At 69.4% G+C, this 54,726-nt stretch carries 55 protein-coding genes and 1 pseudogene (1 of these 56 only partly in view); 25 read left to right on the top strand and 31 right to left on the bottom strand.

The window, feature by feature from the left end:
• From H8R02_RS22385 to H8R02_RS22395, 3 genes and pseudogenes are all read left to right on the top strand, one after another.
• Positions 1–683, top strand: a pseudogene (locus H8R02_RS22385) (hypothetical protein); the annotation flags it as partial.
• 18 nt (positions 684–701) lie between these two features.
• Positions 702–3,209, top strand: coding sequence for an FtsX-like permease family protein (locus H8R02_RS22390; protein WP_354004961.1), 2,508 nt, complete (start codon positions 702–704; stop codon positions 3,207–3,209).
• The gene (locus H8R02_RS22395) at positions 3,209–4,264 is read left to right on the top strand and encodes a lipocalin-like domain-containing protein (RefSeq protein WP_187083729.1); all 1,056 of its coding nucleotides are present in this window, start codon (positions 3,209–3,211) and stop codon (positions 4,262–4,264) included. The genes H8R02_RS22390 and H8R02_RS22395 overlap by 1 nt, the downstream gene beginning before the upstream one ends.
• 5 nt (positions 4,265–4,269) lie before the next feature.
• On the opposite strand, the gene H8R02_RS22400 is transcribed toward H8R02_RS22395, so the two are convergent.
• The 3 genes from H8R02_RS22400 to H8R02_RS22410 all read right to left on the bottom strand — a co-directional run bounded on the left by H8R02_RS22400 (position 4,270) and on the right by H8R02_RS22410 (position 5,698).
• Complete coding sequence (locus H8R02_RS22400; protein ID WP_187083730.1) at positions 4,270–4,449, bottom strand: hypothetical protein; 180 nt, start codon at positions 4,447–4,449, stop codon at positions 4,270–4,272.
• Positions 4,450–4,560: 111 nt separating this feature from the next.
• Positions 4,561–4,836 carry a hypothetical protein gene (locus tag H8R02_RS22405; RefSeq protein ID WP_255429499.1) on the bottom strand — a complete coding sequence of 92 codons (276 nt, stop codon included), beginning with the start codon at positions 4,834–4,836 and terminating at the stop codon, positions 4,561–4,563.
• A 283-nt stretch (positions 4,837–5,119) separates the two neighbouring features.
• The gene (locus H8R02_RS22410; RefSeq protein ID WP_187083731.1) at positions 5,120–5,698 is read right to left on the bottom strand and encodes a hypothetical protein; all 579 of its coding nucleotides are present in this window, start codon (positions 5,696–5,698) and stop codon (positions 5,120–5,122) included.
• Between the two features lie 121 nt (positions 5,699–5,819).
• Between H8R02_RS22410 and H8R02_RS22415 the strand changes: the two genes are divergently transcribed.
• Complete coding sequence (locus H8R02_RS22415) at positions 5,820–7,778, top strand: FAD-dependent monooxygenase (protein ID WP_187083732.1); 1,959 nt, start codon at positions 5,820–5,822, stop codon at positions 7,776–7,778.
• Positions 7,779–7,878: 100 nt separating this feature from the next.
• Complete coding sequence (locus H8R02_RS22420; RefSeq protein ID WP_255429500.1) at positions 7,879–8,910, top strand: Cj0069 family protein; 1,032 nt, start codon at positions 7,879–7,881, stop codon at positions 8,908–8,910.
• 4 nt (positions 8,911–8,914) lie between these two features.
• Here H8R02_RS22420 and H8R02_RS22425 read toward each other — a convergent pair whose 3' ends face one another.
• From H8R02_RS22425 to H8R02_RS22455, 7 genes are read right to left on the bottom strand one after another with little or no spacing between them, the layout of a single operon-like run.
• Positions 8,915–9,565 carry an RraA family protein gene (locus H8R02_RS22425; protein WP_187083733.1) on the bottom strand — a complete coding sequence of 217 codons (651 nt, stop codon included), beginning with the start codon at positions 9,563–9,565 and terminating at the stop codon, positions 8,915–8,917.
• A 16-nt stretch (positions 9,566–9,581) separates the two neighbouring features.
• Positions 9,582–10,595, bottom strand: a complete 1,014-nt coding sequence (locus H8R02_RS22430) for a C-terminal binding protein (protein ID WP_187083734.1) — start codon at positions 10,593–10,595, stop codon at positions 9,582–9,584.
• A 3-nt stretch (positions 10,596–10,598) separates the two neighbouring features.
• A complete protein-coding gene (locus H8R02_RS22435; RefSeq protein ID WP_187083735.1) occupies positions 10,599–11,351 on the bottom strand; it encodes an amino acid ABC transporter ATP-binding protein in 753 nt (250 codons plus the stop codon).
• Positions 11,348–12,151, bottom strand: coding sequence for an ABC transporter permease subunit (locus H8R02_RS22440; protein ID WP_187083736.1), 804 nt, complete (start codon positions 12,149–12,151; stop codon positions 11,348–11,350). The genes H8R02_RS22435 and H8R02_RS22440 overlap by 4 nt, the downstream gene beginning before the upstream one ends.
• Positions 12,148–12,864 (bottom strand): amino acid ABC transporter permease, encoded by a 717-nt coding sequence (locus H8R02_RS22445; RefSeq protein ID WP_187083737.1) that lies wholly within the window; start codon positions 12,862–12,864, stop codon positions 12,148–12,150. The genes H8R02_RS22440 and H8R02_RS22445 overlap by 4 nt, the downstream gene beginning before the upstream one ends.
• Positions 12,861–14,081 (bottom strand): alpha-hydroxy acid oxidase, encoded by a 1,221-nt coding sequence (locus tag H8R02_RS22450; protein ID WP_354004962.1) that lies wholly within the window; start codon positions 14,079–14,081, stop codon positions 12,861–12,863. The genes H8R02_RS22445 and H8R02_RS22450 overlap by 4 nt, the downstream gene beginning before the upstream one ends.
• Positions 14,078–14,911 carry a transporter substrate-binding domain-containing protein gene (locus H8R02_RS22455; protein WP_187083738.1) on the bottom strand — a complete coding sequence of 278 codons (834 nt, stop codon included), beginning with the start codon at positions 14,909–14,911 and terminating at the stop codon, positions 14,078–14,080. The genes H8R02_RS22450 and H8R02_RS22455 overlap by 4 nt, the downstream gene beginning before the upstream one ends.
• A gap of 128 nt (positions 14,912–15,039) precedes the next feature.
• Between H8R02_RS22455 and H8R02_RS22460 the strand changes: the two genes are divergently transcribed.
• A complete protein-coding gene (locus H8R02_RS22460) occupies positions 15,040–15,966 on the top strand; it encodes a LysR substrate-binding domain-containing protein (RefSeq protein WP_187083739.1) in 927 nt (308 codons plus the stop codon).
• Here the strand turns inward: H8R02_RS22460 and lhpI are convergent.
• Entirely contained in the window at positions 15,949–16,860 is a 912-nt protein-coding gene (gene lhpI / locus H8R02_RS22465) for a bifunctional Delta(1)-pyrroline-2-carboxylate/Delta(1)-piperideine-2-carboxylate reductase (RefSeq protein WP_187083740.1), read from the bottom strand. The two genes, H8R02_RS22460 and lhpI, sit on opposite strands and share 18 nt — an antisense overlap.
• A 26-nt stretch (positions 16,861–16,886) precedes the next feature.
• The gene (locus H8R02_RS22470; RefSeq protein WP_255429501.1) at positions 16,887–17,789 is read right to left on the bottom strand and encodes a LysR substrate-binding domain-containing protein; all 903 of its coding nucleotides are present in this window, start codon (positions 17,787–17,789) and stop codon (positions 16,887–16,889) included.
• A gap of 121 nt (positions 17,790–17,910) precedes the next feature.
• Between H8R02_RS22470 and H8R02_RS22475 the strand changes: the two genes are divergently transcribed.
• Positions 17,911–19,188 carry an NAD(P)/FAD-dependent oxidoreductase gene (locus tag H8R02_RS22475; RefSeq protein WP_255429502.1) on the top strand — a complete coding sequence of 426 codons (1,278 nt, stop codon included), beginning with the start codon at positions 17,911–17,913 and terminating at the stop codon, positions 19,186–19,188.
• On the top strand, positions 19,185–20,696 hold the full coding sequence (amaB, locus tag H8R02_RS22480; RefSeq protein WP_187083742.1) for an L-piperidine-6-carboxylate dehydrogenase: 1,512 nt from the start codon (positions 19,185–19,187) through the stop codon (positions 20,694–20,696). Before H8R02_RS22475 ends, amaB begins: the two co-directional genes overlap by 4 nt.
• On the opposite strand, the gene H8R02_RS22485 is transcribed toward amaB, so the two are convergent.
• On the bottom strand, positions 20,644–22,098 hold the full coding sequence (locus H8R02_RS22485; RefSeq protein ID WP_354004963.1) for an aminotransferase-like domain-containing protein: 1,455 nt from the start codon (positions 22,096–22,098) through the stop codon (positions 20,644–20,646). The two genes, amaB and H8R02_RS22485, sit on opposite strands and share 53 nt — an antisense overlap.
• A gap of 159 nt (positions 22,099–22,257) precedes the next feature.
• Here H8R02_RS22485 and H8R02_RS22490 point away from each other — a divergent pair, with 159 nt between their 5' ends.
• From H8R02_RS22490 to H8R02_RS22500, 3 genes are all read left to right on the top strand, one after another.
• Entirely contained in the window at positions 22,258–22,938 is a 681-nt protein-coding gene (locus H8R02_RS22490) for a c-type cytochrome (protein WP_187083744.1), read from the top strand.
• A complete protein-coding gene (locus H8R02_RS22495) occupies positions 22,935–24,203 on the top strand; it encodes a c-type cytochrome (protein ID WP_187083745.1) in 1,269 nt (422 codons plus the stop codon). The genes H8R02_RS22490 and H8R02_RS22495 overlap by 4 nt, the downstream gene beginning before the upstream one ends.
• Before the next feature lie 126 nt (positions 24,204–24,329).
• Positions 24,330–24,530 carry a hypothetical protein gene (locus H8R02_RS22500; protein ID WP_187083746.1) on the top strand — a complete coding sequence of 67 codons (201 nt, stop codon included), beginning with the start codon at positions 24,330–24,332 and terminating at the stop codon, positions 24,528–24,530.
• A 12-nt stretch (positions 24,531–24,542) separates the two neighbouring features.
• Here the strand turns inward: H8R02_RS22500 and H8R02_RS22505 are convergent, their stop codons facing one another.
• Positions 24,543–25,514, bottom strand: a complete 972-nt coding sequence (locus H8R02_RS22505) for an ABC transporter substrate-binding protein (protein ID WP_187083747.1) — start codon at positions 25,512–25,514, stop codon at positions 24,543–24,545.
• 64 nt (positions 25,515–25,578) lie between these two features.
• Entirely contained in the window at positions 25,579–26,289 is a 711-nt protein-coding gene (locus H8R02_RS22510) for a Crp/Fnr family transcriptional regulator (protein WP_187083748.1), read from the bottom strand.
• Between the two features lie 123 nt (positions 26,290–26,412).
• Between H8R02_RS22510 and H8R02_RS22515 the strand changes: the two genes are divergently transcribed.
• The 5 genes from H8R02_RS22515 to H8R02_RS22535 are packed head-to-tail and all read left to right on the top strand — an operon-like array spanning position 26,413 to position 30,658.
• Entirely contained in the window at positions 26,413–26,697 is a 285-nt protein-coding gene (locus H8R02_RS22515) for a helix-turn-helix domain-containing protein (RefSeq protein ID WP_187083749.1), read from the top strand.
• Between the two features lie 34 nt (positions 26,698–26,731).
• Positions 26,732–28,564, top strand: a complete 1,833-nt coding sequence (locus H8R02_RS22520) for a sensor histidine kinase (protein WP_187083750.1) — start codon at positions 26,732–26,734, stop codon at positions 28,562–28,564.
• Complete coding sequence (locus H8R02_RS22525; RefSeq protein ID WP_187083751.1) at positions 28,561–28,929, top strand: response regulator; 369 nt, start codon at positions 28,561–28,563, stop codon at positions 28,927–28,929. Before H8R02_RS22520 ends, H8R02_RS22525 begins: the two co-directional genes overlap by 4 nt.
• Positions 28,926–30,044: an adenylate/guanylate cyclase domain-containing response regulator gene (locus tag H8R02_RS22530; RefSeq protein ID WP_187083752.1), complete on the top strand. Its 1,119-nt coding sequence runs from the start codon at positions 28,926–28,928 to the stop codon at positions 30,042–30,044. Before H8R02_RS22525 ends, H8R02_RS22530 begins: the two co-directional genes overlap by 4 nt.
• Entirely contained in the window at positions 30,041–30,658 is a 618-nt protein-coding gene (locus H8R02_RS22535) for a Crp/Fnr family transcriptional regulator (protein WP_187083753.1), read from the top strand. Before H8R02_RS22530 ends, H8R02_RS22535 begins: the two co-directional genes overlap by 4 nt.
• 3 nt (positions 30,659–30,661) lie before the next feature.
• Here H8R02_RS22535 and H8R02_RS22540 read toward each other — a convergent pair whose 3' ends face one another.
• From H8R02_RS22540 to H8R02_RS22550, 3 genes are all read right to left on the bottom strand, one after another.
• On the bottom strand, positions 30,662–31,453 hold the full coding sequence (locus H8R02_RS22540; protein WP_187083754.1) for a transporter substrate-binding domain-containing protein: 792 nt from the start codon (positions 31,451–31,453) through the stop codon (positions 30,662–30,664).
• Between the two features lie 71 nt (positions 31,454–31,524).
• On the bottom strand, positions 31,525–32,466 hold the full coding sequence (locus tag H8R02_RS22545; protein WP_187083755.1) for an ABC transporter substrate-binding protein: 942 nt from the start codon (positions 32,464–32,466) through the stop codon (positions 31,525–31,527).
• A gap of 95 nt (positions 32,467–32,561) precedes the next feature.
• Positions 32,562–33,047, bottom strand: coding sequence for a bacteriohemerythrin (locus H8R02_RS22550; RefSeq protein WP_187083756.1), 486 nt, complete (start codon positions 33,045–33,047; stop codon positions 32,562–32,564).
• A gap of 168 nt (positions 33,048–33,215) precedes the next feature.
• On the opposite strand from H8R02_RS22550, the gene H8R02_RS22555 reads away from it, so the two are divergent.
• Positions 33,216–33,497 (top strand): hypothetical protein, encoded by a 282-nt coding sequence (locus tag H8R02_RS22555; protein ID WP_187083757.1) that lies wholly within the window; start codon positions 33,216–33,218, stop codon positions 33,495–33,497.
• Between the two features lies 1 nt (position 33,498).
• Here H8R02_RS22555 and H8R02_RS22560 read toward each other — a convergent pair whose 3' ends face one another.
• The 6 genes from H8R02_RS22560 to H8R02_RS22585 form a co-directional block, all read right to left on the bottom strand.
• Positions 33,499–34,254, bottom strand: a complete 756-nt coding sequence (locus H8R02_RS22560; RefSeq protein WP_255429503.1) for a YecA/YgfB family protein — start codon at positions 34,252–34,254, stop codon at positions 33,499–33,501.
• Entirely contained in the window at positions 34,251–35,489 is a 1,239-nt protein-coding gene (locus tag H8R02_RS22565; protein ID WP_187083758.1) for an MFS transporter, read from the bottom strand. Before H8R02_RS22565 ends, H8R02_RS22560 begins: the two co-directional genes overlap by 4 nt.
• A 65-nt stretch (positions 35,490–35,554) precedes the next feature.
• Positions 35,555–36,697 carry an acyl-CoA dehydrogenase family protein gene (locus H8R02_RS22570; RefSeq protein ID WP_187083759.1) on the bottom strand — a complete coding sequence of 381 codons (1,143 nt, stop codon included), beginning with the start codon at positions 36,695–36,697 and terminating at the stop codon, positions 35,555–35,557.
• Positions 36,697–37,851, bottom strand: coding sequence for a CaiB/BaiF CoA transferase family protein (locus H8R02_RS22575; protein WP_187083760.1), 1,155 nt, complete (start codon positions 37,849–37,851; stop codon positions 36,697–36,699). The genes H8R02_RS22570 and H8R02_RS22575 overlap by 1 nt, the downstream gene beginning before the upstream one ends.
• Positions 37,848–38,711, bottom strand: a complete 864-nt coding sequence (locus tag H8R02_RS22580) for an HpcH/HpaI aldolase/citrate lyase family protein (protein WP_187083761.1) — start codon at positions 38,709–38,711, stop codon at positions 37,848–37,850. The genes H8R02_RS22575 and H8R02_RS22580 overlap by 4 nt, the downstream gene beginning before the upstream one ends.
• Positions 38,712–38,724: 13 nt before the next feature.
• Positions 38,725–39,696: a Bug family tripartite tricarboxylate transporter substrate binding protein gene (locus tag H8R02_RS22585; RefSeq protein ID WP_187083762.1), complete on the bottom strand. Its 972-nt coding sequence runs from the start codon at positions 39,694–39,696 to the stop codon at positions 38,725–38,727.
• Between the two features lie 191 nt (positions 39,697–39,887).
• Between H8R02_RS22585 and H8R02_RS22590 the strand changes: the two genes are divergently transcribed.
• From H8R02_RS22590 to H8R02_RS22615, 6 genes are all read left to right on the top strand, one after another.
• The gene (locus H8R02_RS22590) at positions 39,888–41,123 is read left to right on the top strand and encodes a 3-methyl-2-oxobutanoate dehydrogenase (2-methylpropanoyl-transferring) subunit alpha (protein ID WP_187083935.1); all 1,236 of its coding nucleotides are present in this window, start codon (positions 39,888–39,890) and stop codon (positions 41,121–41,123) included.
• A 2-nt stretch (positions 41,124–41,125) separates the two neighbouring features.
• The gene (locus H8R02_RS22595; RefSeq protein ID WP_187083763.1) at positions 41,126–42,187 is read left to right on the top strand and encodes an alpha-ketoacid dehydrogenase subunit beta; all 1,062 of its coding nucleotides are present in this window, start codon (positions 41,126–41,128) and stop codon (positions 42,185–42,187) included.
• A gap of 2 nt (positions 42,188–42,189) precedes the next feature.
• Positions 42,190–43,494, top strand: coding sequence for a dihydrolipoamide acetyltransferase family protein (locus H8R02_RS22600; protein WP_187083764.1), 1,305 nt, complete (start codon positions 42,190–42,192; stop codon positions 43,492–43,494).
• A complete protein-coding gene (gene lpdA / locus H8R02_RS22605) occupies positions 43,491–44,891 on the top strand; it encodes a dihydrolipoyl dehydrogenase (protein ID WP_187083765.1) in 1,401 nt (466 codons plus the stop codon). The genes H8R02_RS22600 and lpdA overlap by 4 nt, the downstream gene beginning before the upstream one ends.
• 88 nt (positions 44,892–44,979) lie before the next feature.
• Positions 44,980–46,077: a sensor histidine kinase gene (locus H8R02_RS22610; protein WP_187083766.1), complete on the top strand. Its 1,098-nt coding sequence runs from the start codon at positions 44,980–44,982 to the stop codon at positions 46,075–46,077.
• Between the two features lie 83 nt (positions 46,078–46,160).
• A complete protein-coding gene (locus tag H8R02_RS22615; protein WP_187083767.1) occupies positions 46,161–46,571 on the top strand; it encodes a nuclear transport factor 2 family protein in 411 nt (136 codons plus the stop codon).
• On the opposite strand, the gene H8R02_RS22620 is transcribed toward H8R02_RS22615, so the two are convergent.
• Both H8R02_RS22620 and H8R02_RS22625 read right to left on the bottom strand, forming a co-directional pair.
• Complete coding sequence (locus tag H8R02_RS22620; protein WP_187083768.1) at positions 46,522–47,577, bottom strand: DUF8744 domain-containing protein; 1,056 nt, start codon at positions 47,575–47,577, stop codon at positions 46,522–46,524. The two genes, H8R02_RS22615 and H8R02_RS22620, sit on opposite strands and share 50 nt — an antisense overlap.
• On the bottom strand, positions 47,571–47,897 hold the full coding sequence (locus tag H8R02_RS22625; RefSeq protein ID WP_187083769.1) for a metal-sulfur cluster assembly factor: 327 nt from the start codon (positions 47,895–47,897) through the stop codon (positions 47,571–47,573). Before H8R02_RS22625 ends, H8R02_RS22620 begins: the two co-directional genes overlap by 7 nt.
• A gap of 120 nt (positions 47,898–48,017) precedes the next feature.
• Between H8R02_RS22625 and H8R02_RS22630 the strand changes: the two genes are divergently transcribed.
• Positions 48,018–50,228 (top strand): nitric-oxide reductase large subunit, encoded by a 2,211-nt coding sequence (locus tag H8R02_RS22630; RefSeq protein ID WP_187083770.1) that lies wholly within the window; start codon positions 48,018–48,020, stop codon positions 50,226–50,228.
• A gap of 45 nt (positions 50,229–50,273) precedes the next feature.
• Here the strand turns inward: H8R02_RS22630 and H8R02_RS22635 are convergent, their stop codons facing one another.
• The 5 genes from H8R02_RS22635 to gnd form a co-directional block, all read right to left on the bottom strand.
• Entirely contained in the window at positions 50,274–50,933 is a 660-nt protein-coding gene (locus H8R02_RS22635) for a nucleotidyl transferase AbiEii/AbiGii toxin family protein (protein WP_354004964.1), read from the bottom strand.
• Positions 50,897–51,400: a helix-turn-helix transcriptional regulator gene (locus tag H8R02_RS22640; RefSeq protein ID WP_187083771.1), complete on the bottom strand. Its 504-nt coding sequence runs from the start codon at positions 51,398–51,400 to the stop codon at positions 50,897–50,899. The genes H8R02_RS22635 and H8R02_RS22640 overlap by 37 nt, the downstream gene beginning before the upstream one ends.
• A gap of 79 nt (positions 51,401–51,479) precedes the next feature.
• On the bottom strand, positions 51,480–52,523 hold the full coding sequence (locus tag H8R02_RS22645) for a histone deacetylase family protein (protein ID WP_187083772.1): 1,044 nt from the start codon (positions 52,521–52,523) through the stop codon (positions 51,480–51,482).
• A gap of 141 nt (positions 52,524–52,664) precedes the next feature.
• Positions 52,665–53,054 carry a response regulator gene (locus tag H8R02_RS22650; protein WP_187083773.1) on the bottom strand — a complete coding sequence of 130 codons (390 nt, stop codon included), beginning with the start codon at positions 53,052–53,054 and terminating at the stop codon, positions 52,665–52,667.
• A gap of 101 nt (positions 53,055–53,155) precedes the next feature.
• Entirely contained in the window at positions 53,156–54,574 is a 1,419-nt protein-coding gene (gene gnd, locus H8R02_RS22655) for an NADP-dependent phosphogluconate dehydrogenase (RefSeq protein WP_187083774.1), read from the bottom strand.
• 46 nt (positions 54,575–54,620) lie between these two features.
• Here gnd and H8R02_RS22660 point away from each other — a divergent pair, with 46 nt between their 5' ends.
• Positions 54,621–54,726, top strand: partial view of a hypothetical protein gene (locus tag H8R02_RS22660; RefSeq protein WP_187083775.1) — the 5' portion only. Its footprint extends 350 nt past the window's final position; the window shows 106 of its 456 coding nt (coding positions 1–106); its start codon is at positions 54,621–54,623; its stop codon lies off the right edge, out of view.

The following is a 54,726-nucleotide window of genomic DNA, read 5'->3' on the forward strand; positions in this document are numbered from 1 at the left end:
CCGCGCCAACGCCCGCGCCAACGCCCGCGCCAACGCCTGCGCCGACTCCTGCGCCAACTCCTGCACCGACGCCTGCACCGACGCCTGCACCGACGCCTGCACCGACGCCTGCACCGACGCCTGCGCCAACGCCCGCGCCGACGCCTGCGCCGACTCCCGCACCGACGCCTGCGCCCACGCCTGCGCCCACGCCTGCACCGACGCCCGCACCAACGCCCGCACCAACGCCCGCACCAACGCCCGCACCAACGCCCGCACCAACGGCACCGCCGGCCGCAGCTCCGGTCGCAACACCGTCGTTGCCTGTCACGGCAGCCCCAGCGACGCAGGCGGACGACAGCGCCGGCGCGCAGCCGCGCTTCGTCTCGCTGCTCGTGCGCGACCTCGAGAACTCACTTCTTGCCAGGACGCCGCTCAAGACCGACACGGTGGCCTTCGACAAACCCGCGACGCCGGCCGACCTGCAATGCTCCGTTGCGCAGAACGCGGCGCCCGCAACCACTCGCGCGTCCGCATCACAAGCCGCGAGCGTGGGCAGCGGGGCCGCCACGCAGCTGATGGGAGGTGCGCGCGCCGCGGTGCTGCTGCCGCCGCCGTCGGACGCCGCACCGATCACTTTCGAGGACCCCAACAGCTGCCCGGCCGGCCGCGCCGCGGACGGCACCTGCGAACGCCCGCGCTAGGCAGGCCACAATCGGCGCGTGCTGCGCCTCCTCCTCGCCTTTTCCTGGCCCGAGCTGCGCCACCACCCGTGGCGCAACGCGGCCGCGGTGCTGGCGGTCATGCTCGGCGTCGCGCTTGCGTTCGCGGTGCAGCTGATCAACGCCTCGGCGCTCGGCGAGTTCTCCAGCGCGATGCGCTCCATCAACGGCGAGCCCGACGTGGAACTGCGCGCCGTGCAGGGCGGCTTCGACGAAGCGCTGTACGGCAAGGTCGGGACCGACCGCGCGGTCGCGGTCGCAAGCCCCGTGCTCGAAGTGCAGACCTTCGCGGCCGGCGAAGCGAAGCAGCGCGTCGCCTTGCGCGTGCTGGGCATCGACGCACTGTCGGTGACGAGCATCGCGCCCGGGCTGATGCCCACGCCCGCCAGCGGCAGCGACCGCTTCGAGCTGTTCGCGCCCGGGGCCGTCTACCTCAACGCGTCCGCCCGGCAGCAACTCGGCTCAGGCACGATCGAGTTGCAGGCCGGTATGTCGATGAAGCGTGTGCGCGTCGCGGGCGCGGTCGCGGCCGGCGGCGGGCCGCTCGCGGTGATGGACATCGGCGCGGCGCAGGAGCTGTTCGGCCGCATCGGCGAACTCACGCGCATCGACGTGCGGCTGCAGCCCGGCGTGCAGCGGGAGGACTTCATCAGGTCGCTCGCCCTGCCCGCGAACGTGCAGGCTGCGCAGCCCGGCGATGCTGCGGCGCGCGTCGGCGAGCTCTCGCGCGCGTACCGCGTGAACCTCACGGTGCTCGCGCTCGTCGCGCTGTTCACCGGGGCCTTCCTCGTTTTCTCGGTGCTTGCACTCGCGGTCGCGCGGCGCGCGCCGCAGTTCGCGCTGCTCGGCGTGCTCGGGCTCACGGCGCGCCAGCGCAGGCAGCTCGTGCTGGCCGAGTCGCTGCTGCTCGGTGCGTTCGGCAGCGTGCTGGGCATTGCGCTCGGCACCGGGCTGGCCGCGCTCGCGCTGCGTGTGCTCGGCGGCGACCTCGGCGGGGGCTACTTCCCCGGTGTTGCCCCGCAACTGCAGTTCAGCGCGGTTGCTGCCTTCGTGTACGGCAGCCTCGGCATGGCGGCCGCGGCCGCCGGGGGCTGGTGGCCGGCGCGCGCGGCAGCGCGGCTTCCGCTTGCGCAGACGCTGAAGGGCCTTGGCACCGCGAGCACGCACACGCCCCGCCGCGCGTGGAGCCTGCTGCTCGTGGCCGCCGCGGCCGCATTCGCTTTCATGCCACCCGTCGCCGGGCTTCCGCTGGCCGCCTACCTCTCGATCGGCCTGTTGCTGGTCGGCGGCATCACGGCCCTGCCCTCCGCCGTGGGCTTGCTGTACGACCGCGTCGCGCCGCGCGTGGCGCATCGCGCCTTGCCGCTGCTCGCGGTGGAGCGGGCGCGCCGCGTGCGCGAGAGCGCGGCCATCGCGGTGAGCGGTGTGGTGGCGGCGCTCAGCCTCGCCGTTGCGTTGACCGTGATGGTGGCGAGCTTTCGCGAGTCGATGATCCGCTGGCTCGACGTGCTGCTGCCCGCGGACCTCTACGCGCGTACGGCGGTGTCGGCGGGTGCGGCGGAGGCGGTGTTCTTCACGCCGGCGTTCCTGGAGGGCGTGAAGCAGGTGCCCGGCGTGGAGCGTGTGCAGGTGCAGAGGATGCGCTCGCTGCAGCTCGCGGCCGAGCGGCCTGCGGTGACGCTGCTGGTGCGCGAAGTGGGCAAGGCGGACGAGACGCTGCCGATGGTGGAAAGCACCCGATCGTCAGCCGCCGCTTCAGGTGTGCCCGTGTGGGTGAGCGAGGCCGTCGTCGACCTTTATGGTGCCAAAGTCGGTGAGCCGCTGCACGCACTGGAACGCGCTTTCGGCGGCGCGAAGTTCGTCGTCGCGGGCATCTGGCGCGACTACGTGCGGCAGACCGGCGCCATCGTGATCGACCGCGCCGACTACGTGAAGCTCACCGGCGACGCGCGCGCGAACGAGCTGCACCTGTGGCTCACGCCCGGCGCCGATGCCTCCGACGTGCAGCAACGCATCCGCGCGCTCGCACCCGACGTGCCGGGGCTCGAGTTCGCATCGGCGTCGCAGTTGCGCGCCGTCTCGCTGCGCATCTTCGACCGCAGCTTCGCGGTGACGTACTGGCTGCAGGCGGTGGCCATCGGCATCGGCCTCTTCGGCGTGGCGGCGAGCTTCTCGGCGCAGGTGCTGGCGCGGCGCAAGGAGTTCGGGTTGCTCGCGCACCTCGGGCTCACGCGCAGGCAGGTCCTGGCCGTCGTCGCCGGCGAAGGCGCGGCGTGGACGGTGATCGGCTCCGCCGCGGGCCTGGTGCTCGGCCTGGCCGTGTCGGTGGTACTGGTGCACGTGGTCAACCCACAGAGCTTCCATTGGACGATGGACATGCAGGTGCCATGGGTGCGGCTGACCTTGCTGTGCGTGGCCGTTGTCGCCGCCGGCACGTTCACGGCGTGGGTCGCGGGGCGAGCTGCCGCGAGCCGTGACGCCGTGCTCGCGGTGAAGGAGGACTGGTGATGCTGCGCCGCCGAGAGTGGCTCGCCGCCCTGCCCGCAACACTGGCGGCGCATCCCGCGCGCGCCCTGCCACACGCGCGACTCGCCTTTCCCCGCGACCACGGCTCGCACCCGGACCATCGCACCGAGTGGTGGTACATCACCGGCCATGCAAGCGCAGGCACGCGCGAGTTCGGTTTCCAGGTGACCTTCTTCCGCTCGCGCGTGGATGCGACGCAAGCCATGCAGTCACGCTTCGCGGCGAAGCAACTCGTGTTCGCGCACGCGGCTGTCACGGACGTGCAAGGCAAGCGCCTGCTGCACGACCAGCGCATCGCCCGCCAGGGCTTCGGCATCGCCGAAGCCGCGCAAGGCGATGCGCAGCTGCAGTTGCGTGACTGGAGCCTGCACCGCGCGCCGGACGGCAGCTGGCAGGCCCGCATCCCCGCGGGCGAGTTCACGCTCGACCTGCGCTTCGAGCCCACGCAGCCCGTGCTGCTGCAAGGCGCGCAGGGCCTCTCACGCAAGGGCCCCGAGGAGAAACAGGCGAGCTACTACTACAGCCAGCCGCAACTGCGTGCGACGGGCCGGCTCGCGGTGCAAGGTACATCGATGGACGTCCAGGGACGCGCGTGGCTGGACCACGAGTGGAGCGAAGAGCTGCTGCACCCCGAAGCCGCGGGCTGGGACTGGATCGGCATGAACCTGGACGACGGCGGCGCGCTCACCGCTTTCCGGTTGCGGCGCAAGGACGGCACGGCCTTGTGGGACGGCGGCAGCTTCCGCGCGGCGAACGGCTCGACCTATATCGCAAGCCGGGGGGAGACGGAATTCAGCCCGCAACGGCGCTGGACGAGCCCCTTGTCGAAGGCGACTTATCCGGTGGAATGGATGGTGAGGACGCCGGCCGACTTCTATACGGTGCGCGCCGTCGTCGACAACCAGGAGCTGGACAGCCGCCCGAGCACGGGCGCGATCTACTGGGAAGGCCTCGCGGACCTGCTGGACAGCAAGGGCCGTCGCGTGGGGCGCGGCTACCTGGAGATGACGGGCTATGCGCAGCCGCTGCGGATCTAGCGAACCTAGTGGGACGACATCAGCGTCCACAGGCCGATCACGAGGCAGCCCACGGCGATCGCATAGAGGATCTTGCTGACCAGCGCGTTCGGCACGTCCTGCGGCCGGCGCGAGAAGAAGAGCCCCGCCGCGGCGGCGAGGACGGCGAAGAGGATGGGAAAGAGGCTGGTGGGAATGGAGCTCATCGAAAAAACCTCCCGGAGGCAAACCGATGGGTTCAGTCTGCCCCCGGGAGCGCCCGAGGGGGGTGGGCCTTGATCCACCTGCCGCGTAAGCCTTGCGCTACACGGCCGGCATCAAAGGCGCGCCACGCCCGGCAGGATGGCCACGAGCTTGCCGTTGACGTACAGCGCGCCTTCGGGGGCGCCTGCCTCGTTGTGCAGCGCGTGGAACTCGACGCTGGCGAGCGTCTCGTCGGTTTCGAGGGCTGCCGCATGGGCTGCGGCACGAGCGGCGGCGATGCGGGCGAGGCCCTCGCCGGCGGCGCGCAGCACTGCGGCAGCCAGGAAGAGCAGCGTGGCGCTGAAGGGACGGGCCAGATCGGGAGCGGCCCAGCTCAGGGTCTTGGTCATCGATTTCTCCAGTAAAAACAAAACGGCCCGGGGACCAATGCCGCCGGGCCGCCTTGCCACGCTGCGCGAATTGCTAACAGGGTGGCACGGCGGACCCGCTTGCGCGGTTGGACTTCATCAGGGACAGCGAAATGGACATGGAAGCGGTGAGGGTTGATCGGAGGGTGTCGCCGCACAGTGAAACTGACCGGCTTGCGCAAATGATAAACAACTCTTTATCTTGCGCAAGCGGTATTTATCTGTACCGTTTCGCCGATGCGACAGCCGGCCTTGCCGGTGCGGATCAGCGCTTGCGCTTGAGGGGTGCCACGTCACGCTGGGATCGTGCCCAGAGGTTGTGGCTGTCTTCGTCAGGAGACTTCGGCTTGGGGGCGGCAGGGGCCGGCGTGGCGGAAGGCGTGACCAGCACTTCGCCCAGCAGGTCGAGCAATCGCGTTCGCGCGCGCTCGGGGTGGCGGCGGTAATAGGTGAGCACCAGCCCGACGATGAAGCGCTCGTCGTCGTCCTGCGGCTGCGGGCTGCTGGGTTGTGCGGCGTTCGCGGCTGTCACTGCTGCCGCAGCTTGCGCTGCCACTGCGCGCCCGCTCGCGCCGCCGCTGCCGTGCTCGATGTCCATCCACCCCGGCGGCTTGTGGCACTGCTGCTCGAACTGGCGTGCCAGGCGCTCGCCGATCAAACGCGAGCGGCTCTTGATCTGGCTCCAGTAGGAGGGCTGGACCTGCAGGCGCTCCGCGAAGCGCCTTTCCAGGCCGCGCAGTGTGGCGGCGTCGGGGTCCTTGACAGTGTTGCGAACGAACTCGTCGAACAGCGCGAGTGCGTTGTCCAGGCGAATCAGCGCCACGTCGCGTGGGGCGGGAGGCATGGACGCCTATGATAAAGCTTCGTTGAGCTGGGGGGCAATGTAGCTCGCGAAGAGGAGGAGAGAGAGCTGTCCGGGTTTGATGCATATGATATGCATACGTACTAAATGCCCGAGCGACGTCATGCAATACCACATCGATGGCTTCCGGCCCGGCGACCCCGACTGGCACCCTGCGGCGCCGGGCATCCGCCGCGAAGGCGACCCGCTGCCGCAGACGGTCGACGTCCTGATCGCCGGCTCGGGGCCGGCCGGGCTCTGCCTCGCAGCGCAACTGGCGCGCATCCCGCAAATCCGCACCATGCTGGTCGAGCCCAAGCTCGCGCCGATGGAAAAGGGCCAGGCGGACGGCATCAGCGTGCGGTCGATGGAGATGTTCCAGGCCTTCGGCTTCGGCGAGAAAGTCGCGCGCGAGTCCGTCTGGATCAACGAGACCACCTTCTGGGCGCCTGGCGCGAACGTGCCGCTGGCGCGCGCCGCGCGCGTGCAGGACGTGCCCGACGGCATCTCCGAAATGCCGCACGTGCTGATCAACCAGGCGCGCGTGCACGACATGTTCCTGGACGTCATGCGCCGTTCGCAAACGCGCCTCGTCCCGGACTATGGACTGAAGGTCACCGGGCTGCAGGTCGACAACTCGGCCGCCGAATATCCGGTCACGGTCTCGCTGGAACACACCGCGCCCGGGCGGCAAGGCGAAACCGCCACCGTGCGTGCCAACTATGTCATCGGCTGCGACGGCGCCCGCTCGAGCGTGCGCGCGGCCATCGGCGGTGCGCTGCACGGCGACGCCGCCCACCAGGCCTGGGGCGTCATCGACATCCTGGCCGTCACGGACTTTCCGGACTGGCGCATGAAGTCGTTCGTGCGCTCGCAGGGCGACGGCATCCTGATGGTCCTGCCGCGCGAGGGCGGACACCTCGTGCGGCTGTACGTGGAACTCGACGCGCTCGGCGAGCACGAGCGCGCGGCGGACCGCGGGATGGGCCCCGCCGACATCATCGCCAAGGCGCAGCGGATCCTGCGGCCCTTCCAGCTGGACGTGAAGGAAGTGGTGTGGTGGTCGATCTACGAGATCGGCCACCGCCTGACCGACAAGTTCGACGATGTTCCCGAGCACGAGGTGGCCGCACGCACGCCGCGCGTGATGTTGGCGGGCGACGCATGCCACACCCACAGCCCCAAGGCCGGGCAGGGCATGAACGTCTCGATGGGCGATACGTTCAACCTCGGCTGGAAGCTCATCTCGGTGCTCACCGGCCGGGCCGATGCGTCGCTGCTGCACACCTACTCGGGCGAACGTCGCGCCGCGGCGAAGGCCCTGGTGGAGTTCGACCACAAGTGGGCGCGCGTCGTCGGCGGGCACGCCGAGGAGGATGCGGCGGCAGGCCTGCCTCGCGTCGCGCGCGAATTCATCAACAACCTGCCGTTCACCTGCGGGCTGACCGTCCAGTACGAACCAGGCCGCCTCACAGGGCAGGCCGCGCACCAGCACTTGGCCACTGGATTCGACATCGGCAAGCGTTTCCACTCCGCGCCGGTCGTGAGGCTCGCCGATGCGAAGCCGATGCACCTGGGCCACTGCATCGAGGCCGACGCGCGCTTTCGCCTGTTCATCTTCGCGCCGGCGTCCGACCGCGGCACGTCCGGCGGCCCGGTCAGCGCCCTGTGCTCCTGGCTCGAACACGATGCGGGCTCCCCACTGCGCCGCCACACCGCGCCGGGCGAGGACATCGATCGCGTGATCGACACGCGCGCCGTGTTCCAGCAGGGCTTTCGGGACCTGGATTACAGCGCCATGCCGGCGCTCCTTCGGCCTCGCGTCGGCCGCCTCGGCCTTTGCGACTACGAAAAAGTGTTCTGCAGCGACAGGAAGAGCGGGCAGGACATCTTCGAGATGCGCGGCATCGACCGCGCTCGCGGCTGCCTGGTCGTGGTACGCCCGGACCAGTACGTCGGACACGTTCTGCCGCTCGACGCCCGCGCGGAACTCGCCGCGTACTTTGCGGGCATCCTTCGCGATCGGTCGATGCGCGCCCACGCCCATGCCCATGCCATGGGAACAGGTGCGCCTGGCGCATAATTGGCCGCAGCGGGGCCCACGGCAGACGCCCCGCCGCCAAGAGGCTCACCGCCTCCAAGTTCTGCTTCTGTATGGGCGACGCCCATGAAGGAGCCTGACCTTGCAAACCTCTCCCATCGCATTGCTCTACCCCGGCGACCGCGCGGCACGCGACAGGTCCGATCCTGCGCAGAGCCGCTTCGCCGATCTCTTCGACGCTTTCGCGGCAGCAGGCACGCCCGCGATGCCGGCCATCTGGCACGACGACTTCGCCGGTGAAGTGGAAGCGCAGTTGCAGGCGGCGCGGGTCGTGCTCGTCTGGTGCAACCCAATCGAAGGCGGGCGACGCCGCGATGCCCTCGACGCGATGCTGCGGCGGCTCTCGGCGCGCGGTGTCGTCGTGAGCTCGCATCCGGATGCCATCCTGAAGCTCGGTACCAAGGACGTGCTGTACGACACGCGCGAGCTGCCCTTCGGCAGCGACGTGCAGCGCGTCGACTGCCTCTCGCAGCTCGAAGCGGAGTTGCCGCAGCGGCTGGCGCGCGGGCCGCGCGTGCTCAAGCAGTACCGCGGGCAAAGCGGCAACGGCGTGTGGCGCGTCGAAGCCGTGGACCCCTCGTCCCCGTGGACGAAGCTGCGCGTGCGGCATGCGCAACGCGGGGCCGTCGAGGAGACGATCACACCCGCTGCGTTGCGCGGCACGCTGGCGCCCTACTTCGAGCGCGAAAGCGGCGGCCACATGATCGACCAGGCCTGGCAAACGCGCCTGCCCGAGGGCATGGTGCGCGCGTACCTCGTGGGCGATCGCGTAGCGGGCTTCGGTGTCCAGGCCGTCAACGCGCTCTACCCTGCAACGAACGGCGATGCGCCTCAGCCCGGGCCGCGGCTGTACCACGGGCCCGAACTCGCGCCGTACCGGGGCCTTCGCCGCAAACTGGAAACAGAGTGGATCGAGATGCTCCGCTCGTGCGTCGGCCTGCCGCGCGAGCAACTTCCGCTGCTATGGGACTGCGACTTCCTGCTCGGCGAGCGCCGCGATGGCGAGGACGAGCGCTACGTGCTGTGCGAGATCAACGTGAGCAGCGTGGCGCCCTTCCCGCCGTCGGCGATCGCGCCGCTCGTGGCGGCAGCGCAGGCGTGCGTGGAGCGCTAGCGTCTCACTTCGCCATCGGCATCGCGAACATCTCCGCGATCGATTCGCCCTCGCGGATCTTGCGCAACCAGCCCTCTTCCTTCAGGAGGTGGGCCTGCGCGGCCGCGAGCACTTCGCCGGCACGCTCGAGCGGCACCACCACCACGCCATCCGCATCACCGAGGACGATGTCGCCCGGACGCACGGGCACGCCCGCCACCGACGACGTGCCATCGAGCACGCCGCCGAAGCCGTGGTGCGGCCCGCGCGGAACGATGGAGCGGCAGTAGATCGGGAACCCGAGCCGGCGCACGTCGGCCACGTCGCGGATCGCGCCGTCGATGACCGCGCCGCCCAGCTTGCGCTGCAGGGCCTCGGCCGTCATCACGCCGCCCCACACCGCGGTGTCGGTGACGCCGCCTGCATCGACGACCACGACCTCGCCTTCGCGGGCGGAGCCGATCAGCGCGCAGATGGGCCCGCAGTCGCCGACCATGGTGGTCACCGTGCGCGCCTGTCCGCAGAGGGCGTCCGCGCCGACGGGCTTGATGGCGGAGCTCATCACCTGCGTGCGGTTCATGCAGTCCGACGCAACCGCGGGCGGGATCTTGCGCCACTGCTGCAGTTCGTCCGCGCCCAGCCGGCGAAAGCTCGCCTCGATCTGTTCCAAAGCCATGGCTAACCTCTTTCCTTTACTTGTCCCAGCCGGGGTTGACGTTGTTGCGCAGCCGCCCGCCCTGCAGGTACTCCAGCAGGATCTCGGCGGAAAAGGTGCGCATGTCGGTGTAGCCCGCGGCCGAATAGAACGCCGCGTGCGGCGAGAGAACCAGCCGGCCCGCGAGCCAGGGTTCGTTGTTGCGCCACGCGTCGATCAGCGGCGACTTCGGGTCGGGCGGCTCCTGGGGCAGCACGTCGAGGCCGGCGGCGTCGATGTGGCCGTCGCGCAGCGCGTCGTGCAGCGCATCGACATCCACCAGACCACCGCGCGCAATGTTCAGGAAGATGCTGCCGCGCTTCATCTTGCGGAACTGCTGCGCGCCCATCATGCGGCGCGTCTCGTCGTTCAGCGGCACGTGCAAGCTCACGATGTCGGCGCGGGCGAGCACCTCGTCGAGCGTGCGCACGCGCTCGATACCGAGGCCGAGTTCGTGGCCTTCGGGCAGGTAGGGGTCGACGTAGAGCACCTTCAGGTCGAACGCCGCGGCGCGGCGCGCGACAGCGGTGCCGATGCGGCCCATGCCCACCGCGCCGAAGGTCAGGCCGCGCAGGCGCCGCACCACCGGCACGTTCTCCGCGACGAAGCCGCCAACCGGGTCGGCCTTCATGCGCGCTTCATAAGAGCCGAGGCCACGCACCAAATGCAGCAGCATCGCCAGCGCGTGGTCGGCCACTTCGGTCGTGCCGTAGTTCGGCACGTTCGACAACGGGATGCCGCGCTCGCGGCACGCGGCGCCGTCGACGTTGTCGAAGCCGACACCCACGCGCACGATCAGGCGGCACTTGTCCAGCTTGGCGACCACGTCCGACGTGATCTTCATGCGGTGCCACACGAGCACTGCGTCGCAGCTGCGCCAGACCGTGTCCGGGATGGCGGCGGGGTCGGTCTCGTCGTAGACGAGGTAGTCGACCTTGTCGCCCGTGATGCCGCGCTCGATGTCGAGGTCGCGCAAGTGGGCGTCGGGGACGAGGACTTGAAATCGCTTCATGGGTCAAAGAACCTTGTCGAGGAAATCCTTCAGGCGCGGATCGCGCGGCTGCTTGAAGAAGGTGTCGGCCGGCCCCTCTTCCACGATCACGCCCTTGTCGGTGAAGAACACGCGATCGGCCACCTCCTGCGCGAAGCGCATCTCGTGGGTGACGAGGATGCAGGTCATGCCCTCCTGCGCGAGATCGCGGATCACGCCCAGCACTTCGCTCACCATCTCGGGGTCGAGGGCGGCCGTGACCTCGTCGAACAGGATCACGCGCGGGCGCATCGCCAGCGCCCGCGCGATGGCGACGCGCTGCTGCTGCCCGCCCGAGAGCTGGCCCGGGTACGCGCTTTCCTTGCCGGTGAGCCGCACCTTCGCCAGCAGCGCATGCGCGCGCTCGGTCACCTCGGCCGGGTTCTCGCCCAGCACCTGGATCGGCGCCATGGTGAGGTTCTGCAGCACGGTGCGGTGCGGGAACAGGTTGTACTGCTGGAACACCATCGCCACCTCGTGGCGCAGCGGCACGAGCTCGCGATCGGTCTTGAGGCTTTCCACGGCGATGTCGTCCACGCGGATGCTGCCGCCGTCGATGCGCGTGAGGCCATTGATGCAGCGCAGGATGGTGGACTTGCCGGAACCCGAGGGCCCGATGATGCAGACCACGCTGCCGTCGTCCACGCTGAACGACACGCCACGCAGCACTTCCACATTGCCGAAGGACTTGCGCACGCCCTGCAGTTCCACGAGCGGCCGGTTGGTGGGTTGGTTCATGTCGGCACGGCTCCCACGCGGCGCTCCAGCACGCGGCTGGCGATGGCGATCGGGAAAGCGAAAAGGAAGAAGAGCAGCAGCACGAAGAGGTAGATCGCCGTGGCCAGGTGCGCGCCGTCGCTGCCGATCACGGTGCGCGCGACGGACAGCACGTCGGCCGTGCCGGTGACCACGACCAGGCTGGTGCCGATGAACAGCATCGCGTAGATGGTCATGAGGTTGGGGGTCATGAGCGGGATGGCCTGCGGCACGACGATGTAGCGCAGGATCTGCAGCGGCCGGTAGCCGAGCGAGCGAGCGGACTCCCATTGGCCGGTGGGGATGGCCTGGACGCCGCCGCGGAACACCTCCGCGATGTTGGCGGTCACGGGCAGCGCCAGCCCGAAGATCGCCTTGACCGTCGGCGAGAGTTCGACCAGTTTGCCGAAGACGCTGATCTCGAACGGCAGCAGGTAGAGCATCGCGTACAGCACCACGAGCCAGGGCGAATTGCGCAGCGCGTTCATCACGATCTCGGCCGGCACGCGCACGAACGCCGTCTCGGCGATGAGGCAGATGCCCAGCGCCACGCCCGCGACCATGGCGATGGCCATCGACCAGAAGCTGATGATGATGTTGACCGCGAAGCCGCCGCTGTAGCTGCCCGCCGCGGCCGTGCCGGTGAGCAGCATCGGCGCCCGCGCGCCGAGCTGGCCGATGACGCGGCCGGTCTCCGCGCCGTACACGCTGAGCACGATGGCGGCGAGCACCAACGGCACGCCGATGATGCCGAGCAGGAAGGCCTTGGTCTCCGCCTTCATGCGGCCCTCACCCCGTAGCCCGGCATGCGGAACGCCCGGTCGATGCGGTGCATGACGAACACCGCGAAGCTCGCGAGCCCGACGTACAGCACCCATATCAGCAGCATCACCTCGAGGTTGCGGAAGGACTCCACCGAGATGCGCGTGGCCGCGAACATGATGTCCATCACGGCCACCAGCGACGCCTGCGACGAGGTCTTGATCAGGCTCACCACGTTGTTGGTCATCGCGGACGTGGCCAGCCTGAGGCCGATGGGCAGCTCCACGTAGCGGAAGACCTGGAAGCGCGTGTAGCCGAGCGAACGCGCGCCCTCCACGGTCTGCGAGGGCACGCCGAAAAGGCCCGAGCGCACGATCTCCACGGCGATGGCGCCGTTGTAGAGCCCGAGCGACAGCACCACGCACACGAACCCGGAGAACAGCGGCACCTTGCGCCCCGTGGTCGCATCCACGAACTGGAAGCCGATCTCCGACAACATGAAGTACAGGAAGAAAAGCTGCACCAGCGGCGGCGTGTTGCGCAGCAGCTCCACGAGCACCGTCACCAGCGTCTGCAGCACCGGCACGCGGAAGTGCAGGCAGAACGCGCCCGCGATGCCGATCGCCAGCATCAGCACGATGCCCAGCAGGCTCATGGCCACCGTGATGCCGAAGCCCTTGATCAGCAGCCCCTGGTACAGGCTGTCGCCCAGCCAGCTGAAGTCCAGGTTCATGCGTGCATCTCGATGCGCTCGATGTCGCGCGCTTGCGTGATGCCCAGCAGCGCCATCGTGATGTCGACTTCGCGTGCGAGGATGGCGATGGCTTCGGACACGCCCGCCTCGCCCGCGACTGCCGCAGCCAGCAGCATCGGGCGGCCGACGAAGACGAACTGCGCGCCGGCCTTCAGCGCCTTCAGCACGTCGGCGCCGCGGCGGATGCCGCCGTCGACCATCAACGTGAGCGAGAGGTCGCGCTGTGCGATGCGCTCCAGCGCGTCGAGCGCGCCGGCGGCGCAATCGAGCTGCCGCCCGCCGTGGTTGGAGACGATGATGCCGTCGACGCCCATCGCATCGGCCGTGACCGCATCCTCGGCCGCCATCACGCCCTTGACGACGAGGCGGCCCTTCCAGCGTTTGCGCACGGCTTCGAGGTGGCTCCACGAGAGCGCATCGCGTCGCCCGATGTCGCGAACGAGGGTGCGCGAGAACACGGGCGGGCCCTGCTTCGCGTCCATGTTTTCGAAGTGCAGCCGCGTGCCGGCGAGGCCGTCCTTCAGCAGGACGCGCCACAGCCATGCCGGTCGAGAGATTGCCTGCCATGCCAGCGCGGGGCCCACGCGTACCGGTGAGCGAAAGCCGTATCGCGCCGCGCGTTCGTGCTTCGGATGCACGGCCGTATCCGCGGTGACAACCAACGTGTCGAAGCCCGCCGCCTCCACACGATCCAGCAGCGCCTCGATGCGATGCGCCTCGCCGGGAATGTAGGCCTGGAACCACGACGTGCCGCCGCCACGCCGCTTCACGTCTTCCATCGGCGTCAGTGAGGCGCCGCTCAGGATGAAGGGGATGCCGGCACGTGCGGCAGCCGATGCCAGCGCCACGTCGCCGTCAGGCGCCATCAAGCGGCTGAAGCCCATGGGCGCGATGCCGAAAGGCACCGGATGCTGCACACCGAAGAGCGTGGTGGTGGCCGTCCTCGCCGTCACGTCGGTCATCACGCGAGGGAAGAAGGACCGCCCGGCGTACGCACGCATGTTGCGGTCATGCGCCGCGCCGTCTTCCGACGCCCCGCAAACATAGTGGTAGAGAGCCGCCGGCAGCACGCGCTTCGCGGCGTGCTCCAGCTCACCGAGGCCCAGCTCCGGGTCGAGCGCGAGCCGCCGCGCGGCGGGGGCGACTTCGCGGGCGTACATCGCCTCGCCCGCCGCCGTCCCCGCTACCCCCGTCACTGCGCCTTCTTCGCGTCGGCGGCGCGCTTCTGCACGTATTCGCTCGTGCCGAGGTTGTACTTGACCTCGCCCGTCGTCATCAGGCCCGCGGCCTCGGCCTTCAGGATGGCGTTGTCCACGGCCTTCAGGAACGCCGGCTCGCCCTTGCGCACGCCGCCCGCGATGGGCACGTACTCGAACGCCTGCAGCGCGATCTTGTACTTCTCCTTCCAGCCCGGCTCCGTCACCTTCATGTTCAGGTTGGGGCCGTCATAGGCGATCGCGTCGCAGCGGCCGCCCTGGAAGGCGCTGTAGATCTCCGCCGTGCCGTTGAACAGCAGCAGCTCGGCGCCCATCTTCTCGGTGAGCTGGCGGTTGTACAGGTTGCCCTGGCTGCCGCAGATCTTCTTGCCGCGGATGTCGTCCCAGCTCTTGTACGTGGCTTCCTTGGGCGCGAGCAGCACCATGCCGGCCATCGAATAGTATTTCTCGGTGAAGTCGATCACCTTGCCGCGGTCGGCGGTGACGCCCAGCGTCGCGAAGATCACGTCGATGCGGCCCGCGTTGAGGAACTCGATGCGGTTGCTCGCAACGACCGGCACGAACTCCACCGCGTCCTCGGAGCCGAACAGGCTCTTGGCGACCGCGCGCGCGATGTCGACTTCGAAACCCACGTTCTTGCCGCTCGCATCGAGGTAGCCGAACGGGATGTAGTCGTTGCGGATGCCGGCGATCAGCTTGCCGCGCTGCTTGACGCGGTCGAGCTGGTCCGCGTGGGCGCCCGCTGCACAGGCCAGCCCCAGGACGAGAACGCCGGCCGTGCCGGCAAGGCGTGAAAGAGCACTACGCATTGGATACCTCATTTGCCCGAACAAGCCTTGGAACCCCCGTGGCCCCATAAGCGCCCGTGGAGCCCATGGTAGCTTTGGCGTTCGCCGCCATCCAATCAATAATCGGGCCTGCAGGATAAGTGGAACTTATGGCCCAGACCAACGCCCGGCAGATCGAAGCCTTCCAGGCCGTGATGGCCACGGGAAGCGTCACGCGCGCGAGCGAACGGCTCAACGTCACGCAGCCCGCGGTGAGCCAGTTGATCGCGCAGTTCGAGCGGCAGTGCGGCTTTCGCCTCTTCGAGCGGCACGGCGGCAAGCTCGCGCCCACGCGCGAGGCGCATGCGCTCTACGCGGAGGTCGAGCGCATGTTCCTCGGCGTGCGGCAGATCATGCGCGTGGCAGCGGCGCTGCGCGACCACTCGTGGGGCGTGGTTTCGATCGCGGCGTTTCCCGCGATCGCCAGGCGTGTGATCCCGGACATCATCTGGAGCTTCTGCGAGAACAAACCGGACACGCGCTTTCGCATCGAGAGCATGCGCTCGCGCGGGCTGATCGACGCGGTGGCGACGCAGCAGGTGGACATCGGGCTGAGCGTGCTGCCGGGGGACCGGCCGGAGGTGGAGAGCACGCGCATCCACCGGTTGCGCGGGCTGTGCATCCTGCCCGCGACACACCGGCTTCGCAAGGCCAAGGCCGTGCGGCCTGAAGACCTGGCGGGCGAGGAGTTCATCTCGCTCGGGCCGCAGGACCATTCTCGCTTCATGATCGATCGCATCTTCGACGAGCGCAAGATCGAGCGGCGCATCCGCATCGAGGTCGGCCAGTCGGAAACCGCGTTCACCTTCGTGGGCGCGGGTGCGGGGGTGGCGGTGGTGGACCCGATCAGCGTCTACAACAACAGCGACGAGCGCATCGTCGCGCGGCCGTTCGAGCCGGCGGTGGAGTTCGACGTGTGGCTGATCCGGCCGCGGGCCTCGCACGCGTCCAACCTCGTCGAAGGCTTCGTGGCGCATGCCATGAAGCAGCTGGACGATCTTGCGAAGGTGTTCGAGGCGTCAGCGCGCGTTCGATGACAGCGCCACTCGGGCGGCGGCAAGGTCCCAGGCGGCACTGCCGACCGTTTTGAGCACGACCGGACGCGCCCGGTCGCGCGTTTCCAGCGCGGAGGCCAGCGGCTTCACGCGCGCCCAGTCCACCTTCGCCTGCAGCAGGTCGCCGGCTTCATGGCGCGCGCCCACCGGGTCGTCCACGTAGATGTCGCTGCCTTCGAGCGTGCGCGGTCCGATCTCCGCCATCTCGGGCGTGAAGGCGCCGACACCGATGACGAGGCGGTCCTTCGATGCAGGCTCGTCGTAGACGGGCTTGCGGCTGCTGGTGAGCGCAATCACCACCTGCACATCGTCGGGGATGCGCGACGGGCAAGGCTCGATAGACGCATGCACGCTGCGGTTCGCATCGCAGAACTTGCGCTCGGCCTCGGGGCTGGTGCCTTTCACCAGCACACGGCATTGCGGGTAGAGCTCCGCGAGCCCGGCGAGGTGGAAGGCGGCCTGCGTGCCGGTGCCGACCAGCAGCACCTTGGCCACATTCGCGGGCGCGAACGTCCGCATACCGAGCAGCGACACACCCGCTGTGCGACGGCCCGTGAGCACGGGCCCATCGAGAAAGCAAAGCGGCTGCCCCGTGCGCGCATCGCATACCGTCACCACGCCCAGGATCGTCGGCAAGCCCTGCGCCGCATTCGCGGGCTGAACGTTCACGAGCTTGTGGATGCTGATGTCCGCCGCGCTCGCCGGCATGCTCAGCGAGATGCCGCTGCCCGCCAGCGGCACGCCGATGCGCGCGGGGCAGTGGATGGTGCCGGCAAGGTATTCGCGCGATGCAAGCGCCAGCGCGTCGACGACCGCGGCAAAGCCGATGCGCGCCGCCGTGGCCTGCGCGTCGTGGAAGGTGGGGGTGTGGGCCATGGCGTGGGCTTCGTTCGGTCGGCGGATTATGGCTTCGCGCTGCGCGCTTCGCGGCGGATCCAGTCGCGGAACGCACCCAGCGGCGGGTAGTTGTCGCGGCGCAGCGGCCACGCGAGGTGGTAGTCGTGCGCGCTTTGCATCGGCTTGTCCACCGGCACGACGAGGTCGCCGCGCGCGAGCTCGCCTTCGATGAGGAAGCGCGGCAGCAGCGCGACGCCCAGCCCCGCGATCGCGGCCTGCGCGGCGACGGCGAACTGGTCCACCAGCATGCCGTGCACCTCGTCGAACGCCACGCCCGCCGCACGCAGCCATTGCTCCCACGCGTCGGGGCGGCTCACGAGGTGCATCAGCGGCGCGCGCAGGAAGTCGGGCGCGCGGCGCAGCTTGTAGCGGCTGCGCAGCTGCGGGCTGCAGGCGGGCACCACCACTTCCTTCATCAGGAATTCCAGCTTGGCGCCGGGCCACTCCGCCGGGCCGAAATGGATGGCGGCGTCGATGGGCTCGGCATTGAAGTCGAAAGGCGCGAGCCGCGTCGTGAGGTTGATCGTGATGCCCGGATGCGCCGCCAGGAAGTCCGGCAGCCGCGGCGCCAGCCAGCGCGTGCCGAAGGTGGGCAGGATGGCGAGGTTGAGCGTGCCGCCTTTCGGGTTGGCCTTGAAGCCGAGCGTGGCGCTGGCGATCTGCTCCAGCGCGCGCCGGATTTCGTGCGCGTAGGCTTCACCCGCGGCGGAAAGCCGCACCGTCTGCCGCTCGCGCACGAACAGTTCGGCGCCGAGCAGTTCCTCGAGGCTGCGGATCTGCCGGCTGACCGCGCTTTGCGTCAGGCTCAGCTCGGCCGCCGCCGCCGTGAAGCTTTGCAGGCGCGAAGCCGACTCGAAAGCCGCCAGCACGGACATCGGGGGCAGGAAGCGCCGGGGCAGCACGGCCATGAGGTCATTCTGCAATGGAATGAAGTTGGGAGGGATTATCGTTTGCCGGGCGGGCTTCTCCCTCGCAGAATCGAGCCTTGCCGCCCAACCGCGATGCCGCCACGACATGAACGATGACCGCTTGACCCACGGCCTCTGGGAGGCTTCGGCGCCGCCTGCGCCGCCGGCGCAGCCGCTGGCCGAGGGCGTGGAAGCCGACGTCGCGATCATCGGCTGCGGCTTCACGGGCGCGTCGGCGGCGCTGCACCTGGCAAGCGGCGGTGCGAGCGTGGTGGTGCTGGAAGCGCAGGAGATCGGCTTCGGCGCGTCGGGTCGCAACGTCGGCCTCGTCAATGCAGGGATGTGGGTGATGCCCTCCGTGCTGTTGAACGAGCTGGGCCCGGTCATGGGCCCGCGATTGCTCGACCTGCTGGGCAACGGGCCTTCCGCCGTGTTCGAGCTTGTCGAGAAACACCGCATCGAATGCGAAGCCCTGCACAATGGCACGCTGCATTGCGCGGTCGGCCGTGCCGGCGTGCAAGAAGTGCACGAACGAGCCCGCCAGTGGAAAGAGCGCGGCGCGCCGGTGGAAGTCCTCGATGCCGAACGCACGGCGCAGTTCACCGGCACGCGCGCCTACGGCGCCGCGTTGCTCGACCACCGGGCCGGCACGGTGCAGCCCCTGGCTTACGTGCGCGGGCTCTCGGCCGCTGCACTGCATGCGGGCGCGCGCATCCACACGCGCACGCCGGTTGTCGCCGCGCAGCGCATCGGCGACTCGTGGCAACTCTCGACACGAAGCGGAGCAACCGTGCGCGCCAAGTGGGTCATCGTCGCGACCGACGCGTACACCGGCGCACAGGGCCTTTGGCCCGGCATCCGCAACGAGCAGGTGTTCCTGCCCTATTTCAACCTCGCGACCGCGCCGCTTCCACCGGACCTCGCCGTGACGATCCTCCCGCAGCGCCAGGGCGCATGGGACACGCGGCAAGTGCTCTCGTCGTTCCGCTTCGACGCCGCCGGCCGCTTCATCTTCGGCAGCGTCGGCGCGCTGCGCGGCGCCGGCCGCGCCATCCACCCCGGCTGGGCGCGCCGCGCGATGGCGAAACTCTTCCCTCAGCTCAGGGGCGTGCCCTTCGAGCACGAGTGGTACGGCACAATCGGCATGACCAGCGACGCGTTGCCGCGTTTCCACGAACTCGACCGCAACGTGGTGTCGTTCAGCGGGTTCAACGGGCGGGGCATCGCACCGGGCACGGTGCTCGGGCGCGAGCTGGCGCGGCTGGTGCTGGGCGAGGTCCGGCGCGAAGACCTGCCGCTGCCCGCCACGCCCGTCGCACCCGCGCCGCTTCGCACCGCAAGGACGCTAGGCTACGAGCTGGGCGCCCAGGCTTTCCATCTTGTCGACGCACGCTTATGAACACGACCGCCAACCTCACCCCCTCCCTCCTCGACCAGTTCGGCATTGCGGCCGCAGCCCGCGGCGGCTCGCTGCGCGTCGCCAGCCCCGTCGACGGCGCCGAGCTCGCGCAGGTGCGCACGCACTCCGCCGCGGATGCCAAGGCCATCATCGGCAATGCGCAACAAGCCTTCCTCGCCTGGCGCGCCGTGCCCGCGCCGCGCCGCGGCGAGCTCATCCGCCTGCTGGGCGACGAGCTGCGCGCCGAGAAGCAGGCCCTCGGCCAGCTCGTCTCCATCGAGACCGGCAAGATCCTCTCCGAAGGCCTCGGCGAAGTGCAGGAGATGATCGACATCTGCGACTTCGCGCTCGGCCTCTCGCGGCAGCTCTATGGCCTGACGATCGCGTCGGAGCGCCCCGGCCACCGCATGATGGAGACGTGGCATCCGCTGGGCGTGGTGGGCGTGATCAGCGCGTTCAACTTCCCGGTGGCGGTGTGGGCGTGGAACTTCGCGCTGGCGATCGTCTGCGGCAACGCCGTCGTGTGGAAGCCGTCCGAGAAGACGCCGCTGAGCGCCCTCGCCTGCCAGGCGATCTTCGAGAAGGCGGCGGCGCGCTTCGGCGGCGCGCCGGCGAACCTCTCGCAAGTGGTCATCGGCGACCACACGGTCGGCGAGGCGCTCGTGGACGATGAACGCGTCGCCCTCGTTTCCGCAACCGGCAGCACTCGGATGGGCCGCGAAGTGGCGCCGCGCGTTGCACGCCGTTTCGGCCGCTCGCTGCTGGAGCTGGGGGGCAACAACGCGGTGATCGTTGCACCCACGGCCGACCTCGACCTCGCCGTGCGCGGCATCGCGTTCGCGGCGGCCGGCACCTGCGGCCAGCGTTGCACGACGACGCGCCGGCTCATCGTGCACGAGAGCGTGAAGGAGGCGCTGGTCTCGCGCCTGAAGAAGGCCTACGCCGCGCTGCCGGTGGGCAACCCGCTGGAGAGCGGCGTGCTCGTGGGCCCGCTGATCGACGGCCGCAGCTTCGAAGCGATGCAATCGGCGCTGCGCAAGGCGCGCGAGGACGGCGGCACCGTCACCGGCGGCGAACGCCTCCTGCAGGACAAGTTCCCCTCCGCGTATTACGTGCGACCCGCGATCGTCGAGATGCCCTCGCAGACCGCGGTGGTGTGCGCCGAGACGTTCGCGCCGATCCTCTACGTACTCACGTACTCCGACTTCGCCGATGCCATCCGCCTGCAGAACGACGTGCCGCAGGGCCTGTCGTCCTCGATCTTCAGCAACGACGTGCGCGAGACCGAGCTCTTCCTCTCGGCCGCGGGCTCGGACTGCGGCATCGCCAACGTGAACATCGGCACCTCCGGCGCCGAGATCGGCGGCGCGTTCGGCGGCGAGAAGGAAACCGGTGGCGGGCGCGAGTCCGGCTCCGACGCGTGGCGCAACTACATGCGCCGCGCCACCAACACCATCAACTACTCGCGCGAGCTGCCGCTGGCGCAGGGCGTTCGGTTCGACGTGTGAGGCCGGCCATCTTCCCCACCGTCCTGAGCCCCGACTCCAGCTGCGCTGCCGTCGGGTGGCCGTAGTTCACGCGCACGTGGTGCGTGAAGCGCCCGCCGCCGGAGAACAACGGCCCGGGCGCGAGGCTGATGCCGTGCGACAGCGCGAGGCCATGCAGCGCGAAAGCGTCCACCTCGCGCGGCAGCTCGACCCAGAGGAAGTAACCACCGTCAGGCGTCGTCACCCGCGTGCCGGCCGGGAAGTGCTTCGTGATCGCGCGCACGGCCAGCGCCTGCTGCGCCGCCAGGGTCGCGCGTAACTGGCGAAGGTGGCGGTCGAACGCGCCGCGCAGCAGGAACTCGAGCACCGCGACCTGCGAAGGCACGGCGACCGAGATGGTCCCCATCAGCTTGAGCCGTTCCACCTCGCGCACGAACCGCCCCGCGGCCACCCAGCCCACGCGATAGCCGGGCGCGAGCGACTTGGAGAACGAGCTGCAATGCATCACCCAGCCTTCGCGGTCGAACGACTTGGCAGGCAGCGGGCGCCGCACGCCGAAGTACAGCTCGGCGTAGACGTCGTCCTCGATCAAGGGCACGCGATGGCGCGCGAGCAACTCCACGAGCGCCTTGCGGTTGTCCGCCGGCATCGACGCCCCCGTCGGGTTCTGCAGGTTGGGCATGAACCAGCAGGCCTTGATCGCCTGCCGCTGCAGCGCGGCCGCCAGCGAGTCGAGCTGCACGCCATCGCGCGGATGGGTGGCGATCTCCACAGCCTTCAGCCCGAGCCGCTCCAGCGCCTGCAAACACCCATAGAACGCGGGTGACTCGATGGCCACCGCATCGCCCGGCTTCGTGACGGCCTGCAGGCACAGGTTGAGCGCTTCCATGGCACCGCTGGTCAGCACGATCTCGTCCGCGCTCGCGAGCGTGCCATGGGCCACGTAGCGCAGCGCCAGCTGGCGGCGCAACTCGTCGTTGCCGGGCGTGAGGTCGCGCAACATGCGGGCGGGCTCCAGCCTGCGCATGCCGGCGCCCATGCCGCGCGCAAGACGCTCGAGCGGGAACAGCGCCGGGTTGGGGAACGCGGAGCCGAGCGGGATGACGTCATGGTCGCGCACGGAGCCGAGCACTTCCATCACAAGGTCGTGGATGGCCACGGGGCGCGGCGATGTCGCGGGCTTCGAGATGGCCGGCTGCGGCGCGGCAGCGCTGCGTTGCCGGGCGAAGTAGCCCGCACGCGGCCGCGCCTCCACCACGCCGCGCGACTCGAGCAGCGCGTAGGCCTCGAACACGGTCGAGGGGCTCACGCCGCGGCTGGCCACGAGCTCGCGCACGGACGGCAGCCGCTCGCCGGGCCGGAAGGTGCCCTCCGAAATCGACGCTTCGAGCTCGCGCGCCAGCAGTTCGTATTTCTTGTCCACGGGTTCAGCTGGTATGCATGGATGGGCATTTTGCGCGTCTGTGCCGTTCGGGCGCCTGCACGAGCGGCAGGAACCCCCAGCCCGGCCGCTGGTATGGTCGTTTTGGCCGAAAACTGAGCCTGCAAAGCCGCGCAGGAATCGGGCACAGTGGGGGCTCCGATGAAGCTTCGCCTCCTGCTCCTTCTGGCCTTCGCCTTCGACGCCGCCGCGGCGACCCCGCCCGACACCATGGCCCAGCGCATGCAGGCGTGCGTCGCCTGCCATGGCAAGGAGGGGCGCGCCACCAACCAGGGCTACTTCCCGCGCATCGCGGGCAAGCCCGCCGGTTATCTCTACAACCAGCTCGTGAACTTCCGCGACGGCCGCCGGCACAACGCGACGATGACGTACCTCGTCGACCAGATGACGGATGCGTACCTGCGCGAGATCGCCGAGTACTTCGCCACGCTGGACCTGCCCTACCCCGCGCCCCAGACCGCGGGCGCGCCGGCGGCGCAGCTCGCGCGCGGCGAACAGCTCGTGCGGCAGGGCGACGCGCAGCGCGGCATCCCCGCGTGCTCGCAGTGCCACGGCACGGCGATGACGGGCGTGCAGCCCGCGATGCCGGGCCTGCTCGGCCTGCCGCGCGACTACCTGCTCGCGCAGTTCGGCGCGTGGCGCTCGGGGCAGCGCAAGGCCGCGGCGCCCGATTGCATGGCGCAGGTCGCGAAGCGGCTGTCCGAAGACGACATCACGGCGGCGGCGACGTGGCTGTCGTCGCAGGTCGTGAGCGCCGGGCCGGCGCCTGCGTCCGCATTGCCGCCGAAGCTGCCCCTCGATTGCGGGAGCGGTGCGCGATGAGCGGCCGTCCATTGCTCAAGGCGCTCGCTGCCGCTGTCGGGGTTGCGATCTCTGCGGTCGTGGTGATCGCGTGGCTCAACGTGCGAGGCGAGGCGCCCGTCGCGGAGCAGCCCGCGCTGCAGGCCACGCCGCAACTGGTCGAGCGCGGCGCGTACCTCGCGCGCGCGGGCAACTGCGCGGCGTGCCACACGCAGCGTGGCGGTGCGCCTTTGGCAGGCGGCAAGGGCATCGACACGCCGTTCGGCATCGTCTACGCCTCCAACCTCACGCCCGATGCCGCCACCGGCATCGGCACCTGGTCGTCGGCGGAGTTCTGGCGCGCGATGCACCACGGCCGATCGAAAGACGGCCGGTTGCTCTACCCGGCCTTCCCCTACCCCGACTACACACTCGTCACGCGCGAGGACTCCGACGCGCTCTACGCCTACCTGCGCAGCGTGCCCGCCGTGCAGCAGCCCAATCGCGCGCACGACCTGCGCTTCCCGTACAACACGCAGGCTTCGCTGGCCGTGTGGCGCGCGCTCTTCTTCTCGCCCGAGCGCTTCGAGCCGGAGAAAACGAAGAGCGCCGACTGGAACCGCGGCGCGTACCTCGTGCGCGGCCTCGGCCACTGCCAGGCCTGCCATGCGCCGCGCAACGCGTTCGGTGCGACCAAGTCCGACCTCGAGCTCAGTGGCGGCCTGATCCCGATGCAGAACTGGTACGCGCCCTCGCTCGCGTCGCCCGCCGAAGCCGGCGTGCAGGACTGGCCGGTACAGGACACGGTGCAGCTGCTCAAGGCCGGCAAGTCGGCGCGCGGCGCCGCGATGGGCCCGATGGCGGAGGTCGTCTTCGGCAGCACGCAGCACATGAGCGATGCCGACCTCGGCGCGATCGCCACCTTCCTGCGCGACCTGCCGCGCCACGAGCCCGCGAAACCCGAACGCGTGCAGGCGCCGGCCGAGATGCTCGTGCTCGGCGAACGCCTCTACAAGGACCGCTGCGCGCAGTGCCATGGCGACAACGGCGAAGGCGGCGGTACGGCTTACCCGGCACTCAAGGGCCATCGCACCGTGACGATGGCGTCCAGCGCCAACCTCGTGCGCGTGATCGTGAGCGGCGGTTTCCCGCCCACCACCGCGGGCAACCCGCGGCCCTACGGCATGCCGCCCTTCGGCCAGTCGCTCACCGAGAACGAGATCGCGGCCGTCGCCACCTACGTGCGCAGTGCGTGGGGCAACGACGGCGGTGCCGTGCGCGCACTCGACGTGCAGAAGGTGCGTTGAATCCCCGGCAATGAACTCGCGTGCATCACCCGTGCAGGTGATGACATGCTGACTTTTCCTGTGCGAAATGGCACTTGAGATCGCCGCCTCGCGATCTAACCTGAATCCATCGCACCGAGGATCGCCATGCACACCACACTGCCCGCCGCAAGAGCGCTGCCGCACGCGCAACCGCAACCGCAATTGCTGCAGCGCCTGCGCACGCGCATGCTGGGTTTGCTGCACCGCGAGCCGGCGGCGCATGTCGAGTTGCCGCAGCACCTGGCGTATCCGCCCGCGCCACGCACGCTGCGCCACATCCGCAACGCGCGCATCAGCTGGTGGTAGTGCAACGCGTGATCAGTTGCCGAGCACTTCGGTCGCGGTGTAGAGCCACGAGGACGGCAGCGCGAGCTGCAGTTCGCGCGCGACATCGCGGTTGACGACGAAATCGAAAGTGGAAACCTGCTCCACCGGCAGCGTGCGCGCCGGCACGCCCTTGAGGATCTTGTCGACGTACTCGGCCGCCCGCGCGAAAGCCGCCGTGCGGCTGACGCCGTAGGACGCCACGCAGCCGGCCTCCGCCGCTTCACGCACGCCGCAGATCGCGGGCAGGCGCGCCCGGTGCACCAGCGCGCCGATCTCGCGCCGCAGCGATATGGACAACGGGTCTTCCAGCACGAGCAGCAGCTGCGGCCCGAAGCGGCGGATGTCCTCGAAGGCCGCCTCGAGGTCGGCCGCGGCCTGGAAGTGCGCCACCTCGAGCACCACGCCCATCGGCGCTGCGACGCGGCGCAGCTCGTCGAGCGAGAGGCGGGTGGCCGGCGTGGCCGGGTTGTGCAGCACGGCCACCCGGCGCAGGTCGTGGATCATTTCGCGCGCGAGCTGCAGCCGCTTGCCGGCGACCGACGTGACCTGCGTGGCAATGCCGGTCACCTGCGCGCCGGGGTCCGAGAAGCCCGCGACGAGGCCCGCACCCACCGGGTCGCCGACGGCGCAGAACACGACGGGAATGCGCGGGCCCGCCGCCGACTTCAGCGCCAGCGCCGGCAGAGTCCCGAGGCCGGCGACGAGCACGTCCGGCTGCAGCGCAACCAGCTCCCGTGCGGCACGCACCAGGTCATCCTGCCGTGCCTCCCGGTGTTCGATGACGACGTTGCGCCCGACGACTTGGCCCAGCTGCTCCAGCCGGTGCAGGAATGCGCGCCCCGTGTCGGCCTGCAGTTCCCTCACCACGAGGCTGAGGAAACCGATCCGGCGCGGCGCCGCTGCGCCGGCCGCGGCCGCCGCGAGGAACGGGAGCGCCTGGACCCACCGGCGTCTGGAGAGCATCGGCCCGCAGGCTAGCGCCACCGGGCGCTTCGCGCATCACCCAATCAGGGGAGAAACGCCCCGCTCACGCCTCCAGGCTCGCCTGCTCGACCATCCGCTGCAGCAGCGCCACGTCGGTCACGACCAACGCATCACCTTCCTTCGCCAGCAGCCCGCGCTTGGTGAGGGCGGACAGCTCCCGGGTGACCTGCTCGCGCGTGGTACTCACACGCGATGCGATTTCGATGTGCTTGGGTGCGGGCGAGATGCGGCGGCGCGGGCCGTCCGCGGCGGGCGCTTCGCGCGCCAGCCGAAGCAAGTCAGCATGGATGCGGTTCTGCACGCCCAGCGTGCTGAGCTCGACGACCTTCTCGGACAGCAGCCGCACCAGCCCGGCCATGCGCGCCATGAAGCGCCGCGCGAGCTGCGGCTCGTCGTCCAGCCATTGCAGGAAATCGGCGCGCGCCAGCGTCGCCGCCACCACGTCCGTCAATGCGACCACGTCCGCCGACCGGTTGCCGCCGTCGATGGCGGAGACCTCGCCCACCGTCTCGCCCTCGCCGAGGTCGCGGAACGTCACCTGCCGGCCCGAAGCGGTGTAGATCGTCACCCGCACGCGCCCCGCGATGATCAGGTGCACGTCGCGTGAGGGGGATTCGCGGGAGATGAGCACCTGCCCGGGTTCGTAGCGGCGCCACGCGCACTGGCGCGCGATGCGGTCCAGCTTCTCCGTCCCAAGCCCTTCCAGCAGGCTGATGCGGCGCAGCCCCAGGCTGGCCGGCGGTACGTCATGCATTTGGCTTCCCCCTCGACCTGCCCGATTCTGGCGCTTCGGGCGTCACCGCATGTGCGAAATCGCACCTGCCGCGCCCGGTGCTGCGGCTACGCTGCAACAAGGACCAGCAGGAAGAGGTACCCCATGAACAGCAGCAACGCCGGCAGCGAAGCCCTCGCGGTCAACGACCTCGTCGCCGCAAACCTTGCGTATTACATGAAGGCCCGCGGGCTCTCGCAGGCGCGCCTGGGCGAACGCGCCGGCCTGACGGCCCGCACGGTCGCGAACTACCTGCATCCCACCCTGCGGCCGGCCAGCCGCCGGGGCCGCGAGGTGGGCGGGCGCCTGTACGAGCTGCAGAAAATGGCCGACTCGCTGGGCGTGCCCTGCTGGCTGCTGCTGGTGCCGCCGCCGGTAAGAACCCCATGAGACATCCGCCGCGCGCGGCCCACACTGACAACCCATGCGATTGCTGAGCGGTTCCCTGGGACGCAAGTACGCCGTCTACTTCATGTCGGTGGTGGGCACGGCCTTGGTGACGATGGGCCTCGTGCAGCTGTACTTCACGTACCGGGAGAACCAGGAAGCCGTCCTGAGCCTGCAGCGCGAGAAGGCCGCCTATGCCGCCTCGCGCATCGAGGCCTACGTGCGCGAGATCGAGCACCAGATGGGCTGGATGCGCTTCCCGCGCACGCCGGAGCAGGCCGGCACCGAGCAGATCCGCCTGGACTACCTCAAGCTGCTGCGGCAGGTGCCGGCCATCACCGACCTCACCTACGTCGACGGCCAGGGCCGCGAGCGCGTGAGGGTGTCGCGCGTGAGCGTCGACGTGGTCGACACGCAGGCCGACATGGCCATGGACCCACGCGTCGTCGGCGCGCGCCGTGCCGACACATGGTTCGGGCCCGTCACTTTCCGCAAGGGAACCGAGCCTTACATGACCATGGCGGTGGCCGAGCTCGGGCGCAAGGGCGGCGTGACGATCGCCGAGGTGAACCTGAAATTCATCTGGGAAGTGATCTCGCGCATCAGTGTCGGCGAGAAGGGGGGCGCCTACGTCGTCGACCGCGAAGGCCGCCTCATCGCGCACCCGGACATCACGTTCGTGCTGCGCAAGCAGGACCTGCGGCACCTGCCGCAGGTGGCCGAGGCGCTGGCGCCGGGCGAGCGCAAGCCGCCGGCCGTGACGGTGGGGCCGATGGGCGAGCGTGTGCTGTCGGCGCATTCGGAAATCCCGTCGCTGCACTGGACCGTGTTCGTGGAGCAGCCGGTGCGCGAAGCGCTCGACCCGGTGTATGCGGCCGTCGAACGCACGGCGATGCTGCTGGCGCTGGGCCTCGTGCTCGCGCTGCTCTCCAGCATCTACGTCGCCCGGCGCATGGCGCGGCCCATCACGACCATCCACCGCGGCGCCGAAGTGCTGGCGGGCGGCGACCTCACCCACCGCATCGACGTGTCCACCGGCGACGAGCTGGAGCGCCTGGCGAACCAGTTCAACCGCATGTCGAGCGAGCTGTCCGATTCCTACTCCGACCTGGAGCGCAAGGTGGCCGACCGCACGCAGGAGTTGAGCCGCGCCCTCGCGCAGCTGGCCGTGGCCAACCAGCACAAGAGCGAGTTCCTCGCGAGCATGTCGCACGAGCTGCGCACGCCGCTGAACGCCATCATCGGTTTCTCCGAAGCGCTGCTGGAGGAGATGTTCGGCGAGCTGAACGGCAAGCAGAAGGAATACCTCTCGGACATCCACGGCTCGGGCGAGCACCTGCTCTCGCTGATCAACGACATCCTCGACCTGTCCAAGATCGAGGCGGGCCGCATGGACCTGGAGCTGTCCACGTTCAACGTGCCGGCGGCGCTGCAGAGCACGATGACGCTGATGCGCGAGCGCGCGAGCCGCAGCGACGTGGCGCTGAAGCTGCATTGCGACGGCGCCGTGGACCAGTGGGTGGCCGACGAGCGCAAGTTCCGCCAGATCATGATCAACCTGATGTCCAACGCGGTGAAGTTCACCCCGGCAGGCGGCACGGTGAGCGTCGACGCGGCCGCCGAGGACTCGCAGCTGCGCGTCGCGGTCAGCGACACCGGCATCGGCATCAAGCCTGAGGACCAGGCCGTGGTCTTCGAGGAATTCCGCCAGGCGAGCGGCGACCACCTGGCGAAGGTGGAAGGCACGGGGCTCGGCCTGGCGCTCACGCGCAAGTTCGTCGAACTGCATGGCGGCACGATCACGCTCGACAGCGAGCCGGGCCGCGGCTCCACTTTCACCATCCGCCTGCCGCAGAAGGAGGTCGCATGACACGCATCCTGATCGTCGAGGACAACGAGAAGAACATGAAGCTGTTCCGCGACATCCTCGAGTACGCGGGCTACGAGACGATGCAGGCCGCGACCGGCCGCGAAGGCCTGGAGATGGCGATGTCGAACCAGGCGGACCTGGTGCTGCTGGACATCCAGCTGCCCGATCGCGACGGCGTGGCAGTGCTGCACGACATCCGAAGCGCGGTCGGCAAGGAGCTGCCGGTGCTGGCGGTCTCGGCCTCCGTGATGCCGGACGACCAGCAGCGCATCCTCGCATCCGGCTTCGACGGATTCATCACCAAGCCCATCAACGTCAAGGGCTTCCTCGAATCGGTCAAGGCCGCGGTCTGGCGCGAACAATGAAGCCGGGACGCGTCCTCGTCGTCGACGACACGCCGCTGAACGTGAAGCTGCTGGTCGACGCGCTCGGTGTCGCCGGCTACCACGTCGCGAGCGCCTCGAGCGGCGAGGAAGCCCTGGCAAGCGTCGCCGCGCAAGCGCCGGACATCGTGCTGCTGGACGTGATGATGCCCGGCATGAACGGCTTCGAAGTTTGCGAGAAGCTGCGCGCCGATCCGGCCACGGCATTGCTGCCGGTCGTGCTGGTCACGGCCCTGGACGGCAAGGACGACCGCATCCGCGGCATCGAGGCCGGCGCCGACGACTTCCTCACCAAGCCGATCAACAAGCACGAGCTGCTCGCGCGCGTGAAGTCGCTGCTGCGCATCAAGACGCTTTACGACCAGGTGGAGGCGCAGCGCCGCGAGCTGCGCGAGTGGAACGCCACGCTCGAGGAGCGCGTGAAGCAGGGCATGGCGGAACTCGAGCGCATGTCGCACCTCAAGCGCTTCTTCTCGCCGGCGGTGGCCAACCTCATCCTGCAAGGCGAAGTGGACCCGGCGCGCAGCCGCCGCGCGGAGATCACCGTGGTGTTCCTCGACCTGCGCGGCTTCACGGCGTTCACCGAGGGCAGCGACCCCGAGGACGTGATCGGTGTGCTGCGGGAGTACCACGGCACGATGGGCCGGCTGATCATGAAGCACGAGGGCACCGTCGAGCACTTCGCGGGCGACGGCATCATGATCTTCTTCAACGACCCCGTGCCGGTGCCCAACCCCGCCGAGCGCGCGGTGCGCATGGCGCTGGAGATGCACGCCGAGTTCGCGCGGTGCGCCGAGCGCTGGAGCAAGCTGGGCCACCAGCTCGGCATGGGCATCGGCATCGCGCAGGGCTTCGCGACGATGGGCTGGATCGGCTTCGAAGGCCGCATGGACTTCGGCGCCGTCGGCGCCGTGTGCAGCATGGCCGCGCGCCTGTGCTCGGAAGCGGCCGCCGGGCAGACGCTGGTGCAGCAGCGCATAGTGGGGCGGCTGGAAGGGCTCGTGCGGGCCGAGAGCGTCGGCGAGCTGCAGCTCAAGGGCTTCCCGCGGCCGGTGGCGGCTTACGACATCCGCGGCATCGCAGCCCAGGCGCGATGATCGCCTACGTCGACCTCATCGGCTACGCCGCCGCCATGGCGGTCGCGGCCACCTATTCGATGAAGACGATGATCCCGCTGCGCGTCGCGGGCATCGCGAGCAACGTCCTCTTCATCACCTATGGCGCCCTCAGCGGCGCGGTGCCGGTGCTCATCCTGCACATCTTCCTGCTGCCGCTGAATTCGTGGCGCCTGTGGCAGATGCTGCAGCTCGTGCGCCGCGTGAACGCTGCCGCGCACGGCGACCTGGGCATGGACTGGCTCAAACCGTACATGACCTCACGCAAGGTGCGCGCAGGAGACGTCGTGTTCCGCGCCGGCGACGACGCGGACGCGATGTACTACACGGTCGCGGGACGCTTCCGGCTGGTGGAGATCGGCGCCGACGTCGCACCCGGCGCGCTCATCGGCGAGCTGGGCTTCGTCGCGCCGAAGAACGCGCGCACGCTCACGTTCGAGTGTGTCGAGGCTGGCGAGCTGCTGGTCATCTCCTACGCGCAGCTCAAGCAACTGTACTTCCAGAACCCGCAGTTCGGCTTCGGCTTCCTCAGGCTGGTGAGCGAGAGGTTGTTCCGCGACATCGAGCGGCTGAAAACGCAGGCGAAGCTGCCTTGAGCTTCACGGCTGCAAGGGCGCCGCTCGCGCGCCTTCGCTCCCGTGCCTGCGCAAGGCATCGGCCATGAAGCCGGTCTTCTTGGCATCTTCCACGAATTCGGACAGCCATTTGCGGGCCGCATCGCGTCCTTTCGGGACGGCCATCGCATGGTCGATCAGCATGAAGTCGCCCTCCAGCAGCCGCACGCCGGGGCGCTTGCGCACTTCCTGGAGCATGGCCTGGCGCAAGCCCGCGGCGACTTCGGCGCGGCCCTGGAGCACCATGGCCACCACGTCGACGTCGGCCGGCGTGCTCACGAGCGTCGCGGCCTTCAGCGCACGCCTCAGGTAAAGCTCGTAGCCCGCGTTGGTGGTGGCCGCGATGCGCACGCCGCCGCGGTCGGCCTCGGTGACGGACGCGAGCGGCGAACCCGCGGGCACCAGGTAGCTGGCCTGCAGTTGCGCGTAGGGCGTCGTGTAGTCGACCTTCTCGGCGCGGCTCGCTTCGTAGGCAAGGAACGTGGCATCCACCTCGCCCCGGGCCAGGCTTTCGAACGCCTGCGACGGTGAAGCAAACACGCGCAACTCGAGCGGCAGCCCGGCACGCTGCGCCGCCGCGCGCGCAAGGTCGACCATCACGCCCTCCATCTCGCCGCTTGCCGCCCTCTTGCCGAGGACGACGTTGCCGTAATTGACGGCGACACGCCACGTGCCGGTGGGTGCGAGCTCGGCGCGCGGCGCCGGCGGCAAGGCCGCGCAACCCGCGAGGGCGAGGGTGCATGCGGCGGCTCCGAGAAGGCGAAGGGGGGTCTTCATGCCATGCAGCGTAGCGCAACCGGCAGCGGACGGCGTACTGGAAAGATGAACAGCGGGTCGCCCGCGCCCTCTCATTCGACGTAACGCTGCACCGCCACCGCCAGCTCGGCGGGCAGCGCAAGGCGAAGCGCCTCGAGCGAGCGCCGGTTGACCACCAGCAGCAGTTCGACGGGCTGCTCGATCGGCAGGTCGCCGGCACGCGCGCCCTTGAATATCTTGTCGACGTAGGCGGCGGCGCGCCGGTAGTTGACGGCGCGGTCCGAGCCGTAGGTGACGAGCAGGCCCGCGTCGGCGAGCGCGTCGTTCTGCGAGCCCGCCGCGATGCGGTGCTTCAACGCGGCGGCCGCGATGCCATGGGCCTGGCTGACGGTGAACCCGGTGGACGTGACGACCGCGGTGCGCACGCCCTGCGCGGCGAGCGAGGCGAACGCGGCGTCGATGTCCTCCTTCCCGCGCAGCGGCGCCTCCACGATCTCGATGCCCAGTGCCTTCGCGCCTTCCACGGCGCTGCGCTTGTGGCCGGCGTCGCTGGAGCTTCCCGGGTCCAGCAGCAGGCCGATCCGGCGCGTGCCGGGCACCAGGCGCAGCAGGTAGTCCATCAGCTTGGGCGTCGTGTCGACGTTCATGTTGGACACACCCGTGAAATTGCGGCCCGGCCTGGCGAAGCTCGCGGCAAAGCCTGCACCGACCGGGTCGCCCGTGCCGACCGAGACGACCGGCACGGTCGCCGTGCGCGCGAGCAGGGCGCGGATCGCACCCGAGGCGGAGGCGAGCACGATCGCCGGCTGCAACTTGAGGATTTCGTCGGCGAGCGCCCCGAGCCGCGCCTCGTCGCCCTCCGCGAAACGCGGCTCCAGGACGTAGTCGCGTTTGTCCACGTACCCGAGCTCGCGCATGGCACCATGGAAGGTCGCGAGCCGCGGCTGCGTCTCCTTCATGCGGCTGTACGTCAGGAAGCCGATGGTGCGCGGCGCGGCACGCGCAGGCAGGCCCTGCACCCAGCGATGCGGCAAGGAGCAGCAGGTGGCGGCGATTCATGGGCAGAGCTTACGGCCGCGTCGCCCGGCCGAAGTGCCAAACGGCACATCGGCGCAGCGATAGCCGCCGCTCAGGCCCGCCCGAGCAGCCGGTCGAACCAGCCCGTCTTCGGCCTGGCCGCCGTCACCGGGTGCGCCTGCGCATGCCGCCCCTGCTCCATGTACCAGCGCCCGAAACGCAGGTCGTGCGTGAGGATGTGGCCCACCAGCCACTTGTTGAGGAACTTGCGCAGCTCCTGGATGCGGTCCTCGTTCCATTCGGAGCCGCTGGAGAGGAATTCGGCCACCTGCGCGCTGAACGCCTCGTGCAGCGCCAGGTGCTGGCGGAAGTCCGGGAAGCCGCTGGCCTCCATCAGCTCCTGCTCGTTGGTGAAGTGCGTCACGACGTAGTCGAGCAGCTCGCCCAACGTGTCCTGCACGTTCGCCATGCTCAGGGACTTGACCAGCGTGAACAGGTGCCGATGCTCCGCGTCCACTTGCGCGACGCCGATCCTGAAGCCGTCGCGCCACTCCACCACGAACCCGGCGTGGGCCGGCCTTTCCAGTACGGAACTCACGATAGGGAACCTCCTTGCATCAGGGAAAGCCTACCCCTTTGCCGGAAGTTGTCGTTGACGGCACGCAAAGCATGGGCAGCCCGAAACATGCTGGAAGTCTCGGTGCACAAGCGACCGCGACCATCGTCTACCTGTGGCGCCCCCATGCATACCTATGCTGGGTTGACCATGACGGACGAAGTTGCGTACGCGGACACCGAGGTGCAGGCATTGCAGCAGCAGTGCCGGGCGCTCGTGGCCTCGGTCATGGCCGTGCGGGCCGCCGCGCGCGCGGGGCAATACGACGAGGGTGCGTGCGCCTACCGCGAGGCGGTCGCCCGTGGCACGTGCATTCGCGTAGCCCTCGCAGGCCGTGGCACGTGGTCACGCGAGGGCCACATCGCGTTCGTCACGGCCCTCGTGCTGCAGCTGGCCACCGAGGGCATGCTGTCGTACTTCCACCCGGCTTGAGTCAACCCGCGCCGTGGCACTTCTTGTACTTCTTGCCGCTCCCGCACGGGCACAGGTCGTTGCGGCCCGGCTCCGGCGCCTTGCGCAGCGGCTCGATGCGCGGGCCCATGCTCTTCCATAGCTGGCGAAGGTCGTAGACGGCCCAGATCGCGGCACCGACGACGTCGAGCCGCTCGTTGCTCACGCTCGGCGGGCCGTCCTCGCTGTACATCGACACTGCCGGTTCGCCCGTGTCCCCTTCGGTGAGCGCGACGATGTCCTCGAGCGCGGCGTCGAGCATCTGCGCGGCCTCGGCGTCGCGCGGCGGCTCCCAGTCCTCGGGCCAGCTCTCCACGGCATACATGAAGCCCAGCGCCCACACCTGCGCGTAGGCCGGCAGGTTCTCGAGGTCGCCCTCGAAGCGCTCCTCGGGCGGCAGCGCGAGGATGGCGCCGCGCGTGTCGAGCGCCTCGGGGTGGTAGGTGCGCTCGTCCTCCAGCTGCTCGACGTCGGCATCGAGCGCGGTGGCGATCTCCTGCCAGCGGCGGCGCCAGCGCCACACGAATTCCATGTGCTCCATCGGCCGGAACTCGTCGCCCAGCAGCACGGGCCAGTACTCCTCGGGCGGCACCTCGCGGCGCATGCACACGAGCGCGGCGAGGAAGCCCTCGCAGAACTCCCACTGCGGGATCTCCTCCTGCTGCTCGCGCATGCGGTCGAGCTCGTCGTCGAGGAAGTCGAAGTCTTCGGGGGTGAGGGGGCCGGCTGTATTCGTCAAGATGGGGAGCGATTATCCGCTCCGCGCGGCCTCGACAGGGCCCACAGCAGGCCCAGCACGAGCAGGTTGGCCACGCCGCTCAGGCCCCCATTGAAGAACGAGGTGTCGTAGTTGCCGCAGAGATCGTAGAAGAGGCCGCCCTGCCAGCCGCCCAGCGCCATGCCGACCCAGCCGAAGAACATGCCGATGCCGATGAACAATCCCGTTCGGCCGACGGGTGCGTACTCGCGCGCGCACAGGATCAGCGAGGTCATCGAGCCGCTGAACATCAGCCCGAAGGCGGCCGACAGCACGTACAACTCGGCGCGCGTCTGCGCGAAGGGGAACAGCGCGGTGAAGAGGGTCTGCCCGGCCGACGCCACCATGTAGGCCTGCAGGTTGCCGAACCGGTCCGCCACCTTGCCGAAGCCGATGCGGCCCATCATGCCGCACACCATCATCACCGCGAGCAGGCCGGCGGACTCGCGCGGGCCGAGGCCGCGGTCGGCGCCGAAAGTGGCCACGTGCATGATCGGCGTGGCCATGCAGGTACAGCAGAACACGACGGCGACGCACAGCCACGCCATCATCGCTTGCCGCGACACGCGATACGGGCTCGGCGCAGCCGCCGCGGCAGCGAGTTCCGCGGCGGGCGGCCGCGGAGCGTCGCGCACGAAGAAGGCCAGCGGCACCATGATCGCCAGGTAGACGACGCCGCATGTCGCATACGCCGAGCGCCAGCCCTCCACCAGCACGAGGTGCCGCGCGAAGTACGGCAGCACGCCCTGCCCGAGCGCACCGCCCGCGTTGACCAGGCCGATGGCGAAGCCGGGCCGCTTGGCGAGCCACATCGCGGCCGTGCTGTTCAGCGGCGCCATCAGCGCACCGATGCCGAAGAGGCCCATGACGGCATGCAGCAGGTAGAGCTCGAAGGTCGTGGTCATGCGCGCGAGCAGCAGCAGCGCCACGCCCGGCACGATGGCGCCGCACAGCGCGAGGCGGCGCACCGGCAACCGGTCCGCGAAGTGGCCCATCACGATGCCGCCGATGCCGGTGCCGATGGTGGCGAAGGAGTACGCCAGCGAGAGCTCGCCACGCGACCAGCCGAACTCCGCCGCGAGCGGCGCGAGGAAGACCGCCATGTTGACGATGGCGCCGAACCCCATCATGACCATCACGGCGCACGCGGCGACGATCCAGCCGGCGAGGCGTTCGTTCGGCAGGGTGGCGCCGGCGGGCGCAGCCAGGGTCGACATGGGTCGCGAGCTTACGCGCGGCGGGGCGTGAATGCTCGCCCGGCCATCGGCCGGGTCAGCAGGACTCAGTACGACTTGGGCAGCCCCAGCACCTTTTCCGCGATGAAGCAGAGGATCAGTTGCGGGCTCACGGGCGCGAGCCGCGGGATCCACGCCTCGCGCAGGTAGCGCTCCACATGGAACTCCTTTGAGTACCCCATGCCGCCGTGCGTCAGGATCGCCTGCTCGCACGCGCGGAAGCACGCTTCGCCCGCGAGGTACTTGGCGGCGTTGGCCTCCGCCCCGCAGGGCTGCCCGTTGTCGTAGAGCCAGGCGGCCTTCTGCGCCATCAGGTGCGCGGCTTCCAGTTCCATCCAGTTGCGCGCGAGCGGGTGCTGGATGCCCTGGTTCTGCCCGATGGGGCGGTCGAACACGACCCGTTCTCCGGCATAGGCCGCGGCCTTGCGCAACGCGGCGCGACCGAGGCCCACGGCTTCGCTCGCGATGAGGATGCGCTCGGGGTTCAGGCCGTGCAGGATGTAGTCGAAGCCGCGGCCCTCCTCGCCGATGCGGTCGGCCACCGGCACCTTCATGCCGTCGATGAACAGCTCGTTGGAGTCCACGCACTTGCGGCCCATCTTGGCGATCTCGTGCACGGCGACGGTGGACCGGTCGAGGTCGGTGTAGAACAGGCTCAGGCCTTCATCGCCGGTGCGCGCGAGCAGCAGCACCTTGTTGGCGACCTGCGCGGTCGAAATCCAGACCTTCTGGCCGGTCACCACATAGTGGTCGCCCTGGCGCACGGCACGGGTCTTCAGCTTCAGCGTGTTCAGGCCGGTGTTCGGCTCGGTAACGGCGAAGCACGCGCGGTCGCGGCCCGCGATCAAGGGCGGCAGCCAGCGCGCCTTCTGCTCGTCGCTGCCGTGCACGACGACCGGGTGCAACCCGAAGATGTTCATGTGCACCGCCGATGCGCCCGACATGCCTGCACCGGTCGCCGCGATGGTGTGCATCATCAGCGCCGCCTCGCGGATGCCGAGGCCCGCGCCGCCGTACGCCTCCGGCATCGCGATGCCGAGCCAGCCCGACGCGGCCATCGCAGCGTGGAACTCGTCGGGGAAACGGCCGTCTTCGTCGCGGGCGCGCCAGTACGCGTCGTCGAACGGGGCGCAAAGGCGTTCGATGGCTTCGACGATGTGGCGGTGTTGTTCCGGCGTGTCGAAGTCCATCACGGCTCCTTGCGACGCAAGCGGTCCGCCTCGGCGCGCAACGCATCGCCATCGCCATCGAGCGGCGGTGCGGCGAAGGCTTCCGGCGCCGGTGTGCGGCCGAACTTCCATGCGGCGGCGAACCCACGGTATGCGCCGACGACCGCGTTCTCGAAGCGCTGCAGCAGGCCTTCAGCCTCCACCTGCGGAAAGTCGAACATGTCCTCGACGTCGCGCGCGGCGGCGCAGGGCACTTCCTCGCCGAACAGCGACTCCCATTCGAGGGCCGAACGAGTGGCCAGCGCGGCGTGCAGCACCGGCACGATCTCCTGCGCATGCTGCGCGCGCTTGCGCACGGTGTCGTACCGCTCCACCAGCAGTTGTTGCAGCCCCGTCTTCTCGCACAGCGCGCGCCAGAAGTGCGGTGTGTTGGCCGACACATAGAGCCAGCCTTCGCGCGTGGGGTGGATGCCCGTGATGCCACCCGAGCGCATGTCGCGACCGCCCACGTCGCGGGGCTCGCTATCGGCCCACACCAGGCGCGCCGACTGCATCGCCAGCGCCGAGCGCAACAGCGACACGCCGACGTATTGACCCTCGCCGCTCTTCTCGCGCTCGTAGAGTGCCGCGGACACGCCGCCCGCGACGAGCGAAGCCGCGTAGTAGTCGACCACGGAGCCGTAGAGGATGGCGGGCGGCCCGCCCGCCGGCCCCTGCATCGCGGCCATGCCGGTCATCGTCTGCAGCACCTGGTCGTAGCCGGCCTTGTCGCGCAAGGGGCCGGTCTCGCCGTAGCCGGTGACCGCGCAGTACACGAGCCGCGGGTTGCGGGCGCGAAGCTGCTCGTAGGCGATGCCCAGCCGCTCGGGTACTTCGGGGCGGAAGTTGTGCACGAGCACGTCCGCGGTGCCCACCAGCGCGAGCAGGCGTGCGTGGTCCTCGGCGTCCTTCAGGTCCAGCACCACGCCGCGCTTGCTGCGGTTGACGCCGAGGAAGGCGCGGCTCTCCGCGGCCAGCGTGGACGGGTACTTGCGCAGGTTGTCGCCCGCGGGCGGCTCCACCTTGATCACTTCGGCGCCGAGGTCCGCGAGCAGCGCGCAGCCATAAGGGCCCGCGATGTAGGCGCTCAGGTCGAGCACGCGGATGCCCGCGAGCGGCCCGCGCCCGGCACTCACGCAGCGCCCCGCCTGGCCGCCGCCGCGAGGATCGCCCTCGCCCGCAGCAGGAACGGCCGGTCGATCATCCGGCCGTCGACCACGAAAGCACCCACACCCTCCGCCTGCGCGGCCTCGGCCGCTTCGACGATGCGCTTCGCGCGCGCGACCTCCTCCGCGGTAGGCTGGAAGGCTTCGTTGGCCAGCGGCACCTGGCTCGGGTGGATGCAGCTCTTGCCCGCGTAGCCAAGCCGGCGCGCGAGCTTGGCTTCGGCGAGGAAGCCCTTGGTGTCACGCACGTCGGCAAACGCGCCATCGAATGCGTCGACCCCCGCCTCGCCCGCGGCGATGCGCACGTCGAACAGCACCTGCTTGAGCGCCGAGCCCTCGGTGCGGTCGATGCCGAGCGACTCGAAAAGGTCGCCCAGGCCCACCTGCAGGCCCATCACGCGCGGGTCGGCCGCGGCCAGCAACGCCGCTTCACGCAACGCCCGCGGCGTCTCGATGTTCAGCAGCAGGCGCACCGGCTCGGTCACGCCGTTGTTGCGCTCCGCCGCGGCGAGCGCGGCCGATGCGGCGCGCACGTCGTCCGCGCGCTGCGGCTTGGGGAGGTTGAGCACGTGCAGGCCGGGTTGCACGACGGCCTGCAGGTCCGCCTCGAAATGCGGCGTGTCCATGGCGTTGACGCGCACGATCACGAGCTTGCTGCTGCCGCTCGCGGCGCCGGTGAGCAGCCAGTCGCGCACGGCCTCGCGCGCTTCGGCCTTGCGCTGCTCGGCCACCGCATCCTCGAGGTCGATGGAGATCGCATCGGCATCGCCCGCGATCGCCTTGGCGAAGAGCTCCGGGCGCGAGCCGGGCACGAACAGCTTGCTTCTCATTCGGGCTTGCTTCTCATTCGGGCTTGATGTCGGCGGCTTTCGCCACCTGCTTCCAGCGTTCGATCTCGGCGGCGATGAGCGCCTCGAACTCGGCGGGCTTCATGGCCACGGGTTCGGCGCCCTCCTTCAGGAAGAACTCCTTCATCTCGGGCGACAGGATGATCTTGTTGATCTCGGCGTTGAGGCGGTCCACGATGGGTTGCGGCGTGCCCGGCGGCGCGAGGACGCCCCACCACAGCTCCGTGGCGCTGCCCTTGTAGCCGGATTGTTCGAGCGACGGCAAGTCGGGCGCCACGGGCGAACGCTGCGCCGACGTGACCGCCAGTGCGCGCACGCGGCCGCCCTTGACCTGCCCGATGATCGAGGGCGCGCTCGCGACCAGTGCCTGGATCTGCCCGCCGAGCAGGTCCGTGGTGGCCGGGCCCATGCCCTTGTACGGCACGTGCGTCATCTTGATGCCCGCCGCGCCCGCGAACAGCTCGGTGGCGAAGTGGTTGATGCTGCCCGCGCCGGACGTGCCGTAGTTCAGCTTGCCGGGGTTGGCCTTGGCGGCTGCGACGAGGTCGCCGATCGTCTTGAACGGCGAATCGGCCGGCACGGTCACCAGCAGCGGCCCCTTGCCGAGCATCGCCACCGGCTTGAAGCCCTTGATGGCGTCGTATTGCAGGTTCGTGCGGATGGCCGCCCCGGTGGTGAAGGTGGACGACACGACGAGCAGGTTGTAGCCGTCGGGCGACGCCTTCGAGACGAACGCGTTCGCCACCACGCCGCCGGCGGCGGGCTTGTTGTCCACCACGACGCTCTGGCCGAGCGCGTCGCCCAGCTTCTTGCCGATCGCTCGCGCAAAGGTGTCGTTGGAGCCGCCGGGCGCGTTGCCCACTACCAGCGTGATCGGCCGCGCCGGCCAGGCGGGCGCCTGGGCCGATGCAACCAGGGGAACGGCGCAAGCGGCAAACAGCGCTGCGCGCAAAGCGGTACTTCTCATGCCTCGGGACTCCTGTGGGGTGGCGGGGGCAGGGTAGCTCATTTCGCGTGCTGCCGCGCAACCTTCGGCCTGCTCTACACTGTCACCCGTGGCACCCACCCGTGCCGCACCGACGGACCGCCCAGGCCACCCGCCCGAGGCGTTCCGGTTTCACAATCAAGCGTCCACACGATGGCGCGGAGTTGATGACCATGACCCAGCACCAGCCCTTGCGGTTGCACGTGCCGGAGCCTTCCGGGCGGCCCGGTTGCGCGACGGACTTCTCCTATCTCCACGTTTCCGAAGCCGGCGAGGTGCGCAAACCCCCGGTGGACACGAGCCACTTCGACACCGAAGACCTCGCGTACAGCCTCGTCCGGGTGCTCGACCGCAACGGCAATGCCGTCGGTCCGTGGGTGCCGGACATCACGGTGACGCAGCTGCGCCGCGGCCTGCGCAACATGATGAAGACGCGCATCTTCGACGCGCGCATGCTCATCGCGCAGCGCCAGCGCAAGACTTCCTTCTACATGCAGTGCCTCGGCGAAGAGGCCATCGCGTGCGCGCATGCCATGGCGATCGAGCCGGGCGACATGTGCTTCCCCACCTACCGCCAGCAAGGCCTGCTGCTCAGCCGCGACGACGTGTCGATGGCCGAGATGATGTGCCAGCTCATGAGCAACGAACGCGACCCGATCAAGGGCCGCCAGCTGCCGGTGATGTACTCGTACAAGCGCGCGGGCTTCTTCACCATCTCGGGCAACCTCGCCACGCAGTTCATCCAGGCCGTGGGCTGGGCGATGGGCTCGGCGATCAAGGGCGACACGAAGATCGCGTCGGGCTGGATCGGCGACGGTGCGACGGCGGAAGCGGACTTCCACACGGCGCTGACCTTCGCGCACGTGTACCGCGCGCCGGTCATCCTGAACGTGGTCAATAACCAGTGGGCCATCTCCACCTTCCAGGCAATCGCCGGTGGTGAGTCCACCACGTTTGCAGCCCGCGGCGTCGGATGCGGCATCGCATCGCTGCGCGTGGACGGCAACGACTACCTCGCGGTGTACGCCGCCTCGCGCTGGGCCGCAGAGCGCGCGCGCAGCAACCTCGGGCCGACGCTGATCGAATGGGTGACATACCGCGCCGGCGCGCACTCCACGTCCGACGACCCCTCGAAGTACCGGCCGGCCGACGACTGGGAGCGCTTCCCCCTCGGCGACCCGATCGCGCGATTGAAGCAGCACCTGATCAACCAGAACGCGTGGAGCGAGCAGGAGCACGAGCAGGTGCGCCTGGAGCTCGAAGCCGAAGTGGCTGCCGCGCAGAAGGAGGCCGAGAGCTACGGCACGCTGCTCGACGGCCACATCCCCAGCGCCGCGACGATGTTCGAGGACGTCTACGCCGTGATGCCCGAACACCTGCGCCGCCAGCGCCAGCAGATGGGAGTGTGACCATGCTGACCCAGACCAAGGATTCCAAAGTGGAAAGCTCCGCCGGCGCGACCAAGCCGATGACCATGATCCAGGCGCTGCGCAGCGCGATGGACGTGATGATGGAACGCGACGACAACGTGGTCGTCTTCGGCCAGGACGTCGGCTACTTCGGCGGCGTCTTCCGCGTCACCGAAGGCCTGCAGGCCAAGTACGGCAAGTCGCGCTGCTTCGACGCGCCGATCAACGAGGGCGGCATCGTCGGCGCGGCCATCGGGATGGCCGCTTATGGCCTGCGGCCGGTCGCCGAAATCCAGTTCGCGGACTACTTCTACCCCGCTTCCGACCAGATCGTGAGCGAGGCCGCGCGCCTGCGCTTCCGCAGTGCGGGCGACTTCACTTGCCCGATGGTCGTGCGCATGCCCTGCGGCGGCGGCATCTACGGCGGGCAGACGCACAGCCAGAGCCCCGAAGCGCTCTTCACGCACGTGTGCGGGCTGCGCACCGTGATGCCGAGCAACCCGTACGACGCGAAAGGTCTGCTGATCTCCGCGATCGAGAACGACGACCCGGTCATCTTCCTCGAACCCAAGCGCCTCTACAACGGCCCGTTCGACGGCCACCACGACCGGCCGGTCGTGCCGTGGTCCAAGCACGCTTCTGGCAACGTGCCCGAGGGTTACTACACCGTGCCGCTGGATTCGGCCTCGGTGTTCCGCCCCGGCAACCAGGTCACCGTGATCACTTACGGCACGATGGTCTGGGTGAGCGAGTGCGCGGCACGCGAAGCCGGCATCGATGCCGAGATCATCGACCTGCGATCGATCTGGCCCATGGACCTGGACACCGTCGTCAACTCGGTCAAGAAGACGGGCCGCTGCGTGGTCGTGCACGAGGCCACTCGCACCAGCGGCTTCGGCGCGGAGCTCGCGGCACTCGTGCAGGAGCATTGCTTCTACCACCTCGAAGCGCCCGTCGAGCGCGTGGCGGGTTGGGACACGCCCTACCCGCATGCGCAGGAATGGCACTACTTCCCCGGGCCCGACCGCGTCGCGGCCGCGCTCAAGCGAACGGTGGAGGCCTGACCATGGGACAGTACGCGATCAAGATGCCCGACATCGGCGAAGGCATCGCCGAGGTGGAACTCGTCGAGTGGCGGGTGAAGGAAGGCGACACGGTCAAGGAAGACCAGGTGCTCGCCGACGTGATGACGGACAAGGCGACGGTGGAGATCCCCTCGCCGGTGGCCGGCAAGGTCATGTCGCTGGGCGCGCAGCCGGGGACCATGATGGCCGTGGGCGCCGAGCTGATCCGGCTCGAAGTCGAAGGCGCGGGCAATGTGAAGGGCGATGCGCCCGCAGCGAAGAAGCAAGCCGCGGCCGTGCCACCGGACATGAAGGACAACGTGACGCACGAGAACACGTCCGTGCCGGCGCGCGACACGTCGCCGCCGCCGAAGATGCAGCCGCCGCGCGCGACACCGGCGCCGATGCGCGCACCGGGCGAGAAGCCCATCGCTTCGCCCGCGGTGCGCAACCGCGCATGGGAGCTCGGCATCGAACTGCAGTTCGTGCACGGCAGCGGCCCCGCCGGCCGCATCACGCACGAAGACCTCGACGTCTACCTCGCCTCGCGCGGCCAGCCGGGCGCGGTGGGTGCGTCGACGATGCTGCGCGAGCGGCACGGCGAAGAAGCGATCCCGGTCATCGGCCTGCGCCGCAAGATCGCGCAGAAGATGCAGGACGCCAAGCGCCGCATCCCGCACTTCTCGTACGTGGAGGAGATCGACGTCACCGAGCTCGAAGCCCTGCGCGCCAAATTGAACGAGAAGCACGGGGCGAAGCGCGGCAAGCTCACGCTGCTGCCCTTCATCGCGCGTGCGGTGGTTCTGGCCGTCGAGGAATTCCCGCAGATGAACGCCCGCTTCGACGACGATGCGGGTGTGGTCACGCGGCACCATGCCGTGCACCTGGGCATCGCGACGCAGACCGACAACGGCCTGATCGTGCCCGTGCTGCGGCATGCGGAGGCGCAGGACGTGTGGGCCTGCGCACGCGAGATCTCGCGCCTGGCCGAAGCGGCGCGCAGCGGCAAGGCGGCGCGCGAGGAGCTCTCGGGTTCCACGATCACCATCACCAGCCTCGGCGCCCTCGGCGGCATCGTCACCACGCCCGTCATCAACCACCCCGAGGTGGCGATCATCGGCGTCAACCGCATCGTGGAGCGGCCCGTGTTCGATGCGCACCGCAACGTGGTCGCGCGGCAGTTGATGAACCTGTCGTCGTCCTTCGACCACCGCGTGGTGGACGGCATGGATGCAGCCCGCTTCGTGCAGGCGATCCGCGGCTATCTCGAAGCGCCCGCGCTGCTGTTCGTGGAGGGCGGTTCATGAAGCAGAAGGACACGACACTCCTCGTCATCGGCGGCGGACCGGGCGGCTATGTGGCGGCGATCCGGGCGGGGCAGCTCGGCATACCGACCGTGCTTGTCGAAGGCGACAAACTCGGAGGCACCTGCCTGAACATCGGCTGCATCCCGTCGAAAGCGCTGATCCACCTCGCCGACGAATACGACAAGGCCTGCCACTTCGCGGCCGGCAAATCCCCCTTGGGAATCAAGGTGGACTCGCCGAAACTGGACCTCGAACAGGCGATGCGCTGGAAGGACGGCGTGGTCACCAAGCTCACCGGCGGCGTCGGCACGCTGCTGCGCAAGGCCGGCGTGCAGGTGGTCAAGGGCTGGGCCTCCATCGTCGACGGCAAGACGGTCGATGTCGCGACCACCGAAGGCGAGCCGGTGCGCATCAAGTGCGAGCACCTCGTGCTGGCCACCGGCTCCGAAGCCGTCGCCCTGCCCGACCTGCCCTTCGGCGGCAACGTGATCTCCTCGACCGAAGCGCTCGCTTTCCAGGAGAAGCCGAAGCACCTGGTGGTGGTCGGCGCGGGCTACATCGGCCTGGAACTCGGCATCGCGTGGCGCAAGATGGGCGTGGACGTCGCGGTGGTGGAGTTCACCGGCCGCGTGCTGCCCGCGTACGACGAGGACCTGACGCGCCCGGTGATGGCGCACCTGCAGAAGCTGGGCATCGTGCTGCACTTGGGCTGCAAGGCCGAGGGGCTGACCGAGTCCGGCAACGGCCTGCGCGTGCGCAGCGACCAGGCCGACGAGTTCGTGCTGCCCGCCGACTACGTGCTCGTCGCCGCCGGCCGCAAGCCGCGCACCGAAGGCTTCAACCTGGAAGCGCTATCGCTGGACATGAACGGTCGCGCGATCCGCATCGACGAGCAGTGCCGCACCAGCATGCGCAATGTGTGGGCCATCGGCGACGTGGCCGGCGAGCCGATGCTCGCGCACCGCGCGATGGCGCAGGGCGAGATGGTCGCGGAGATCATCTCCGGCAAGCGGCGACGCTTCTCGCCGATGGCCATCCCCGCCGTGTGCTTCACGGACCCCGAACTCGTGGTCGCCGGCATGACGCCCGGTGAAGCCAAGGCGCAGGGCCTGGACCTCATCACCGCGCAGTTCCCCTTCGCCGCGAACGGCCGCGCGCTGTCGATGGAGTCCGGCGACGGTTTCGTGCGCGTGCTCGCGCGCAAGGACACGCACCAGGTACTCGGTTGGCAGGCGGTTGGCAAGAACGTGTCGGAGCTGTCCGCGGCGTTCTGCTACGCCATCGAGATGGGCGCGCGGCTGGAGGATGTCGCGGGCATCATCCACGCGCACCCGACGCTGGGCGAGGCGGTGCAGGAGAGCGCGCTCAAGGCGCTGGGCCACGCGCTGCACATCTAGCACCGCGGCCCCGTTCGGCGCGACGGGGCGCCGTCCTACTTCCCCGGCAAGCCGCTGCTGCAGAAAATGGCGCGGGGGGTGTAAGAACATGGTCCCTGCTGTGAGCCACCAGCGGCAGATGCAGATCGTCGCGCGGCTTTGCGCCGTGGGCGCCTGGACACTGCATCTCGGCCCCTTGCGTTTCGAGCCGTCCGACGAGTGGCTGGCGCTGCATGGCTGCAAGCCGGGCGCGCGGCCGTCGACGCACGCCGTCATGCGGCTCATGGACCCGCCGGACCGCAGCGAACTCGCCGCGCGCCTGCGCCGATGCGCCCGGGAAGGCGTCGCTTTCGAGATGGTGGTCGGCACGCGCACGTTCGACGGGCGCCATGCGTTCATGCGGCTGATCGCCGAGCCCTGCGAGGAGCAGGCCGGCCGCGTCACCTGCCTGCAGGGCGCCTGCCAGGACGTCACCGCCCTGATGGAACGCGAGCGCGAACTCGACGTGCATCGCCTGAGGCTGGAGGATCTCGTGGAGCAGCGCACGCGCGACCTGCGCGCGTTCTCGTACGCACTGGCGCATGACTTGCGCGCGCCCATCAACGCCATGGCGAGCTTCTCGCAGGTGCTGGCCGAGCGGCTGCCCGCCGATGCCCCGGCGCGCATGCAGCACTACGCGCAGCGCATCGTCGCCAATGGCCAGCGCGCTGAAGCGCTCATCGCGGGCATCCTGGAGCTCATCGGCACCGCCCAGGTCCCCATCGACAAGCAGCCGGTGGACCTGACCGCGGTGGCGTGGCAGTCCATCTACCACCTGCGTGCACGCGAGCCGGACCGCGACGTGGACGTCGACGTGCAGCCCGGATTGCATGCGCGCGCGGACGCGAGGCTGGTGGTCTCGGTGATGGAGAACCTGCTGCGCAACGCGTGGAAGTTCAGCGTGCGCAGCCGGCCGGCGCGCATCCGCGTGGGCCGCGATGCCGACGGCGCGTTCTTCGTGAGCGACAACGGGATCGGCTTCGACGCCGCGCACGCGCAGCGCCTCTTCGAGCCGCTGCAGCGCCTGCCCGGGTCGGAGGAGTTTGCCGGCACGGGCGTGGGCCTCGCCGCCGCGAGCAGCATCGTGCGCCGCCACGGCGGCCGCATGTGGGCCGAGGCGGAACCGGGCGTCGGGGCCACGTTCCGGTTCACGCTGCCGGACGACTGACGCACCGCCGCGTAGGACCGCGCCGACGAACGCCACCCGGCCCTTCCGATGGCTCGGCGGCGCGGCATGGCCATGCTGGAGGCATGGAAGACGCAACGAAGACCCTGCAGGAGCTGGAGCGCAAGTTCTGGCAGTCCATGGTGGACGAGCAGACCGACACCGCGCTCGGCCTGCTCGACGAGCCCGCGCTCATGGTCAGCGCGCACGGCTCCATGAAATTCGGCCACGACGAGTACCGCAAGATGGCCGAGCACGGACAGCTCGTGCTCAAGCGCTACGAGCTGGGCGACATCGAGGCCGTGTTCCCGACCGAGGACACCGCGATCCTGATGTACAGCGTGACGCAGACGACCGCGCCGCGCGAATCGTCGAAGGGCGGCGAGAAGACCGAGGAGATGGTGGACACGTCCACCTGGGTGCGCAAGGGCGGCACGTGGAAGTGCGTCATGCACACCGAGACGCCGGCCGCGAAGGGCGCGCACGCGCGCGGCTGACCGAGACGGCCATCACGCCCGCAAACACCGCCAGCGCGGCCGCGTTGGCGAGCGCGCCTTCGCGCTGCGACACGAGGCGCAGCGCCAGCGACGCGTGCAGCAGCGCGAGCGGCACATAGAACGCAGCGCCATACCGCACCTTCAGGCCCGTCACGGCCGGCAGGATCACCGGCGCGTGCGCCAGCATCATGCTGAAGACGAAGCCCAGGCCCAGCGTGTGCAGCGCGAGGTCGCGCACCGGCGCACCCAGCGTGGCGGCGCTCCACGCCAGCCCGGCGAGCGCAAGCCAGCCGTAGCCGCCCAGCAGGCAGACGGCCATGTAGCGGCTGAGCCCCTCGGCCTTCACCGTGCGACGGGCGATGTCGAACTGCAGGAACCACGCCGCCAGCCCCGCGAGCGCGACGCCGAAGAGGACGCCGCTTGCGGCGGCACCTGCGATGAGCAGCGCGAGCAGCCCCATCAAGGCTGCGAAGGCGCCGCGGCGCCGCGGCATCAACCGCGTCATTTCCAGCCGCTCGGCGGCGATCGTGATCACGAGGAACGCGAACCAGGACTGTACTACCGCCGGCTGCGTGCCGGTGATGGCGAACCCCACATTGCCGGCGAGCCAGCACAGCGCGCCTAGGAGCAGCAGCGAGGTGTGGCGCGCAGGCTGGCGCATGACGACGAGAACACTCGCGGCGCAGAACACCGCGCCCGCAAGAACGAACAGCGCGCAAGCAAGCTCGCGCGTTGCGGCCAGAAGCGCGATGCCGGCCGCAGCGGACGCAACGGGCGCGATCCACGCCGGCCGCCACTTCAGCGCCACCGCGCGCTCGACGCCGATCACCGTCCCCATGAAGGCGCCGATCATCAGCGCTGCATGGTCGACCACGGCTTGCCCCAGCCATTGCGGCATCGCCGGCAACGCGACGCCCGCACGCACCAACCCGCCGGACACCGCCGACAGCAGCGCCGCGGCGATGCACGCCACGAGCAGCGACGCGGCGGCACGCGCCTTCACCATCCCATGAACTTCCGCGCCGGCTCGCTCATGCGCGCGGGCGTCCACTCGGGCTCCCATTGCAGCTCCACGCGGATGCGCCAGCTCGCAGGCAGGCATTCGTCGAGGCGGTCCTCGATGTCGGCGAGGATGGTGTCGGTGACGGGGCACGCGGCGGATGTCATCGTCACCTTCACGTCGACGACGTCTTCTTCGACCGTCACGGACTGCACGAGCCCGACGTCCACGATGTTCATCGCGACTTCGGGGTCGACCACCTGGCACAGCGCGTAGTCGATCACGTCGGCAAGCTCATCCGGGCCCTGGTAGGGATAAACATTCATAGGTGCATTGGACAGGCAGCTTTGCCGGGGAAAGTTGATGCGCATCAACACCCCGCCACGCCGCCCTTCCTACGATCACATGCATTGCAAATACACCTTAAGACAAGGAAGGAGCGCATCGTGAAGAACACCGGAAGGCTCTGGCGCTGGCTGGCGCTGGTCTTCGTGCTGTCGTTCGGGGCCCTCGGGTACCTGGGCTGGCAGATCCACCTGGAGGCACCGCCGATCCCCAAATCGGTGGCCACCGCCGACGGGGACGTGCTGTTCACCGGCGAGCAGGTGCAGCGCGGCCAGCAGGTCTGGCTCGCGGCCGGCGGCCAGCAGCTGGGCAGCGTGTGGGGCCACGGCAGCTACGTCGCGCCGGACTGGTCCGCCGACTGGCTGCACCGCGAAGCCGTCGCGTTGGGCGACCGCGCGCGGAAGGAAATGCGCACGAATACCTACGACGCGCAATCCGGCCGGATCACCGTGTCGGCCGCGCGCGCCGAGGCGATTCGCGGCGTCGCGAAGCACTACGCCGACCTCTTCGGTGATGCCGCCTCGCTCGACAAGCTGCGCGACCAGTACGCCATGACTTCGATGACGGTGCCGGATGCGAAGGACCGCGAAGCGCTCAGCGCCTTCTTCTTCTGGAGCTCGTGGGCCGCGGCGACCGACCGCCCCGGTGAAACCAACCTCTCGTACACGAGCAACTGGCCGCACGAGCCGCTGGTGGGCAACACCCTCACCGGCACGGCCGCGATGTGGACCATGGTGTCCATCATCCTGCTGCTTGCCGGCATTGCCGCGATGTTGTGGCTGCAGGGCGCGAAGGGCCACGACGAAGAGCAGGCCGAGCCGCCGAAGGCCGACCCGCTGTTCGGCGCGACGGTCACCGCGTCGATGAAAGCCACTCGCAAGTACTTCTTCGCGGTGGCCGGCCTCATCCTGCTGCAGATCGGCATGGGCGCCATCACCGCGCACTACGCGGTCGAGGGGCAGGCCTTCTTCGGCATCCCGCTCGCGGACATCCTGCCCTACGTGGTGAGCCGCACCGTGCACACGCAAGTGGGCATCTTCTGGATCGCCACCGCGTGGCTCGCCACCGGCCTGTACATCGCGCCGCTGCTTTCGGGCCATGAGCCGAAGTACCAGAAGTTCGGCGTGAACTTCCTGTTCTGGGCGCTGATCTTCCTGGTGGTGGGCTCCACCGCCACCGGCTGGCTCGGCACGCTGCAGCGCCGCGGCGTGGACTTCTCCTTCTGGTTCGGCAACCAGGGCCTGGAGTTCACGAGCATGGGCCGTGCGTGGCAGTACCTGCTGTTCGTCGGCCTCATCCTCTGGGTGGTGCTGCTCGGCCGCGCCCTCTGGCCCGCGCTGAAGAAGCCTTCCGAGTCCCGCGGCCTGATCGCGATGGTGTTCCTGTCGGCCACCTGCATCGGCGGCTTCTACGCGAGCTCGCTCACCTGGGGCCAGCACACGCACTATTCGATGGTGGAGTACTGGAGGTGGTGGCTGGTGCACCTTTGGGTGGAGGGCTTCTTCGAAGTGTTCGCCACCGCGGTCATCGCGCTGATCTTCACGCGGCTGGGCCTGATCCACACGGCCAGCGCCAACCGCGCCATCGTCGCGGAAACCATCGTCTTCCTGTTCGGCGGCATCCTGGGCACGCTGCACCACCTGTACTGGACCGGCACGCCCACGAGCGTGATCGCCGTCGGCGCGGTGTTCAGCGCGCTCGAAGTCGTCCCGCTCACGCTGATCGGCCTGGAAGCGCTGCAGACGTGGCGCCGCAGCCGCAGCCGCGAGTGGCTGGGCGCGTACAAGTGGCCCGTGCTGTGCTTCGTGGCCGTGGGCTTCTGGAACACCGTCGGTGCGGGCCTGCTCGGCTTCGCGATCAACCCGCCCGCGTCGCTGTACTACGTGCAGGGCCTGAACATGACGCCGGCGCACGGCCATGCCGCCCTCTTCGGCGTGTACGGCATGCTGGGCATCGGCCTGATGCTGTTCTGCCTGCGCGGCCTGTATGCGCGCCACCTGCATGCCGACGGCCTGCTCAAGCCCGCCTTCTGGGGCCTGAACATCGGCCTGGCGATGATGGTGTTCCTGTCGCTGCTGCCCGCGGGCATCTACCAGGCTTCGCAGGCGATCAGCAAGGGCCTGTGGTTCGCCCGCTCGCCGGAGGTCGTGCACGGCAAGTTCATGGAAGCCATGGTGTGGCTGCGCGTGCCCGGTGACGTCGTGTTCGCGGTGGGTGGCGTGCTGCTCGCTGTGTACGTGCTCAAGCTGCTGCGCCGGCCCGCGAAGGCGGTCGCCGCGCAGGTCCGAAGGCCCGCGGCCGCCCGAGCCTGATTCTTCCTCTCTCTCCTCTTCAAGCCGGCCGCGTGCCGGCTTTTTTTACGCGAGGATGAGCTCGGCGAGCGCGACGCATTCCTCGAAGGAGCGGCTGTAGCCGATGCGCTCGATTTTCTGGAACTCCTGTTCCACGTACGCGGAGTTCTTCAGCGAGTGGAGGAAGGCCGCGCCGTGGCGGGCGAAGAAGGGGCGCGCGTGGTCGATGGCCTGCGGCTCGCCGTCCGCGACCGCGCACAGGTCGAAGAGGTCCCTGCCGCGCGCATGCTGGCCGCGGTGATACATCTTCTTCGCGATGATCTCGGCGCAGGTTTCCACGGCGATCCTGCGCCCCTCGTACGTGACCCATTCATGCGGCTCGTCCGTCAGCGGCTCGCCGACCACGACGTCGATTTCCCCGGCGGGCAGCAGCAGCTTGAGGTACTCCGCGGCTTCGACGTAGTCGTGCGTCAGCGCCTCGGCCGTGTCGCACAGCCGCGGCGTGAGGTGGCCGAGGTACTGCGGATCCGGCACGAAGAGGTCGATGTCCTTGCTGTGGCGGTGGTCCAGGCGCAGCATGAGCACGGTGCCGCCGCCGAAAGTCCACCTCGGTTGCTCCAGCACCTTGCCGAGGTGGTCGGTCAGCGTGAGGGCGGCGGCGAACAGTTCGCGCCAGACGCCGGGACGACTCAGGTCCGCGTGGCGCGCCATAGGGGCCTGTCGCACTGCAGCACACCGGCCAGCGTGCTCATGCGCTTCCACGTGGCCGTACGCGGCACGTCAAGGGCCTCATCCAGGTGTTCGGCCAGCCCCGCGAGGATCGCTACCGGCGCCTCCTGCAGCAAGTGCCGCACGTGCGGGATGTAGTCCGGCGGCACGCTGCCGTCGCGCACCGCCTCCAGCAGCACGTGCGCCGGCAGTTCCGGCGAGTAGGGCACGCTCGCCACGCGCGCGGCCACTTCGAACGGATCCGAGTCGCCCTTGCGGCGCACGCCGACCAGCCCCACCGCGAACCCCAATTCATTGGCAAGGCGTTCCACTCGGTTGGCGCTCAGGTCCACCAGCTTGCCGCGCTCGAGCTCGTTGACCGTGACGCGCGAAAGCTCCGCCAGCTCGGCCAGCGCCTGCTGGCTGAGCCCGATATCGATGCGGCGCTGGCGCACGGCTGTGCCGAGTTCGCGAATGAGGGGCATGGAGGGAAGCTTACCGTGCCAATATCTTCATGTCAATTTTATTTGACTTCAATATATCAAATTAATTGAACTACCCGCCCTAACCGCCCGCGAACCCTTCAGCCACATTCGCCACGTTCACCCCCATGTCCGCCACCGCGTAACCCCCCTCGAGCACGATCACGGTTGGCAGGCGGCACGACGCCAGCAGCAGCCCCACCTCGACGAAATCGGCGGACGTGAGGCGGAAACTGGAGATCGGGTCGCCTTCGTACGTGTCCACGCCGAGCGCGACGACGAGCGCCGACGCGCCGAAGCGCGCGACCGCATCGAGGCCCTGTTCGAGCGCGCGGCGCCAAGGGCCGAACGCCGTCCCTCGCGGCAGCGGCAGGTTCAGGTTGAAGCCCTCGCCCGCACCCGCGCCGCGCTCGCTGGCGTGCCCCAGGTAGAACGGGTACTCCGTCATGGGGTCGCCATGGACGGAGACCGTGAGGACGTCGGCGCGCTCGTAGAAGATCGACTGCGTGCCGTTGCCGTGGTGGTAGTCGACGTCGAGGACCGCCACGCGCGCATGGCCTGCATCGCGCAAGGCCTGCGCGGCGAGCGCGGTGTTGTTGACAAAGCAGTAACCCCCGTAGAAATCGCGGCCGGCATGATGCCCCGGTGGGCGCGTGACGACGAGCGCACTGCGGTCCGCACCCGCGGCCACCTGCCTCGCGGCCTCGATCGCGCAGGCGGCGCCCGCGATGCACGCGTCCCAGGTGCCGGCCGTGATCGGCGAGCCCGCATCGAAAGCATAAAGCCCCACCTTGGCCGAGAAGTTCGCGGGCACGACGTCGCGCCGCAGGCCGTGGTTGGGCCACACGGAGGGCAGGATGTCGAGGGCGGCATGGGAGGGGTCGAGCGACACCCACTCGGCCCAAGCCGTGCGCAGGAAGTCCAGGTAGGGGCGCGCGTGGATCGATTCGACCACGCGCATGTCCGCCGCGGGCGCGGTGCGCGGCTGCCCGAATCCACGCCGCTTCAATTCGTCCACCACCAGCTCGGCGCGCTGCGGCACCTCGTGGCAGTCCACCAGCCGGCCGCGGTACATCTCGTGGCGGCCCGCATGCGCGCGGTGCGCGGGGTTGTGGAAGGTCAGCATCACCGCATTCTGCGGTACGTGGATTTCCGTGCCGCCAGGTCAGGGCGCGGTCAGCCCGGCCGCCTCAGAATGAAAGCCGTCACTCTCCGAGGGTGACGGCGACACTTGGAAAGCCCCCGCGCGCAAGCGTGGGGGCTCTTTTCATGCGTGCAGGCTCGCCCCGCGCGGGCGGATCGACGACACGTACGCGATGAAGGCCTTGAACTCGCCCTTGGTGAAGACCGCGTCGGCGCCCAGCTCCACGCAACGCAGCTTGATGTTCAGGGTGGCGTAGTCGCTCAGCACCACGATGCGCGCGGTCTCGTTGGCCTCGCGGTAGCGGCGCACGACGTTGAAGCCGGAGCCATCGCGCAGCACGAGGTCGATGACCGCGAGGTCCCAGTCGTGGGGGTGCTCCTGCAGCCAGGCGGTGGCCTCGTTCTCGGTGGCGTTGCGGCCGACGATGCGGAAGCGCCCGTCGGGGGCCAGCAGGTCCTCGATCGCCGAGATGATCTCCCGCGAATCTTCCACCATCACCATCTCTATCGTCACCCCACCCTCCGACCGAACGGATGGGTTCGGCACAACCGCACATTAGATGTGTGCCGGGCCGCGGTCTGTAGGCCGGAGGGACGCGCGCCGTGGGATGCGTCCTACGAGGTGGAGCGAAGACCCCACTGCGTGTGAAATTTTCCCGGCCGGTCCACCCTTTGATACAGATGTGACCCGAAGTAGTCCCGCTGCGCCTGCAGCAGGTTGGCGGGCAACTGCGGCGAACGATAGGCGTCGTAGTAGGCCAGCGCACTCATGAACGCCGGCGCGGGTACACCATGACGCGCGGCCAGGCCCACGACGTCGCGCAGGTCTTCCTGGCAAGCGGCGAGGGTGGCGGCGAAGCGCGCATCGAGCATCAGGTTCACCAGCTCGCCGTCGCGCGCGTACGCACTGCGGATGTCCTCCAGCAGGCGCGCTCGGATGATGCAGCCCGCGCGCCAGATCGTGGCGATGCCGGCGAGCGGCAGGTTCCACACGTGCTCGCGGTCGCCGGCCTGCAGCAGCTGGAAACCCTGCGCATAGGCGCACACCTTCACGGCCAGCAGCGAGCGGCGGATCTTCTCGATGAGGGTGGCCGGGTCGCCATCGAACGCCCCACCGGGCCCCTTCAGCACGTCGGCGGCGACGACCCGCTCCTCCTTCGCCGCGCTCACCGTGCGCGCGAACACGGCTTCGGCGATCGTCGGCGCCGTGAGGCCGAAGTCCAGCGCGGCCTGGCTCGCCCACTTGCCGGTGCCTTTCTGTTCGGCGGTGTCGAGGATCACTTCCACCAGCGGCCGGCCGCTTTCGGGGTCGATCCGCGAGAGGATGTCCGCCGTGATCGCGACGAGGTAGCTCTCCAGCTCGCCCTCGTTCCACTGCGCGAAGGTGCGCCCGATGTCGGCGGGCGTCATGCGCAGCAGCTCGCGCATCAGCCAGTAGGCCTCGCCGATCACCTGCATGTCGGCGTACTCGATGCCGTTGTGCACCATCTTCACGAAGTGGCCGGCACCGCCCGTGCCCATCCACTCGCAGCACGGCTGCCCGTCGCCCGCACGGGCGGCGACGGCCTGCAGCAAGGGCTTCAGGCGCGGCCACGCACGCTCGTCGCCGCCGGGCATCAGGGCCGGGCCGCGCAGCGCGCCCTCCTCGCCGCCGCTCACGCCCATGCCCACGTAAAGCAACCCCGTGCCTTCGAGGGCCAGCATGCGGGCCTGCGTGTCGCCGTAGCGTGTGTTGCCGCCGTCGACGACGATGTCGCCGGGTTCGAGCAGCGGCCGCAGGCTGTCGATCACCGCATCCACGGCCGCGCCGGCAGGCACCATCGCGAGCACCACGCGTGGCGCGGCGAGGGATGCCACGAAAGCTTGCATCGTCGGCGGCGCGCTCGCCCGGCCGCTCGCGGCGGCCTGCAGGAAGCGCTCACGCTTGGCCGCCTCCACGTCGAAGCCCGCCACCGAGAAGCCCTTGTCCACGAAATTGCGCGCCAGGTTCGCACCCATCACGCCGAGGCCGATCACGCCGAGGTCGAACGCCATACCCTGCTCCACTGCTGGACAAGCATTCTTCCACGATACTGGCGGCATGACCCGCAGCGCCACAGCCGCCTGGCTGCTCGCACTGGCCGCCCTGGCCGTGCTGCTCTCGCGCGTGGAGCCGGAGCTGCACGACCCCGTGATGGCCGGCGTGG

This window comes from Ramlibacter albus (assembly GCF_014297445.1).
GTDB lineage: Bacteria > Pseudomonadota > Gammaproteobacteria > Burkholderiales > Burkholderiaceae_C > Ramlibacter > Ramlibacter albus.

Excerpts from the sequence above, each read along its gene's own strand:
- H8R02_RS22430 (WP_187083734.1), bottom strand. The coding sequence starts at position 10,595 with ATGAAGCGATTTCAAGTCCTCGTCCCCGACGCCCACTTGCGCGACCTC.
- H8R02_RS22445 (WP_187083737.1), bottom strand. The coding sequence starts at position 12,864 with ATGAACCTGGACTTCAGCTGGCTGGGCGACAGCCTGTACCAGGGGCTG.
- H8R02_RS22400 (WP_187083730.1), bottom strand. The coding sequence starts at position 4,449 with ATGAGCTCCATTCCCACCAGCCTCTTTCCCATCCTCTTCGCCGTCCTC.
- lhpI (WP_187083740.1), bottom strand. The coding sequence starts at position 16,860 with ATGGCCCACACCCCCACCTTCCACGACGCGCAGGCCACGGCGGCGCGC.
- amaB (WP_187083742.1), top strand. The coding sequence starts at position 19,185 with ATGAACACGACCGCCAACCTCACCCCCTCCCTCCTCGACCAGTTCGGC.
- H8R02_RS22590 (WP_187083935.1), top strand. The coding sequence starts at position 39,888 with ATGACCCAGCACCAGCCCTTGCGGTTGCACGTGCCGGAGCCTTCCGGG.
- H8R02_RS22530 (WP_187083752.1), top strand. The coding sequence starts at position 28,926 with ATGAAGCCGGGACGCGTCCTCGTCGTCGACGACACGCCGCTGAACGTG.
- H8R02_RS22555 (WP_187083757.1), top strand. The coding sequence starts at position 33,216 with ATGACGGACGAAGTTGCGTACGCGGACACCGAGGTGCAGGCATTGCAG.
- H8R02_RS22510 (WP_187083748.1), bottom strand. The coding sequence starts at position 26,289 with ATGCATGACGTACCGCCGGCCAGCCTGGGGCTGCGCCGCATCAGCCTG.
- H8R02_RS22520 (WP_187083750.1), top strand. The coding sequence starts at position 26,732 with ATGCGATTGCTGAGCGGTTCCCTGGGACGCAAGTACGCCGTCTACTTC.
- H8R02_RS22500 (WP_187083746.1), top strand. The coding sequence starts at position 24,330 with ATGCACACCACACTGCCCGCCGCAAGAGCGCTGCCGCACGCGCAACCG.
- H8R02_RS22435 (WP_187083735.1), bottom strand. The coding sequence starts at position 11,351 with ATGAACCAACCCACCAACCGGCCGCTCGTGGAACTGCAGGGCGTGCGC.
- H8R02_RS22570 (WP_187083759.1), bottom strand. The coding sequence starts at position 36,697 with ATGGACTTCGACACGCCGGAACAACACCGCCACATCGTCGAAGCCATC.
- H8R02_RS22595 (WP_187083763.1), top strand. The coding sequence starts at position 41,126 with ATGCTGACCCAGACCAAGGATTCCAAAGTGGAAAGCTCCGCCGGCGCG.
- H8R02_RS22515 (WP_187083749.1), top strand. The coding sequence starts at position 26,413 with ATGAACAGCAGCAACGCCGGCAGCGAAGCCCTCGCGGTCAACGACCTC.
- H8R02_RS22565 (WP_187083758.1), bottom strand. The coding sequence starts at position 35,489 with ATGTCGACCCTGGCTGCGCCCGCCGGCGCCACCCTGCCGAACGAACGC.
- H8R02_RS22585 (WP_187083762.1), bottom strand. The coding sequence starts at position 39,696 with ATGAGAAGTACCGCTTTGCGCGCAGCGCTGTTTGCCGCTTGCGCCGTT.
- H8R02_RS22625 (WP_187083769.1), bottom strand. The coding sequence starts at position 47,897 with ATGAATGTTTATCCCTACCAGGGCCCGGATGAGCTTGCCGACGTGATC.
- H8R02_RS22540 (WP_187083754.1), bottom strand. The coding sequence starts at position 31,453 with ATGAAGACCCCCCTTCGCCTTCTCGGAGCCGCCGCATGCACCCTCGCC.
- H8R02_RS22405 (WP_255429499.1), bottom strand. The coding sequence starts at position 4,836 with ATGACCAAGACCCTGAGCTGGGCCGCTCCCGATCTGGCCCGTCCCTTC.
- gnd (WP_187083774.1), bottom strand. The coding sequence starts at position 54,574 with ATGGCGTTCGACCTCGGCGTGATCGGCCTCGGCGTGATGGGTGCGAAC.
- H8R02_RS22495 (WP_187083745.1), top strand. The coding sequence starts at position 22,935 with ATGAGCGGCCGTCCATTGCTCAAGGCGCTCGCTGCCGCTGTCGGGGTT.
- H8R02_RS22505 (WP_187083747.1), bottom strand. The coding sequence starts at position 25,514 with ATGCTCTCCAGACGCCGGTGGGTCCAGGCGCTCCCGTTCCTCGCGGCG.
- H8R02_RS22440 (WP_187083736.1), bottom strand. The coding sequence starts at position 12,151 with ATGAAGGCGGAGACCAAGGCCTTCCTGCTCGGCATCATCGGCGTGCCG.
- H8R02_RS22410 (WP_187083731.1), bottom strand. The coding sequence starts at position 5,698 with ATGCCTCCCGCCCCACGCGACGTGGCGCTGATTCGCCTGGACAACGCA.
- H8R02_RS22425 (WP_187083733.1), bottom strand. The coding sequence starts at position 9,565 with ATGGCTTTGGAACAGATCGAGGCGAGCTTTCGCCGGCTGGGCGCGGAC.
- H8R02_RS22645 (WP_187083772.1), bottom strand. The coding sequence starts at position 52,523 with ATGCTGACCTTCCACAACCCCGCGCACCGCGCGCATGCGGGCCGCCAC.
- H8R02_RS22460 (WP_187083739.1), top strand. The coding sequence starts at position 15,040 with ATGGCCCAGACCAACGCCCGGCAGATCGAAGCCTTCCAGGCCGTGATG.
- H8R02_RS22535 (WP_187083753.1), top strand. The coding sequence starts at position 30,041 with ATGATCGCCTACGTCGACCTCATCGGCTACGCCGCCGCCATGGCGGTC.
- H8R02_RS22415 (WP_187083732.1), top strand. The coding sequence starts at position 5,820 with ATGCAATACCACATCGATGGCTTCCGGCCCGGCGACCCCGACTGGCAC.
- H8R02_RS22610 (WP_187083766.1), top strand. The coding sequence starts at position 44,980 with ATGGTCCCTGCTGTGAGCCACCAGCGGCAGATGCAGATCGTCGCGCGG.
- H8R02_RS22470 (WP_255429501.1), bottom strand. The coding sequence starts at position 17,789 with ATGGCCGTGCTGCCCCGGCGCTTCCTGCCCCCGATGTCCGTGCTGGCG.
- H8R02_RS22395 (WP_187083729.1), top strand. The coding sequence starts at position 3,209 with ATGCTGCGCCGCCGAGAGTGGCTCGCCGCCCTGCCCGCAACACTGGCG.
- H8R02_RS22525 (WP_187083751.1), top strand. The coding sequence starts at position 28,561 with ATGACACGCATCCTGATCGTCGAGGACAACGAGAAGAACATGAAGCTG.
- H8R02_RS22620 (WP_187083768.1), bottom strand. The coding sequence starts at position 47,577 with ATGGTGAAGGCGCGTGCCGCCGCGTCGCTGCTCGTGGCGTGCATCGCC.
- lpdA (WP_187083765.1), top strand. The coding sequence starts at position 43,491 with ATGAAGCAGAAGGACACGACACTCCTCGTCATCGGCGGCGGACCGGGC.
- H8R02_RS22640 (WP_187083771.1), bottom strand. The coding sequence starts at position 51,400 with ATGCCCCTCATTCGCGAACTCGGCACAGCCGTGCGCCAGCGCCGCATC.
- H8R02_RS22455 (WP_187083738.1), bottom strand. The coding sequence starts at position 14,911 with ATGCGTAGTGCTCTTTCACGCCTTGCCGGCACGGCCGGCGTTCTCGTC.
- H8R02_RS22490 (WP_187083744.1), top strand. The coding sequence starts at position 22,258 with ATGAAGCTTCGCCTCCTGCTCCTTCTGGCCTTCGCCTTCGACGCCGCC.
- H8R02_RS22580 (WP_187083761.1), bottom strand. The coding sequence starts at position 38,711 with ATGAGAAGCAAGCTGTTCGTGCCCGGCTCGCGCCCGGAGCTCTTCGCC.
- H8R02_RS22600 (WP_187083764.1), top strand. The coding sequence starts at position 42,190 with ATGGGACAGTACGCGATCAAGATGCCCGACATCGGCGAAGGCATCGCC.
- H8R02_RS22615 (WP_187083767.1), top strand. The coding sequence starts at position 46,161 with ATGGAAGACGCAACGAAGACCCTGCAGGAGCTGGAGCGCAAGTTCTGG.